The sequence below is a fragment of the Cesiribacter andamanensis AMV16 genome, assembly GCF_000348925.1.
GTDB lineage: Bacteria > Bacteroidota > Bacteroidia > Cytophagales > Cyclobacteriaceae > Cesiribacter > Cesiribacter andamanensis.
The window spans coordinates 55,340-113,010 of the sequence record NZ_AODQ01000001.1 but is presented as its reverse complement, the minus strand read 5'-3'; the positions used below and the strand labels follow the sequence as shown (position 1 = coordinate 113,010).

Genomic DNA, 57,671 nt, shown 5'->3' with positions numbered 1-57,671 from the left:
ATGCTTGGGCACCGCCAGCGACAGGCGGCATTTGGAAAAGCCCAGCGGCTTGGCTACATCCACCTCCCGGCCGGTTTCGTACCAGACGTTTTCGCCTACAATGCCCACATCGGCCACGCCGTCTTCTACATAGCCGGGAATGTCATCGTCGCGCAAAAACAGGAACTCCAGGGGGAAATTGAGGGCATCGCTCTTAAGGGTGCGCATGCCGTTGGTGATCTTGATGCCACACTCCTTGATGAGTGCCAGCGAATCTTCACTTAGCCTGCCACTTTTCTGAATGGCGATTCGTAATTTTTCCATAAAAGGGATCGAAATACCGGCACAGCGGTAGTAGAAAACAAGATGTAGTAAAGGAAAAAAAGAGCTTTGCGGGTGCCTGGATCAGGCATGATGGGGGTATGCTGCAGCGCCATGATGGACTGCGGCATGCGAATGATGATGGTGATGTAGGTGCAAAGCGTACATGTGCAGGCAAAAATAAGCAAGTTTTTGATATGCGCAAGAAAAAAGCACCTATCGGGGGATAGATGCTTTTCTGGCGCCCATATTACTTCTTGGCTTTGGAAGATTTGTCTTTGCCAATCTTGTTGGCCCGCTCGGCAGCCCGGTCTACGGTGCCCAGCTGGCTTTCTTCTATCTCAAATGCGCGTGGTTTATGCTTTTCCAGGTAGGATGAGAGCATCCAGCAATTTTTTTCCAGGTCGCCCACATAGCCGCCCAACATGTCAATGGTGCCTTCGTCTTCGGCTTCGGAGGCTGCTTTGAGCACATCGCGTCCCAGCTGAATAAGTACGGAATAATCATTAAGCACCTCATTGACCATCTGGGTGTGGTTGAGATCTTCGGGGCACTCCTTGATCTTGGAGATTTTGAGGTATTCCGATAGCTGGCTTACGGGGCGTACCCGCAGGGTAAGAATGCGTTCGGCCAGATCGTCTATTTTTTCATTGGCGTCGGTATAGAACTGCTCAAATTTATCGTGCAGCACAAAGAAATCCTGGCTCTTGAGGTTCCAGTGAAAATTGCGCAGTTTCTGGTAGTGCAGCTGGTAGGCAGCCAGCATGCTGTTGAGGTTTTGCGCTACTATCTCTACTTTCTTTTTGTCAAGATGTAAATAATCCATAGGTGTCGTTTGGTTTATGTATATAACCCCTGAAGGCGCCTATGGTTTAGCCAGGCTGCCCGGAAAAACCGAAAAACCGAGGGTAACCAACAGGCCTTAGCCCCCTGCCTTTTTGGCCTTATAGCCCATTTGCTGCAGCAGGCCCAGTACCTGCTCCCGCTTATCGCCCTGGATGATAATCTCCCCTTCTTTGGCCGAACCCCCTACGCCGCATTTGCTTTTAAGGGTCTTGCCAAGCTCACTCAGATCGGCCTCGGTGCCCACAAAGCCGGTTACCACGGTAGCCTGCTTGCCCCCCTTGTGACGGTCCAGGAGTACTTTGAGGTTTTGCTGCTGGGGTGGCAGCGTTGCCTGCTCCTGCCCGCCCTCCTGCTGGTAGGCAAAATCGGGATTGGTGGAGTAGACTACGCCGGTTCGGTTTTTATTTTTTGCCATGGTTGTTGGTTGGGGGGTATGGGGTATGGGGTATGGGGCTTGAGCTATGGGAGTATCGTCTGTGTCTGCACGAGCACACGGCTCAGCAGGGGGTAACGATTTTATATGTGGCTGCCAACCCGGATCTTCTCAGGCTGCCAGCAGGTGGCCCAGGCCAAACAGCAGCACAAACAAGAGGGTGCTCAGAGCCATCTGCTTGAGAAAGGGGTCCAGGGCCGCTGCTTCTGTATACTTGTATACGGCTCTAAGGTTGATGAGGATTAGCGGCGCACTTAGCAAAAACAGGAGCTGCCAGGGCGAGCGAAAGTCCAGCAGCACAAACGCCAGGGCTGCCAGCAGGCCTCCTATCAGCAGCAGGGCATGGTACAGAACAGCTTTTTGCCGGCCAATGCGTACCGGGATGGAGCGCTTACCCGCCAGGGCATCGGACTGTATATCGCGGATGTTGTTTACATTGAGCACGGCCGTAGAAAACAGGCCGCAGGCGCTGGCCGGCAGCAGCAGGGACCAGCTAAGCCACTGGGCATGTAGGTAAAAGGTGCCCAGCACCCCTACCAGCCCAAAAAAAAGAAATACGCTGATATCGCCCAGGCCGGCATAGCCATACGGCCTGCTGCCCGAGGTGTAGGTTATGGCGGCCGCTATGGCCAGCAAGCCCAGCCCAAAGAAAAAGAAGAACACCTCCCGCACAAAGCCTACCGAACTATAGAGCAGGTAGAGCCCGCTAACCAGCGACAGCAGCCCAAAAACAAGCATGGCGGTGCGCATGGCCCGGGCAGTGATCAGCCCTGCCTGCACGGCCCGCTGTGGCCCCTGCCGATGGGCGCTATCAGCCCCATGTACACTATCGCCATAATCATTGGCCAGGTTGGATAAGACCTGCAGAAATATGGTAGTGATGGAGGCCCATACCACCACGCTCCAGCTAAAAGTGCCGTAATAGGCCGCCAGAAAACTTCCCAGAAAGATGCTGGCAAGCGCCAGGGGCAAGGTACGAGGCCTGGCGGCTGATACCCAGGCAGATGCTGATCCGTTCATACTAAGCTAGTAGGCTTGCGCTACACACTATAGGGGGTAACATCCCCCTTCCTTATGCTTATAATTGTGACAAGATAGGATCATCCATAGGATTTACACCGCTGGGGTAAAAGCCTATTACCTTTCCTTCTTCATCAATCAGGTATTTGGAGAAGTTCCATTTGGGTGCTTCCCCACTTTGCGCTTGAAGCCACTGAAACAGGGGGTGCTGGTCGCTGCCCTTGACAGACACTTTTTCAAACATGGTAAAGCTTACTCCATAGTTCTTCTGACAGAACAGGGCTATTTGTTCATTGCTGCCAGGCTCCTGGCCGCCAAAGTTGTTGGCCGGAAAACCCAGCACCGTCACCTTAGCACCATGCTGCTCATGGAGCGCCTGCAAATCTTTGTACTGAGGGGTAAAGCCGCATTCGGAGGCGGTGTTTACGACCAGCACTTTTTTGCCACGGTACTGTGTAAAATCCACTTCCTGGCCATCAAGCGTTTTCAGCTTGAAATCATAAAAAGTTTGTGTCATGGGTGTTTGTACGTGCATTGCCTGCTGTGCCTGGGTTTCCTGATTGTGGGAACAGCCCAGGGAAATAAACAGCAGAAGTGTAATAACCAGATACTTCATTTTCAGAACATTTCTACTACGTGTTAAAAATGGGTGGCCTTATTCAGTTGGCTTATAGTGTACCCTGCTGGATACAGACCCTTACCCCCCATAGCACACACCTCATAGTATCCCATACCCCTCTTACATTCGCTCAGGCACCTCTATGCCCAGCAGGCTCATGCCATGGCGCAGGGTACGGCCTACGGCAGACGACAGCGCAATGCGGAAATCCCGCCGCTGGCTATCTTCTGCATTGAATACGGATACTTCGGTATAGAAACGGTTAAATTCTTTGGCCAGATCATAGACATACTGAGCGATAAAGGAAGGCGCGTAGGCCTCGCCTGCGGTGCGGATCTGCTCCGGGTACAGGCTCAGCTGATAGATCACCTCCCGCTCGCTGGGGTGCAGGTCTGTAAGGGCGCTCACATCCACATCCTGAAAGCCTATCCCCATATCGGCTGCCCGGCGCAGCAGCGAAGCGATACGGGCATGGGTGTACTGGATAAAGGGGCCGGTATTGCCCTGAAAATCGATGGATTCCTGCGGATCAAAGAGCATGCGTTTTTTGGGATCTACCCGCAGCAGGTAGTATTTCAGGGCGCCCAGGCCCAGCATTTCAAAGAGTTTGCCGGCTTCCTCAGGGCTCATACCGTCTACTTTGCCCAACTCCCGGGTGTAGCGCTCGGCGGTCTCTTCCATTTCCCGCACCAGGTCATCGGCATCTACCACGGTACCTTCACGGCTCTTCATCTTGCCGGAGGGCAGGTCTACCATGCCGTAGCTAAGGTGGTAGTTGCCAGGCGCATAGGGACGCCCCAGCTTTTCCAGGATCAGAAACAGCACTTTAAAGTGATAGTCCTGCTCATTTCCCACCACTACCAGGGATTTTTCCATGCCAAAATCCTTGTACTTGAGGTCGGCAGTGCCCATGTCCTGGGTTATGTACACCGAGGTGCCATCGCCGCGCAGCACCAGTTTTTCGTCCAGGCCATCGGCCGTGAGGTCTATCCAGACAGAGCCCCCCTCCTTTTTAAAGAAAATGCCTTTTTCCAGGCCCTCCTCCACTATGTCCTTGCCCAGCAGGTAGGTCTCGGATTCGCGGTAATATTTATCAAACTGAACCCCAATTTTGGTATAGGTCTCTTCAAAGCCCTTGTACACCCAGCTGTTCATGGTTTCCCAGAGGTTTACCACCTCGGGTTTGCCGGCTTCCCACTGGCGCAGCATTTCCTGTGCCTGCAGCAGCAGGGGGGCTTTGGTCTTGGCCTCTTCCTTATCCATGCCCTGTCCTACCAGTTCCTCAATCTGCTGGCGGTAGTGCCGGTCAAACTCCACGTAGTACTTGCCTACCAGGTGATCACCCTTAATGCCACTGCTCTGGGGGGTCTCGCCCTTGCCAAATTTTTCATAGGCCAGCATGGACTTGCAGATATGAATACCCCGGTCGTTTACCAGGTTTACCATGCTAACCTCATAGCCGCAGGCCTTGAGGATCTGCGAGACCGAGTAGCCCAGAAAGTTGTTGCGCAGGTGGCCCAGGTGCAGGGGCTTGTTGGTATTGGGCGAGCTGTACTCTACCACCACCTTGCTGCCACGGGCCGGCAGCTGGCCCCAGCTGGCATCGGTGGCCAGGGTCTGAAAGGTGCTTAGCCAGGCGCCATCGGCAATGACCAGGTTCAGAAAGCCCTTTACCACATTAAAGTCCCGCACCAGCTCGCTGTGCTCTTTGAGGTACTGGCCCAGCTCCTGGCCGGTTTGCTCAGGGCCTTTTTTGCTCAGGCGGGCATAGGGAAAGGTTACAAAGGTATAGCTGCCCTCAAACTCTTTACGGGTGGGCTGCAGCTTAAGCTCACTGAGCTCGGGCGCCTGCTGGTAAAGGGAAAGAAAGGCCTGGTGCAGGTGGCTGAGAAGGTCCTGTTGGATGTACATGAAAAAAGGGCGTTTGGCTTGGGGCAAAAATACTAAAAAAGGGCGGAACGTCGCCCCACCCTTTTTGCTTTATCTTGTGCTTTTTGCTCAGGCGCCTATCAGCTGGCCGTTGGCGGAGCGGGCCTTTACGGTGGCCTGCAGAATTTCAAAGGCTACTTCGGCCATCTGGTTGTGGGTATCCAGGGTGGGGTTGATCTCCACCATTTCCCAGCACTGCACCTTGGGCTGCTTTACAAAGAGGCTGTTGAGCTCCAGGGCTTCCTCAACGGTGAGGCCACCCGGCACAGGGGTACCGGTGCCGCGGCTGATCTGCGGATCAAGACTATCCACATCAAAGGATACATAAATTACATCACAGGCCTGCAGGGCCTGCATGCTTTCTTCTACTATGCGGGCCGCTCCCTTGCTTCTGAGTTCCTCCACCTCAAAGTTGCGCATGCCGTAGCGCTCTACCAGGGCTCTTTCGGGAGCTTCCCGATCCCGCATGGAGATAAACACGATATCGGAGGGATTGATCTTTGGCCCGTTCAGGCCAATATTTTTGATGGCTTCCCACTCTGCAATCGTTTCCGCTCTGGGGTCATTAATAGCACACTCCAGGTTGTCTAATCCCGCTACCATAGCCAGGGGCATGCCATGCATATTGCCCGAGGGGGTGGTAAAGGGGGTGTGCAAGTCGGCATGGGCATCAATCCAGATCACCCCCAGGCGCATGGCAGGCAGGGCAGCCTTAATGCCGCACATGGTGCCGGCGGCCGTAGAGTGGTCGCCGCCCAGCACTACCGGAAAGTAGCCTTCGGTAAGGGTATCGGTTACTGCCTGGCAGGTGCGCTCCAGCATTTGCCTAACCTGGGGGATGCGTTTTGCGTAAGGATTTACGACATCGTCAAATAACGTATCGTTGATAGTAGGAACGGCCAGGCAGGGATACTTCTTAAAAAATTGGGACCCTTTGTTTAACGAGGCCGTCTTTAGGGCGCCAATGCCCAGACTCGCCCCCCTTGTCCCCGCTGCCAGCTCAGAGGCTACCTCTATGAATTTTATCTTTCCCATATTGTATTAGCCAGTATTTTATTGAAATTTTAGGACGTTTACATCATCACAGGACCAAACCAGACGAATGAGAAGTTATTCTGATCTGATTCATCAGACATTTTATTTCCCCACAGAAGAATTCCGGGTAGAAAACGGAGAGTTGTTTTTTAACGAGGTACCCCTCATGGAGATCATCCAGCAGTATGGCACCCCCATGAAGATCACTTACCTACCCAAAATCAGCAGGAACATCCAGCAGGCCAAGAGCTTGTTTGCAAAAGCGATCCAGAAGCATAACTATCAGGGACAATACACATACTGCTATTGCACCAAGTCTTCCCATTTCAGCTTTGTAGTAGAAGAGGCCCTAAAGAACAACATTCATCTGGAGACCTCTTCCTCTTTTGATATGCCCATTATTAAAAGGCTCTACGAACGCGGGAAGATAGACAAAGATACAATAATTGTCTGTAATGGGTATAAAAGAGAGCGCTATAGCCAGTACATTTCTGAGTTTTTGAACGAGGGTTTCCGCAATTGCATCCCGGTGCTGGACAATATGATGGAAATTAACTACCTGGAAAAGCATGTGAACGTACCCTATAAGGTGGGCATACGCGTAGCCGCCGATGAGGAGCCAAACTTTGACTTCTACACCTCCCGCCTGGGGGTGCGCTACAACGATGTGATCCCCTTCTACAAAGAGGTGATCAGCAACAGCTCCAAGGCCAGCCTCAAGATGCTGCATTACTTTATTAATACCGGCATTAAGGATACAGTCTACTACTGGAGTGAGCTGAGCAAGTTTGTGCAGATGTACTGTGACCTGAAGAAGATCTGTCCCGAACTGGATACCATTGACATCGGGGGCGGCTTTCCCATTAAAACCTCCCTGCACTTTGACTATAACTATGAGTACATGATTGATCAGATCGTGTTCAACATACAGGAGATGTGCCGGGAAAACGGGGTGCCCGAGCCCCACATCATTACCGAATTCGGCAGCTATACCGTGGGCGAAAGCGGGGCTACCATCTACTCGGTTATTGGCCAGAAACTGCAAAACGACAAGGAGCTCTGGTATATGATCGATGGCTCGTTTATTACCCAGCTGCCCGATGTGTGGGGACTGAACCAGAAGTTTCTGATGCTGGCCGTAAACCAGTGGAACAACCGCTTTCAGAAAGTAAACCTGGGCGGGCTTACCTGCGACAGCCAGGATTTCTACAACTCCGAAGCGCACACCTCGGAGGTGTACCTGCCCAAAATTGAAGATGGCCAGACGCTCTATATGGGCATGTTCCATACAGGCGCCTACCAGGAGAGCCTGGGAGGCTTTGGCGGCATACAGCACTGCCTGATCCCGGCGCCGCAGCACATCATCATTAACCGTGATGAAGCTGGCAACATCACGCATGAACTGTTCTCTACCGAGCAGGACAGCGAGAGCATGATGCAGATCCTGGGTTATACCCGCTAATAGCTGCTACCGCAAAACGAAAGCCACCCCCTCGGGTGGCTTTTTTTTGCTCATGCCAGCCAGCCTACTTGGAGCTGTCTTTCAGCCGTAAAAACTCCCGGTAATGAAAGCGGGAACGCGGTATGCGGTAGTTCACAAAAAAGCCCAGGGTAGCGTAGCTGTCTGAGCCCCTGCTGTTGGCATAGGTGGTGTTGTCTACTCCATCCAGCTGATCGCTGCTGGTAAAGCGGTAGGCGACCTCGGCCCCCATTGAAAAGAAATTGCTGAGCCGAAAATCCACCCCCAGCCCCACGGGCACCACCAGGGCCAGCTGGCTGGCATCCCGATCGGCCAGCAGAGAAGTCTCTGTTGAGAGATGTACCGGATCAAAGTAAGCAACCCCTACCCCCAGCAGGCCATAATAATTCCAGCGCCGCAGGTATTCATCATAATCCCGCTGCGGAAAAAGGCTGTGTTTTATAGCAAATACCCCCTCCAGCAGGTTGGATCGAAAACCGGGAATAGGGAGATCCCCCCGGGCAGTTTCGCTCTTCTGCCGCAGGTAGCTGGCCCTGAACAACACATCAATATAATGGCTAGCCTTGTACCCAAGGCCCAGGGATAGCATGGGGCTCAAAAAGTGGTTTTGCTCATCCAGATTGCCAATGCTGCTTACGGTACCATTAAAGGCATTCAGGCCCACGCCAAAGCTAGCACTGTAGTTGCTGATCTGCGGATGGGCATAGCGGGTCATGTACCTGACTTCTCTGGCTGGCTGGGCCAGGCTGGCAAACGATACTCCAAACAGGAGCAAAAGAAATGAATAGCGCATGGCTATAAGATCGTGTGAAAAAATAAATACCAGTTAGCTATACGGGTAGCACCCCCTAAGGATGCAAATAAGCACAGGAACGCTAGAAATCGAAAGCGTCCCGGACCCGGCACAGGCATAGAATTCATTCTTTTTACTATTTTTGACCCATTAGCCCAGCCAAACCGTGTCGGATAGCCTTGTCATCATACCCACCTACAATGAGATTGAAAACATCGAGGCGATGGTACGGCGGGTATTTACCCTGCCCCACCCCTTTAACCTGCTCATTATTGATGATAACTCGCCCGATGGCACTGCCGATCGGGTAAAGCAGCTGCAGCAGGAGTTTCCAAAGCGGCTTTTTCTGCTGGAGCGGCCTGGCAAACTGGGCCTGGGCACCGCCTACATCCTGGGCTTTCGCTGGGCGCTGGAGCGGCATTATGAGTACATCTTTGAGATGGATGCCGATTTTAGCCATAACCCCCTGGACCTGCTGCGGCTGTATGACGCCTGCGCCCGCGAGGGCTACGACCTGGCCATTGGCTCCCGCTATGTAAAGGGGGTAAATGTGGTCAACTGGCCTATGTCCCGGGTACTGATGTCCTATTTTGCCTCCCACTATGTGCGCTTTATTACGGGCCTGCCCATCCACGACAGTACGGCCGGCTTTAAGTGCTACTGCCGCAGCGTGCTTAGCGCCATTGACCTGGAAAAAGTGCGCTTTGTAGGCTATGCCTTTCAGATTGAGATGAAGTTTACGGCCTGGAAGTGGGGCTTCCGCATCAAGGAGGTGCCCATCATCTTTACCGACCGCGATAAAGGCGCCAGCAAAATGTCGCGAAACATCTTTAAGGAAGCGGTCTTCGGCATCATCTATATGAAGATCAAGTCCTTTTTCAGAAGCTACCAGCCCAGCGAGGGCTAAGCGAACGCTTATGGCCTGCCCGGCTTCCGCTTAATCGAACTTGATGGCCTTGATGGGTTGAATACGGGAGATAATGGCTGAAGGGATCAGCAGGATCAGCATCACCAGCACAAAAATGAGCAGGTTAAGGCCAATGATCATGGGCCAGTCCCAGAGAATGGGCACTGTATCCATGTAGTAATTTTCTTTATCAAGCGGTATTAGCTTAAACTGCTGCTGAATAACGCCAAAGCCCAGCGCTATAATATTGCCCCAGAGCATGCCCTTAAGCACCAGCAGCATGCCATTGGTAATGAAAATGCGCCGCAGCTGTCCGTGCGTTGCACCCAGGGCCATAAGGGTGCCAATCATGGGGGTACGCTCCATGATCAGGATCAGCAGAATGGACACCATGTTAAAGCAGGCTACAAACAGGATCAGCCCCAGAAAGATCACCACATTCTTGTTTAGCAGGTTGAGCCACTCAAAGATCTGAATGTTTCGGTCGGTTACCTTTTCTACAAAGTATCCCCAATTGGTCAGCTCAAAGAGCTCCTCCTGGGCCTGATCAAGCGTATTAAAATCTTTTAGAAAAACCTCAAATCCCCCGGCCAGGGTATCCGTCCAGTTATTGAGCTGGCGTACCAGCCGGATATCGCCCATGATCAGGCTCTGGTCAAAATCTTCCATGCCTGTGCTGTAAATACCGGCTACCGTAAGGCGCCTGAAGCGGGGCGGATTCTGCACAAAGTACATGATCACATCCTGGCCAACGGAGAGGCGCAGCTGGTCGGCAATGTTCTGGCTGATGATCACCTCGGTAGAGGGGGCCGTATCAGAAGAGGCCGGTATGCTTCCCTCCAGCATGTTGGGCCGAAAACGCTCCCAGTGGTAGCGCTCATCTACCCCTTTCAGCAATACGCCCAGTACCTCATCCTGCGTTTTAAGCAGGCCGGGCTTGTAGGCAACGGGCTGTACATGCTCAAGGAGGGGGTAGTTTTCGGGCTGCTGATAAAAATCAAAGTTGGTGGAGATGGGATTTTCGGCATACATATTGCCGAAGCTGTAGCGGGTTACTTGCAGATGACCGCTAAAACTCACTACTTTGTCGGTGATGGTCTGCTGAAAGCCTCTAAGGATCAGGAACGAAACGATCATCACCGCCAACCCCAGGCCTATGCTCGCCACGGCAATGTTGTGAATAACCGCAGAGAAGGAGCGGCTACTGGCTTTGTGGATACGGTTGGAAATAAAGTAGGGTAAATTCAAGCCCGGAGCAGTTTATCAGATGGAAGGTTCAAAAGGCACAATGATGCAGCAAATAGAATTGTTTGGCAAATTTTGGAGATTATTTCTGCGGGGCAGCCACCTGCGGGGCATCCTCATGCGGGGCATCCACCTGCGGGGCAGCCTTACTCCCCTACGCAGCAGCCTGCTGCTCACTGCCCTTTTGCCAGGCATGGCCCTGGCCTCCTGTTCTACTAACGCACCAAAGGCTGGCACCGCTACACCAGATTCTGTATTTGTAGAAATTGAGGCTCCGCAAGAGCCGCAGGCTGCACCGGCCCTCCTGCTGGGCGCCGAGCGTAAGGACCTCTATCTGCCCCTGCTCCGGGGCAAACGCATTGGCCTTATTGTAAACCACACTTCGCTGGTGCCCCAGCCCGGGGGCGAGGCCCTGCACCTGGTAGATCTGCTACTGAAAGAAGGCCTGCAGGTAAAGAAAGTATTTGCCCCGGAACATGGCTTCAGGGGCACGGCCGATGCCGGTGAGAAGATCCTGAGCGGTACTGATGCCCAAACCGGCCTGCCCGTGGTATCGCTCTATGGCAACAACAAAAAACCCAGCCCCGAGCAGCTGCAGGATGTAGATGTGCTGGTGTTTGACATACAGGATGTGGGCGCCCGCTTTTATACCTACATCAGCACCATGCACTATACCATGGAAGCCGCTGCCGAGCAGGGCAAGCAGATGGTGGTACTGGACCGCCCCAACCCCAATGGCCATATCATTGACGGGCCGGTACTGGATCCCAGGTTTCGCTCTTTTGTGGGCATGCATCCCATACCGGTTGTGCACGGGCTTACAGTAGGCGAGCTGGCCCAGATGATCAATGGCGAAGGCTGGCTGGCCGGTGAGAAAAAAGCCAGCCTGACGGTAGTGCCGCTGCAGGGGTATACGCACAGCACTCCCTATGTGCTGCCGGTGCGCCCCTCGCCTAACCTGCCCAATCAGCAATCTATTTACCTCTACCCCAGTTTGTGCCTGTTTGAGGGCACCCCCATTAGCCTGGGGCGGGGCACTCCCTTTCCCTTTCAGGTGATCGGCTACCCGATAAGAAATTTGGCGAGTTCAGCTTTACCCCTACCTCAGTGCCCGGTGCCACCAACCCACCTCTTAAGGACCGCCAATGCTGGGGGCTGGACCTGCGCTACATCACGCCCCCCAAGCGTTTCGATATTGGGTTTGTGATGCTGTATTATAAGCTCTTTGAGCAAAAGGATGCTTTCTTTCAGAAATTCTTTCACACCCTGGCCGGCACCGATGTACTGGCCCGCCAGATCCGGGAGGGGCTTACCGAAGAGCAGATCCGCAGCAGCTGGCAGGAAGAGCTGGATGATTACAAGGCCTTGCGCCTGAACTACCTCCTCTATCCCGATGCCGACTAGGGGACAAGTGTTTAGCACCCCCCGCCTGCTGGTGCGCAGGCTTAGCCTGGCCGACATGCCCCTCTACGCCGCGCTGGAGGGCAATGCGGAGGTCATGCGCTACGTTACGGGCAGGCCCCGCAGCTTTACCGAAAGCCGGGACCGCCTGCTCTGCTTTATCAGGGAGTATGCCACCAACCCACCCCATGTTGGTCTGTGGGCTGTAGTTGAAAAAGCTAGCGGGCTCTACATTGGCACGGCCTCTATCAACCCCCTGCCCAACAGCACACTCTACCAGATCGGTTATAAGCTGCATCCCGGCGCACAGGGCAAGGGGTATGCCACCGAATTGGCCTGCCAGCTGCTAAAACAGGGATTTTTCAGGGCCCTACTGCCCAGGCTGGCCGCTGTAACCCATCCCGCCAACCTGGCCTCCCAGCGGGTATTGTGTAAAGCAGGGCTGCAGCGAGAGGGCTTCCATTTTGCCTATGGCGAAAACCTGCACTTCTTCAGCCTGGATAAGCAGCAATATGTTGAGCGTTTGCAAAAAAGGGGCTAGTTTTACCTAAATCATTTTTTGCATGGATCTTCGCATTGTGTTTATAGGTACGCCCGAATTTGCCGTACCCAGCCTGCAGCTGCTGGTAGAACAGGGGTTCTCGGTGGTAGGGGTAGTTACCGCCCCCGATAAGCCTAAGGGCAGGGGCCAGAAGGTAATTCCCTCCCCAGTTAAAGAATATGCCCTCAGCCAGGGCCTGCACGTCCTGCAACCCACTAACCTTAAATCTCTCCAATTTCTGGAAGAGCTGCGCAGCCTGCAGGCCAACCTGCAGATAGTTGTGGCCTTCCGGATGCTGCCCGAAGCCGTTTGGGCCATGCCCGTAAAGGGCACCTTTAACCTGCATGCCTCCCTGCTGCCCCAATACCGCGGCGCAGCCCCCATCAACTGGGCCCTGATCAATGGCGAAACGGAAACCGGCGTAACCACCTTTTTCCTGAAACACGAGATTGATACCGGCAGCATTATTTTTCAGGAGCGGGAAGAGATTCGCCTGGACGATGATGCCGGCAGCCTCTATACCCGTCTGATGCAGAAGGGGTCCTGGCTGGTGCTACGTACGGTGCAGGCCATTGCCGCCAATACTGTGGTGGCACAGCCGCAGCCCGAAAGCGCTGCGCTGAAACACGCGCCCAAGATCTTTAAGGAAACCTGCCAGATCAACTGGCAGCTGCCTGCCGGGCAGCTCTACAATTTTGTACGAGGCCTAAGCCCCTATCCCGCCGCCTGGACAGAGCTGCAGGGCAAAAACCTGAAAATCTATAAAGCTACCCTCACCGGCAAACCCGCCCCTGACAAAAACCCGGGCGAATGGCTAAGCGATGGCAGGCATCTCTACTGTAAAGCCGCTGATGAGCTGCTACAGATCGAGGAGCTGCAACTGGAAGGCAAGCGCCGCATGAGTACCGAAGAATTTTTAAGAGGATTTCACCTATGATACGCTCCATCATTGTAGCCCGGGCCGATAACCGGGTAATTGGTAAAGACAATGGCCTTATCTGGCACATGCCCCACGATCTGCGCTTTTTTAAGGAAACTACCAGCGGCCATTATGTGATCATGGGGCGCAAAAGCTATGAATCCCTTAACAAGCCCCTGCCCGGCCGGCTAAACATCATAGTTACCCGCAACCGGGGCTATTTTAAGGAGAATTGCCTGGTCATGAATAGTCTGGAGGCCGCCCTTGAGCTGGCAGCCCAACAGCAGCAGCAGGAGGTATTTATCCTGGGCGGCGGCGAAATTTACCAGCAGGCGCTGGATAAGGGGCTTGTCGACCGCATTTACCTGACTGAGATCAAGGAGAGTTTTGAGGGAGACACCTACTTTCCCGAGCTCCAGCCCGGCCAGTGGACCGAAACCCATCGGGAGGAATACACCGCCGATGCCCAAAACCCCCATGACTATGCCTTTGTTCGGCTGGAACGAAGCTAGTCCCTATTTTTTCTTAGCGGCCTGACAGAACTATAAAGGGGAAAATATACCTGCACCTGCGGCTAATCCCCTTTATTTTATAGATTGACCCACCATCGGTACTGCACCTGCACACCAGCCAGTATTGTAGCTGGTATTAAACAGTCATTCCCCAGCCTATCATCAGTATCCCTACCCGCTCATGTGCAGCTGAGAGGTAGAAACTGGTGGCATTTTGCCAGAGAGCCGGAGCTGGCCTCATCTTATAGTCCTGCCGTTAGGGAATGTCAAGGCCGGGCGCCCCACTTCTGGCGCTATAAGCCACTGGTCTTCTCCCGATTACCGTCTTCTTTATAAAGGCGCTCTGCAGGTAGCTGTCAATTCTGCACTGTTTTTATCCCATGTGCCATTATATGCGCTTCTCGTCCAGTACTGGAAGACCGGCAGCTTATTTTCATTCTATTTTTTTGCAGGGAAAACCTCCATGGCGCCTTTTCTGCCCGTTTAGGGTCGTCGCTTGTCTCCTACCTTTAGGAGGTGGCGATGTAATAAATCAGCCCTTCTTTTTAAATCACCATTCATGGAGTGGCGCACTACTCATACCTTACACCCCCCATTAGTGGCATAAAATTGCTGAATAAGAAAAAAAGCTAGCTTTGGTTCACCCCTCGTACACTCAGCCATTATTTAAAATGTACAAGAAGCACCAAATCCTCTTTTTTCTTCTTTTGCTCTGTCCGTTTCTGCTTGTGGCGCAGCCGGCTAAAAAGAAACCGCAATATGAGCCGGGTGTAGTTGTATTCAAGCTTAAGGAGGGCTACAGCAGCTCCACTGATTCTCCCGATGCTCGAAAAGGCGCCGCCACCCCTTCACAGGGTGCTGCCGAACGGATGAAGCAGCTTGCCGGCGCACGTGCCCTAGCCGCTCCCTTTTTGAAACCCGCCACGGCGAAAAAAGGTGGCCAGGCCCAGCGCCATACAAAATCGGTACTGGATGGCATCTATCAGATGGAACTGCCCGAGGGTCTTTCAGTAGAAGAGGTAGTTGCCCTGTTGAAACTGCAGCCCGAGGTCCAGTATGCCGAGCCCTACTACCTGCCCGAGTTACTGGAAACCCCCAACGATCCCAACTTCGGCAGTCAGTCGCACTTGCCCATTATCAAAGCTCCTGAAGCCTGGGCCATTCAAAAAGGTAGCCGGGACATTATAATCGGAATCTTAGATACAGGAGTTGATTTCAACCACCCCGACCTGCAGGACAACCTGCACTATAACCTGAACGAAATCCCCAATAATGGCATTGATGATGATGGCGACGGTTTTATCGACAACTACCGCGGCTGGGACTTTGCCAACAACGACAACAACCCTCAAGCTGACCAAAACGGGCACGGCACCCTTGTGACGGGCGTGGCTGCAGCCTCAACCAATAACAGCACAGGCGTAGCGGGAGCGGGCTATAATACCCGCTACATGCCCATCAAGGTATTCAGCAGCAAAGACGGGCGTTTTATCAGAGGCTATGAAGCCATTGCCTATGCGGCTGACATGGGTTGCCAGATCATCAACCTCAGCTGGGGGTCACCTGCCCTGCGCTCCGATTTTGTACAGGATATCATTAACTATGCCGTTCTGGAGAAGGATGCGGTAGTGGTAGCCGCTGCCGGTAATGAAAAACGGGAAGTAGACTATTACCCGGCCTCGTATACTAACGTACTATCCGTTACCTCCAGCGACTCCAGGCAAGCAACACGGGATTATAAATTCGACGGACACTCCTGGAGCCGCTTTGTTGACCTAAGCGCACCGGGCAATCTTGTGTACGCCACCAGCAATGGTGGAAACTACGGAAGTAGTGGCGGCACTTCATTTGCTTCCCCCCAGGTTGCCGCCGCCGCCGCCCTGATCCGGGCCCAGTACCCCGAGCTTAGCGCCCTGCAGGTAATGGAACGCCTGCGCCGCAGCACCGATGATATCTCCGCCATTGGCAATAACGCACAGTTTGCCCGGCGCATTGGCACCGGACGCCTGAACATGCAAAAGGCGCTGGCGCCTGAAGTGGGCCCTTCTATCCGGATGGATAAGTTCTACTATGACAATGGGTTTGGCGCCTATGCCTTCCATAACGACACGCTGGAGTTGTGGATCGATGTCACCAACTATCTTGACCCTTCAGCCCCTGCTACCGTTACCTTGGTGTCAGAATCCCCTTATGCCACTGTACTGCAAAGTACATCTGCGCTATCGGCCCTGGGCACCCTTGCCAGCGCTTCTACCAAAGCCGCTCCATTCCGCATTGTTTTAAGCCCTAACCTGCCAGCCCTGGCCATGCTGTCCTTTCGCCTTGATTTTGACTCCGGAAGCTATAGCGATTACCAGTACTTTGACCTTCGCTCCAGCGGAGAATACATTGACGTTACCGTAAATGACCTTACCCTTACCGTTGCCTCTAACGGCAACCTGGGCTACAATTACGATTACAACCTGCAGGGTCTGGGGCTGCGCTATCAAAACTCCCCCCTTGCGCACAACATGGGGCTGCTCATTGGCCAGAAGGCAAATGCCATGGCCAATAACATGATCTTTTACAATGTGCCGGCCATTCGGGATCAGGACTATAAGATCCAGGACCGCCTGCGGCTTTATGCCCGCTCCAAAGCCGATATCGATGCCCGCTCTTCCTTCCGCACGGTTGTACAGGACAGTGTACGCCTCAACCTGCAGATAGACCAGAAAATACTAGGCTGGAAAGACCCCTCCGTAGCTGCCCTGGTGCTTGAGTACCGGGTGATCAACCGCTCCGACTCAGCTTATGAGAACCTGCACGTAGCCCTCTTTTCAGACTTCAACATCAAGCAGTTTTACCTGAACCGTGCCGACTGGAATGCCGACTACCAACTTGGTTACACCTACGACGACAGCAAGAATCTGTATACAGGGGTAGCCCTGCTCACCAACCAGCAAATGCTCTACCACGCCATTGATCTGAATACACGCGAAGGCAATACTGCTGACCTGGGCGCCATTATCAGCCGCAGGGAAAAATTTGGATTCATTAGTCAGGGCATTCATAAAACCGGGGCAGGCACAGCCGGAAAGGGCAATGACGTAGCCCAGGTAATTGGGGGGTCCATTGCCAACCTGCTTCCCTATAGTGCCCAAAATGTAGCCTTTGCCTTTGTTACGGCCAGTACACTGGAGGAACTAAAGGCCGCCACTCTTAAGGCAAAAGAGCAGTACCTGAACTACCGCAGCACCCCTCCGCTTATTGCCCACGTAACGGCCTGCGCAGGCCAGCGTGTGGAAATCACCCCACGGGAGGGAACCCGCTACCGCTTCTTTGCCGATCTTGAGGCCACCGATTTCATTGCTGAGGCCGAAACTCTCCTGTTGCCGGCCATGAGCCAAAACAAAACCATCTATGCCGCCAGCATGGAAAATGGCTGGGCAGGTGAACTGCAGCGCATTGAGATCGAGTATGCTGAGCCTACGGTAAATTTCAGCATGTCGGGCGATAAGCTTACACTTAATGCGGGTCTGGATGAAAGGATTCAGTTCTTTGGGGAAAGCGAAGAAGCCACCAGCTGGCTTTGGGACTTTGGCAACGGTTTCCAGAGTACCTTTAAAGAGCCGGTGATGCAGTACACCAAAGCCGGCACCTATCAGGTACGCCTCACCATTACCACTGCAGCTGGCTGCACCGCTACCTTAGCCAAAACCCTTACGGTGATTCGGCTGGAAGACGCACCCCTGGCCGCTGATCAGACCGTATGTGCTGGTGAGAAAGCCTTGATCGAAGACAGCACCGGCAAACCTATAAATGTGTATGCTGATGAGGCGCTAAGCGAACTGCTTTACAGCGGCCTTTCTTTTGAGAGCGATCCGCTCACCACAACCACCCGCTTTTACCTGACTACCGGCCAGGGAGACACCGAAAGCCTGAGCAGCGCCATCACACTTTATGTGCCGCAAAACCTCTCCCTGTTTGAGCTGGCTGAAGAAGAAGTTGCCTTTGATCCGGAAAGCCCTGTTTTCTTTACCAGTACCAGTACAGAGGCAGTTCGCTGGGAGTGGAACTTCGGCGACGGAACCAGCAGCGATCTGCAAAACCCAAGCCATGCGTATGCCGAAGCCGGCACCTACACCATCACCCTTACGGCCTATAGCGCCGGCGGCTGTATGGATGTAACAGAACAAACCCTGGTGCTCACCGCGCCGCAGGGCATCCTGAATAAGCCACATGCGCTCAGGCTACAGCTATACCCCAACCCTACGCCCGATCAGGCAACCATTACCCTACCCGCCAGCCTGCGGCCTGGCGCCAGGTTGCTGGTACTGGATGCCAGCGGACGTGTGGTGCAGCAGCAGCCAGTACCAGTTCAGGGCCAGCTGCTGTTGAGCCTGGAACAGCAGCCCGCTGGCATCTACCTAGTTCGGCTTATGGATGGCAGCACCGTATGGCAAAGCCGCCTGATGCGCCAGTAAGAGTGCACGTATCTATAATCTTCATCATAAACTACACTAAAGCAAAAAAACCGGCACTTGCCGGTTTTTTTCTTGTTAGAAGGGTTATTGTCTGGAAAACACGCGCCGCAGCAACTCTGTGGTGCGGGCTACCGGGTTCTCTCTGATATTGCGCTCTTCTTCGGCAATCAGCAGAAACAAGCCCTCTATGGCCCGGTCGGTGGCATACGACTCCAGGTTGGGATCTACCCGCTGCACCCCAGGAATTCGGTTATAGGTATTCACCAGGTCGCCATAATAGCGGGTGGCATTCACCTCCTGCAGGGCGCTGGACATAATGGGCTGAAAGCGGCTCTTCAGCTCCGGGCTGGTGGTGCGGATCAGGTACTGGGTGGCGGCATCCTGCTCCCCCCGGAGAATATTCCAGGCATCCTGAATGGTCATGGCCTTAATGGCATTGATGAATACCGGCTTGGCTTCAGCGGCTGCCCGCTCGGCGCCCCGGTTGAGGGTAAGCACAAAGCGGTCTACCTCACTGCCGAGCCCCAGCTGGCGCAGGCGCTGCTCTACCCGCTGCACATCAGGCGGAAAGGGGATCCGGAGCTTGGGATTTCCCCAATAGCCATCTTCCTGCGAGGCTTGCTGTGCCCCTTTATCGGCGCCAATGGCCAGGGCTTCTTTTAGCCCCAGCGCTACTTCATTGGCAGAAACCCCCTGCTCTCCAGTAGATCCTCCCAACACGCCATCCAGCGTCTGGTTAATTTGCGAGGTGGTACAGGCCGCTGTACCAAAAAGCAGGCATGCGCCTGTGCCAAGGGTTATCAGTACGTTCTTCATAGTCAATTTTATGGTGATGGAACAAATAAGCTACCGTATGGTTATATTCCGGCAAAAATACAGACTGCAAAAGTAGGACCAAATTTTATGGGATTACCCTCTGCCGAGATCATTACCATAGGCGATGAGCTTTTATATGGCCAGATCGTCGATACCAATTCACAGTGGATCAGCCAGCACCTGGGCCTCTCGGGCTTTCGGGTAGTGCGGCGCACCTCCGTGGGCGATGTGCGGGAAGATATACTGGCTGCCCTTGCCGCAGCCGAGCAGCGGGCCGAGCTGATCCTGATCACCGGGGGCCTGGGCCCCACAGCCGATGACCTCACCCGCCCAGTACTGGCCGAGTACATGGGCTGCGGCCTGAGCCTGCATGAAGAAACGCTTGAAAACATTCGCCGGCTGTTTGAAAAAAGAGGTTTTGCCCTAAGCGAGCGTAACCGGCTGCAGGCCATGCTGCCCGAGAGTTGCCTGCCCATTACCAACCACTGGGGCACCGCTGCCGGCATGTGGTTTGAGCGGGGAAGCAAGGTGTATGTGGCCCTGCCGGGTGTGCCCTATGAAATGAAAAACCTGATGGAGCACAGCCTGCTGCCCCGCCTGAAGCAGCATTTCAAAACCCAGGCGCTGTACCACCGCACCCTTAAAACGTCCGGCATTGGCGAATCCTGGCTGGCCGACGAGATCCGGGACTGGGAGGAACAACTACCCCCTCATATCAAACTGGCCTACCTGCCCCACCTGGGCATGGTAGACCTCAGGCTTACGGCCAGCGGTGAGGCGCTTGAGCCCCTTCAGCAGGAGGTACAGCAGCAGATTGACCTTCTTTATCCCAGGATCAAAAAATGGGTGTATGGCTTTGATACCGATACCCTGGCTTCTTCTCTGGGTGAGCTTTTAAAAGAAAAAGGCTATACCCTGGCAACGGCCGAAAGCTGTACCGGAGGCTTTGTTTCCTACACCCTCACCTCGGTACCGGGCAGTTCGGCCTACTTCTTGGGTAGCGTAGTAGCCTATGAAAACGCCATAAAGGAACTGGAGCTGGGCGTGCAGGCCGATACCCTGCGGCAGTATGGTGCCGTAAGTGAAGCTACCGTAACCGAAATGGCCCAGGGGGTTCGCCAGCGCATGGGGGCCGATATAGGCCTGGCCAGCAGTGGCATAGCCGGGCCCGGAGGCGGCACCGCCGAAAAACCTGTGGGGCTGGTCTGGATTGCCGTGGCTACCCCAACCGGCAGCCGTAGCCGCAAGCTGCAGCTTAGCCAGGACCGGGACCTGAACATTCGCCTCTCAACGGCTCACCTGCTGCACCTGCTTCGCCAAACTTTGACTGAAAACGATTGAGAAAGCAGCGGAAAATATTATTTTTGTAGAAGCGGGCTACCTGATCAGCACTTGAAAACAGAAGCTTATTTGCTTCATTCAGGCTAAACAAGGGCGTTTTCGCAATTTTTTCAACCCAATACCAAATTAAATTTTAACCCCCGGGGTTTTAACAACTTTACACATGGCAAGAGTAGAAATGGTGATGCCCAAGATGGGCGAAAGCATCATGGAAGGCACAATCCTCTCCTGGTTAAAAAAAGAAGGAGACTCCATTGAGCAGGACGAGTCCGTACTGGAAGTAGCTACCGACAAAGTAGATAAAGAAGTTCCCGCTACCCATGGGGGTATACTGGAGAAGATTCTGGCCAAGGAGGGAGAGGTGATACAGGTAGGCGCCCCCATTGCCATCATCAATACCAACGGGAGCAGCGATGCTCCGGCTACTGCCAGTGCATCATCGTCAAGCGATGCAGCCCCAGCCGCCCAGCCCGCAGCCCCGGCAGCCCCTGCCGCACAGGCCCCCGCAGCTGAAAAACCGGCCGGTGATCGTTTTTACTCCCCGCTGGTGCTCAACATTGCCCGCCAGGAGGGCATTGGCATGCAGGAGCTGGAAGACCTGCCCGGTACCGGCAAAGAAGGCCGTGTGACCAAAAAAGATATTCTGGCTTATGTAGAGAACCGCAGCACCCAGCCGCAGCAGGCCGCTCCTCAGGCAGCAATACCCAGCCCACAGCCAGGCCCTGCTGCTCAGCCACAGGCAGCCGCGGCGCCAAAGGTAAGTGTATCCATCGGCGCCAACGACGAGATCATCGAAATGGACCGCATGCGCCGCATGATTGCCGAGCGCATGGTAGACTCCAAGCGCATTGCCCCACATGTTACCTCTTTTGTGGAAGCCGATGTGACCAACATTGTAATGTGGCGCAACCGCATGAAGAATGAGTTTAAAAGACGGGAGGGTGGCAACCTTACCTTTACCCCCATCTTCATTGAAGCAGTGGTACGCGCCATTAAGGATTACCCCATGATCAATGTATCGGTAGATGGCACCAACATCATCAAGCGTAAAGACATTAACATAGGCATGGCGGTAGCCCTGCCCAGTGGCAATCTTATTGTGCCGGTCATTCATAACGCAGATCAGCTAAACCTTACAGGCATCTCCAATAAGGTAAATGACCTGGCCAAGCGGGCCCGGGAAAACAAGCTGAAACCCGATGAACTCTCAGGCGGCACCTACACCATCTCTAATGTGGGCTCTTTTGGTAATGTAATGGGTACCCCCATTATCATGCAGCCGCAGGTGGGCATATTGGCCCTGGGCGCTATTCAGAAAAAACCTGCGGTGATCGAAACCGAATTTGGTGATGTGATTGCCATCCGTCACAAGATGTTTCTGTCACACTCCTACGACCACCGCGTGGTAGACGGCTCGCTGGGCGGCATGTTTGTGCGCCGCGTGGCCGATTACCTGGAGCGCTTCGATATGTCGCGCAGCATCTAATAATACAAACGTTCTATTTATCAGGAAGCTCTGGCAACACCAGAGCTTCTTTTGTTATTTACCTGCCCCTTTTTCCCCCGATCAGAGAACCCGCTAATACTTAAGAGCTTTGCAACAAAGTTGCTATCAGAAAATTAATTACCCTTTAATCTAATCTAAACCTACATCTATAGAGGAGCTTCTGAAAAAACAATATTTTTGTATTTATTGTACGCTAGTCTGTAGACTTCATGAAACGCCTGTGCCTGTTAGCGGTTTTTGTGTTAGGGACATTCCTGTCGCAGGCATCTCCTGTTGACAGCCTGCAGAAGGCCCTCAAATTTGCGCCCAACGATAGCGTACGGCTGCTCCTGCTCGATGAACTCACCCACCAGGCATCACAGTTCAACCCTCACCTCTCGCTGGAGTATGCTCACCAGACCATACACCTGGCAGAAAAGCTCAATCACCGCAAAATAAAGCGGCAGGGCCTGCATGCCCTGGGCCTGAACCATTACCGCCTGGGCAACTATGACAAAACCCTGGATTACTTCCGGCAGGTACTGCGCATGTTTGAGGAAGATGGGGACCAGAAGGGGATAGCCCGCCTGCATAACAACATAGGCATCCTGTACGACGAGCTGAACCAGCACGAAAAAGCCCTCTCCTATTACTACAAGGCCCTGGAGGTAAAGCGCACCATTGGCGATAGTACCGATGTGGCCAGCACCCTGTGCAACATTGGCTTTGCCTATCAGAATATGGGGCTGCCAGATAAAGCCCATGCCCACCTGATGCAGGCCCTGCAGATTGACCTGGATGCGGATAACAAAGAGGGTCTGATCTACACCTACCAAAACCTGGGCAAGCTCTATGCCAGCCTTAACAAGAACGACTCGGCCCTCTATTATTACCAAAGCAGCCTTGCCCTGCTGGATGAGCACGGGAGTGAATATGAGCAGTCTGAAGTACTGCTGAGCATCGGCAACATTCACCTGAAGCGAAATCTGCCCAGACAGGCCCGGCAGGCCTACGAGCAGGCGCTCTCACACGCCATTGCCATTCGGGCGCGCAAGGTGGTAAAAGACTGCTACCATGGGCTGGCTATGGCCTATCAAAAGGAAGAAAACTGGCGCCAGTCGCTGCACTATTTTCAGGAATTTGAAAACCTGAAAGATTCCATCTTCAACGAAGAAAACATTCAGAAGATCAGCGAGATCGAATCCAGCTACCTGGTGCAGCGGCGCGAAAAAGAGATCGAGCTCCTGCGCAAGGATGCCCGCATTCAGGAGCTGAACCTCTCGCGCAATCAGATGATCAGCTACTACCTCTACAGTGGCCTGTTTCTGCTCTTTCTGATGATCCTGTTTTTGTACCAGCAGTACAAAAGCAAAAATTCCAGCAATACCCTGCTCAAGCAGCACAATAAAGAAATTGCCAGCCGCAATACCGAAATTACCGATAGCATCCGCTATGCCAAGACCATACAGGAAGCGCTTCTGCCCCAGGAGGCCAACCTGCTGCATGTGTTCCCAAAATCGTTTCTGTACTGTGAGGCACGGGATATCTTGAATGGTGATTTCTTCTGGATCCACGAACAGAACGATCTGGTGGTATGGGCAGTGGTGGATTGTACCGGCCATGGGGTGCCCGGAGCGCTCATGACCATTCTGGCCAATAACCTGCTAAACCAGATTGTAAAGGAAAGAGGTATTATGGAGCCGGCCCACATCCTGGCCGAGCTCAACCGCAGCCTGCAGCACAACCTGCAAAAAGACCTGAAAGAAGACCTGCCCCACAGTATGGATCTGGGCATTTGCCTCTATGGGCGCAACAGCGGACAACTGCTGTTTGCCGGCTCCCGCCGCTCCCTCTATACCCTTGAGGGAGGAGAGCTAAAGATTTACCAGACCCCTAACCCCATGATTGGCAGCCCTTCTGAATATGAGATGGGCTTTCGGCAGCTTACCCTGCACCCTGCACCGGGCAGCTGTCTGTACCTGTTTACCGATGGCATTACCGACCAGTTTGGCGGGCCCAACAACAAAAAATTTCTGCATAACCGCCTGCAGGAAGTGCTGCGTACCATGTGCGGAAAGGGGGCCTATCAACAAAAAGAAGAAATTGCCCGGGCACTGGCCGACTGGCGCCAGCAGGAAGAACAAACAGACGATATGCTCCTGATGGGCATTTGCCTGCCCGAGGCCTGAGCCTACCACCCTGCCAGTAACCTCCTGCTTATTCTTCTCCCCTACTCCAGTTATCGGCGAGGCTGCGGATGGCGCTGTAAATGCGCTCCAGTTCTGCAGGAGAGATCACATAGGGGGGGCATCAGATAGACCACATTGCCCAGGGGCCGCAGCAGGATGTCCCGATCCAGAAAAAACTGGTAAATCTGGTTTCGGCGGGCATTGAAATAGGACGTAGATTCTCCCGTAACCAACTCCAGCGCCAAAATGGTACCGCACTGCCGCACCTTTTCTACAGAAGGGTGCCGGGCTATCTCACTGGCAAAAGCAGCATGGGACCGGGCAATTGCCTGGCGTTGCTGCGTGCAGCTATCTGATAAGCTAAGCTCCAGACTGGCCAGGGCTGCAGCGCAGGCCAGGGGGTTGGCCGTGTAGGAATGGCCATGGTAAAAGGTTTTGTCCGGATTGGCATCCCTGAAAGCCTGAGCTACTGCAGCCGTACAGGCAGTAAGTCCCAGTGGCATAAAACCGCCTGTAAGCCCTTTGCTTAGGCAAATGAGATCCGGGCTGCGCTGTGCCAACTGCTGGCAGGCAAAAAGGGAACCTGTGCGGCCAAAACCTGTCATAACCTCATCGGCAATACACAGGACCCCAGCTGTCTGGGCAATAGTAAACAGTTCATCCAGGACAGCCGCCGGGTACATGCGCATGCCCCCCGCTCCCTGTAGCAGGGGCTCCACGATGACGGCTGCCACATCTCCCCTGCCGACCAGCCGGCGCAGGGCTTCCAGGCAGGCTTCTTCCTGCCCTGCTTCCGGAAAAGGAATGAATTCTACATCAAACAGGTGTTGCTCAAAGGGGCGGTTAAAACTCCCCCTCCCCCCCACGGCCATAGCACCAAAGGTATCGCCATGGTAGGCCCCTTCAAGGGCAATGAGCGTTTGGCGTGGCTCGTTACGGTTGTGCCAGTACTGCAGGGCCATTTTAAGCGCTACCTCAACTGCCGTGCTGCCGTTATCGCTAAAAAAGAGCAGTTCCTGCCGCCCGGGCAGCTGGGGCAGGAGCTGCTCAGCCAGCGCTACGGCGGCCGGATGGGTAAAGCCGGCAAAGATCACCTGCTCCAGCCGGTGGGCCTGGGCTGCGATAGCCCCGGCTATGTGCGGGTGGGCATGCCCATGCAGATTTACCCACCAGGAAGAAATCCCATCCAGGATCTGCCGCCCCTCGGCGGTTTTCAGCCATACCCCCTTCCCTTCTACAATGGGGATCACCGGCAGCGCTGAGGCCAGTGAGGTAAAGGGGTGCCAGATGTGCTGCTGGTCCCGGCGCTGTAAATCAGCCGAGCTGTGTGCGGAGTGTTGCTGCATACTGTTCTAATAAGTGGGGGGTGAGCTGCTCATGCTGGTCTATACTCAATAGTTTTTTGTAGCCCGTATGGTGCAGGATGATCTGTTCGCTTTCCGGATTGGGCGTACCGTTAAAGATAATTCCCCTTACCGGGTAGCCACGCTGCTGCAGGAGCTGCCAGCTTAGGAGGGTATGATTAATGCTGCCCAGGTAGAGATTGGCCACCAGCACAACCTCTGCCCCAAAGTGGGGCACCAGGTCTATGATAAATTCCCGATCGTTGAGCGGTACCAGCATACCCCCCGCTCCTTCTATCACCAGGGAGGCATCGGTAGCGGGTAGCTGCAGAGAGCGGGCGTCCAGCTGCACCCCTTCGGCCCTGGCAGCCGCATGGGGCGAGGCGGGCAATTGCAAAAAGTAAGCCTCCGGGTGCACCCGGGTCTGCGGGTTCAACTGGCGGATGGTGGCAGCATCGGCCGGAATACCGCACTGGATCGGCTTCCAGTACTCGGCACCCAGTGCCCGGCACAGCAGGGCACTTACCAGGGTTTTGCCACTGTCGGTGCCAATGGCAGTTACAAAATAGGGTCTCATAGATGAAGTTGACTAAGGGTGTCAACCAGCCCTTCCAGTTCGGGCTGGCTATTGAAACTGTGCAGGCAGATCCGGAGCCGCTCCTGCCCTGACGGCACCGTGGGCGACAGGATGGGCCAAACGCCATACCCCTTTGCCTGTACCTGCCGGGCCGCCCCTACTGCCTGCTCACTGCCGGGCACCAGCAGCGCCTGTATGGGACCCCGGGCTGGCAGTAGGTTGCGGCTCAGCTGCGGCGCTTTCTCCTGCATCAGCCAGCGAAACAGGCCCACCTGTCTGAAAAGCTGCTCAGCCAGCTGGGGCTGCTGCTGCCGAAAGCGCACGGCTTCCCGGATGGATACTATGGCATGGGGGGGCAGCGCCGTGGTATAAATAAACGTGCGGGAGAAATTTATCAGGTAGCGGATCAGCAGCGCTGAGCCGGCCACACAGGCCCCATGCACCCCCATGGCCTTGCCAAAGGTATGGATACGGGCCAGCACATCGCCAGCAACCCCCTGTGCCAGGCAGCTGCCGGCGCCATCGAGCCCCCAAAGGCCTGTGCTGTGGGCTTCATCTACTATGAGGCCGGCGCCTCTTTCCCGGCACAGCTGTGCCAGCGCTGCAAGGGGAGCTTCATCGCCATCCATGGAATAGACAGACTCCACCACCACAAAGCAGGGGCCGCTTGTCCTGGCCAGTTTGCTCCTGAGATGGTCCAGATCATTGTGCCGAAAAGAAAACCGATTGGCCGAGCTAAGGCGACAACCATCCTTGATACAGGCATGCGAAAGCTCATCGTACAGCACCGTGTCGCCTCGCTGCAGCAGGGCTGACAGCACGCCCTGGTTGGCCGCATAGCCGGAGGTGTACAGCAGGCAGGCCTGGGCCTGAAAATAGTGGGCCAGCTCGCTCTCTACCGCCTCAGTAAGGGGGGCATTGCCGCTAATGAGGCGGGAGCCGGTGGCTCCATGTTGCTGCACCTCCTGCCCGGCAGCGGTAGCAATACGCTCGGCTAATTTTTTATTTCGGGCCAGCCCCAGGTAATCATTCGAATAAAAATCAGCTACAGCAAGCTCCTGTGGCAATTTGCGGAGCTGCTGATGCAGGGCTCTTTTCTGAAGCTGCTGCTCAAGCCTGGCGATAATTTGCTGCATAGACTACAAACTTAGTCCCGCTTTGCACAGAATGGCAAGTTTTTTGTAACAAGCCTGTTTATCATATAGGTGTTTTTTTTGCAATGATTTAATCCGTAGTGGTATGAAACGATTTTTGGTACTGATCCCCATCTTCTTTGCCCCCTTTGTAGCTTTCTCGCAGGTGGGCATTAAAGCCGGCAGCAACCTGGGCCTGGCCCAGGTAGAAGACCCCGCACTTGACTGGGAAAATGATGGCATAGCCCTTGGCCTGCATGCGGGCCTGTTTACCCGGATTAACCTGGGCAAGGTTTATCTGCAACCCGAGCTCTACTATACCTTCTCACAGGCGCAGCTCCGCAACAGTGGGCTGGACATGCAAAAGCTTGACCTGGAATTTCACCGCCTGGATCTGCCCGTCTTGTTGGGGGCGCAGTTGCATAAGCACTTTCGGGTAAATGCCGGCCCCTTCGCCAGTGTAAACCTGCGCACCCGCTCCGCAGATTCGGACAAGACCTTCAACGAAGAAATCAACGACTATTATAGCCGCACCCAATGGGGATGGCAGGCAGGCATCGGCTTTGATTTTGGACGATTCTCCCTGGATAGTCGGTATGAAACCACGATAGGCAACCTGCGGGAGTTTGATTTTGAGAACTCCAGCCTCAGCGATTACCTGCCCGACGACCAGAAGCAGCGCCAGTTTGTGGTAAGCCTCGGGTATCGCTTCGGCAATGTGAAAAAATAAGCACTTGGCTATAGGCTAAAGAAATGTAGCCCAAAGGGTCTGATCGCAATGGACTAAAGCACTGAAAAACAGAGGCTTTAGTCCATTGTTGTTTATAGAAATCGAAATAAGAGTGTATTGAAAATAAGATGAGGAACAGTTTAGCAGACTGCCTTCTTTAGGAGGGCTCTAACATCCGTCTTAGGTAATTGATCTGCCCTAAATGGTAGGCCAGGTGCGTAGCAAAGTGCACCAGCAAATAGGTGTTTGTCATTTCGTTTCCTAATCTGTGCTCGATGCGCACCTCCTGCAGGCGATCATCGTCTATACCCGATAGTGAGGCGCTCACAATGCGTTTCACATCCTCAATCTGCTCTAGTAGCTTTTGCCTTGGCACACCGTTGAGGCTAAACTCTGCTTCCCGGTTTCGGACATAATTAAATTTCCCAATGTCCCTGCCAATAAAGGTGTTCAGATTCCCTACCAGATGCAGGCACAGATTACCCGCCGAATTTGGCAACCCTGGGGGCGATTTCCAGAGATTTTCTTCCAGCTTAAAGGCTTCAATCTCCTGTTTCAGCCGCTCCAGATCAGCAGCAAAGATCTTCGCAAGTTCACTTACTATTGCCATCCCTAAAAATTATGGTCTCTTAATAACTATTAATCTCCTTTACAGAGGTACAGGTGCTGGCTTTATATAAAAAAGTGGTGCCACGAATTACTCGTGGCACCACTCGTTCTTATAATTCATCAAGCCCTTTAGCCTTATCACTGCTGCGCCGAGGGGATCTGCTCAAAATGTACAGGCGCTTCGCCTTCTTTGAAGGCCGCTCTGGGCTTTAGGTTCAGGATCTGGAACATCTCCTGATCGCTCACCACATCCGGATTAGGGGTAGTCAGCAGTTTGTCGCCGGCAAAGATGGAGTTAGCACCAGCCATAAAACAGAGCGCCTGCTCCTCCAGGGTCATGCGCACACGGCCGGCCGATAGCCGCACCATGGCCTTGGGCATAATGATGCGGGCGGTGGCAATCATGCGCACCATGTCCCAGACAGGCACCTTGGGCTGCTGCTCCAGGGGGGTGCCTTCTACGGGTACCAGGGCATTTACCGGCACACTTTCGGGATGCTCCGGCAGGGTGGCCAGCGTATGCAGCATGCCGATGCGGTCGTGCTGACTTTCGCCCATGCCTATGATGCCGCCACTGCATACGGAGATGCCGCTCTTGCGTACGTTATTCAGCGTATCCAGGCGGTCCTGGTAGGTGCGGGTGCTGATGATCTCACCATAATGCTCTTCGCTGGTATCCAGGTTATGGTTATAGGCATACAGGCCGGCCTCCTGCAGTTTCAGCGCCTGCTCTTCGGTAAGCATGCCCAGCGTACAGCATACTTCCATGCCCATGCCATTTACCCCCTTCACCATTTCCAGCACTTTATCAAAATCGCGGTTGTTGCGCACTTCGCGCCAGGCAGCGCCCATGCAAAAACGGGTGCTGCCCGCCTGCTTGGCTTCCTGGGCTTTGCCCAACACCTCCTCTACCTCCAGCAGCTTGTGCACCTTTACATCGGTATGGTAGCGGGCAGCCTGAGGGCAGTAGGCACAATCTTCCGGACAGCCGCCTGTCTTGATCGATAGCAGGGTGCATACCTGTACCTCCTGTGCATCGTGGTACTGCCGGTGCACGCTGGCACCCCGGTACACCAGTTCCAGGAAGGGGAGGTTATAAATGGTGTCTATTTCAGAGCGAGTCCAGTTGGTGCGAATGTCAGTCATCGTATAAAAAAGTTTTTTCAACCTGAAATAAGCGATTCAGGGCCCAATATGCAAATGGAGGGGTAGATAAAAAAGAAGCCCGGCTGCGCAGCCGGGCTTGGTAAAAGGGGAGCTTTACTTTATTCAATTACCAGATCATAGGGCATGCGGGCCTGTATGCCCTGAAAGCGCTCCATTTTCTGCAGCTGCTTTACCCAAGGGAAGAAGGCACCAAACTCTTTCTGCAAGGCCCGTGTCTGAATCTCTTCTTCGGTCTTGCCCAGCAGTTCCTCCAGAAAGCTCTGCTTTTCCGGATAATAGCGCAGGCGGTACTTGCCTAGTTCCAGGCCAGCCTTGGCAGCCGCAATATCAATGGCCACATCCAGGCCACCCAGCACATCCACCAGCCCGCGCTCCTTTGCTTCTATGCCGGACCATACCCGGCCGGAGGCTACTTCCAGCAGTGCTTCCTTGGGCATGTTGCGGCCTTCGGCAGCCTTGCTGGTGAACATCTCGTAGCCATCGTTAATAGACTGCTGCACAATGCCCTTTTCAAACTCGCTCAGGGGGCGGGTTACTTTAAACAGGTTAGAGAGCTCGCCGGTCTCTACCACATCGGTGGTAATGCCCAGTTTGTCATTCAGTAGTTGCTGCATGTTAAACAGCACACCAAAAATGCCAATGGAACCGGTAATGGTATTGGGCTGAGCCACAATGGTATCGCAGCCCATGGCCATGTAGTAGCCTCCGGAGGCCGCCACATCTGACATGGAGGCTATGATGGGTTTGCTCTGGCTGGTAAGCACAATCTCGCGCCACATCACATCCGAGGCCAGGGCGCTGCCACCAGGTGAGTTGATGCGCACTACCACGGCTTTTACCCGATCGTTGAGGCGCGCCTCGCGGATCAGCTTGGCAAATTTATCGGAGCCGATGGTCTGGTTATCGCCCTTACCGGTCACAATATCGCCGCTGGCCACAATTACCGCAATACGGTCGCTGCCGGAGGTTTCGCTCTTATAGGATTTGCGATACTTGGCGTAGCTTACGGTATTGATCTTGTCGGTTTCGCTTTCAAGGCCCAGGCGGCCACGGATCTCGGCATGGATCTGATCCAGATAACCCAGCTGATCGGCAATTTTGTAGGTGATGGCATCTTCGGCACGGCGCACCAGCATCTCGTCGGAAATGCGCTCCAGCTCATTTACCTCAATGCCCCGGCTGCGGCTTACATCGGTAAGAAAAGTCTGGTAGATGTTATTCAGAAAGGACTGGGTCTGCTCCCGGCTGGCCTCGCTCATGTCGGTGCGCATCAGGGGTTCTACGGCCGATTTAAACTCCCCTACCCGGAAGATCTGCGGCTCTACGCCCAGTTTTTCCAAGGTGCCTTTGATGAAAACGGGCTCCGACACCAGGCCATTGAGCTCCAGCATGCCGGCGGGATTCAGGTACACTTTGTCGGCTACGGAGGCCAGGTAGTAATCCTTTTCGGTATAAATCTCGCTGTAGGCATAGATCCATTTGCCTTCTGAACGGAAATCTTCCAGCTGATCCCGGATCTCCTTGAGGCTGGCATAGCCGGCCATTAAAAACTGGGGCTCCAGCACAATGCCTTCGATCTTGTCATCTTCCTTGGCATGGCGGATGGCTTCCAGCAGCTCTACCAGCCCGATCTGTCCGCCCTCAAAGCCCGGCAGGGCTTCCAGGAACTGCAGCTCATGATCGGAGGCCCGCTCTACAATGGGCTTATCGAGCCGCAGGTGCAGCACCGTGTTTTTTTCTACCTTAACTTCGTCTTCTTTGGAGGCAATGGCACCAATAATGGCGCCGCCAATCAGCAATAAGAGGAAACAGAACAGGATAAGGCCAACAATGGTGGCACCTACCCCTCTTAGGAATGCTATCATAACTATGGGAATGAACTAGGTCAGTGTTGCAAAATAACCAATAAGAAGGGTAAATTAAAACGCAATGATGATGAGCGGCATATATCTTCTTTTAGGCAGCAATTTGGGCGATAGAATGGCTACACTTGAAAAAGCCAACAGCCTGCTGGAGCAGCAGCTGGGCCCGCTCTGTGCCAGCAGCAGCCTGTACGAAACCGCCGCCTGGGGTATGGAAAATCAGGCGGATTTTTTGAACCAGGTGGTAGAAATTCAGAGCCACCTGGCACCAGAGGCGCTGCTAAAGGCCTGCCTGAACATTGAGGCGCAACTGGGCCGCCGCCGCCAGCAAAAATGGGGACCCCGCACGCTGGATCTGGACATTCTCTACTACGGTGATCTGATCCTGAACACCCCTGCCCTTACCCTGCCCCACCCCCAGCTGCACCTGCGCCGCTTTACCCTGGTACCCCTGTGCGAGCTTGCCCCCCTTCTGGTGCACCCCCTGCTGCAAAAAAATAACCTCCAGCTGCTGGAGGAATGCCCTGATGCGCTGGAGGTTAGGTTGGTATCGACCTAAGATACTTTGTATACTGCCCGCTTATAGCTCGGCGCTGCTTACAGAAGCCTCGGCATGGATCTTTTTTACCAGGCCCTGCAGTACCTTGCCTGGCCCGCATTCCACAAACTCGGTGGCGCCGTCTGCCACCATGTTCTGGATGGTCTGGGTCCAGCGTACGGGTGCTGTCAGCTGGGCAATCAGGTTCTGCTTGATGATCTCTACCTCACGTGCCGGGCGGGCGTTTACGTTCTGGTAAATGGGGCAGATGGGCTGCTGAAACTGGGTTTTCAGGATGGCATCCTGCAGCTCTTCCCGGGCGGGCTCCATCAGGGGAGAGTGAAAGGCACCCCCAACCTGCAGCGGCAGCACCCGCTTGGCGCCCCGCTCCTTGAGCAGCTCGCCGGCTTTGGCTACCCCTTCATGCGAGCCGGAGATCACCAGCTGACCGGGACAGTTGTAATTGGCTGCTACCACTACCTCGCCCTGCACGGCGGCGCAGGCCTCTTCTACAGCGGTATCGTCCAGGCCCAGCACGGCGGCCATGGTAGAAGGGGTGGCTTCGCAGGCCTGCTGCATGGCCAGCGCTCGTTTATACACCAGCTGCAGGCCATCCTCATAGCGGAGGGCACCCGCCGCTACCAGGGCCGAAAACTCGCCCAGCGAATGGCCGGCCACCTTATCGGGCCTAAAGTCTTTCAGCAGCTTGGCCAGCACCACCGAATGGATAAAAATAGCGGGCTGGGTTACGCGGGTCTGCTTCAGATCATCCGCTGAGCCGCTAAACATGATGGAGGCAATATCGAAGCCGAGCACCTCATTGGCTTTTTGAAATAGCTGGCGGGCTTCTTCTGATGAATCGTATAGGTCTTTGCCCATGCCGGAGAACTGTGCGCCCTGGCCGGGAAATAAATAGGCTTTCATGCGTAGTGTAAGGTTAAAATGTGCCCCAAGGTCGGATTATTTCCAGATAATATCAACCCAGAAAACGCCTGCGCTCCCGAGCGGTGGGTAGCCGGCAGCTCTCCCGCTTACCAAAAAACGGTAGCGGTTGCGGGCTATAACGCTGTATAGGCCATCGCGCAGGGGCCTGGGCAGCAGCAAAAAAGGGGTAAACAGCTTCCAGAGACCGCCCAATTCGCCGGCAATCTGCAGGGCTGCCTCACTTTTTTGGTACAGCCTGCCCTCCTTTAACAGCACCATGCTGTCAAAATCTGCCGTAGGCAACTCATAAAAGCGCAAAAGCGCCTGCCCGGCCTCCGATTGCAGGGAGGCAAAGGCAAAGCGCTCATGCGCATCATGCCGAATGATAAAATCTACGGCCCCTTTGCAGAGGTTGCAGACCCCGTCAAATAAAACAATGGCGCGTGTGCCTGCCTGCAGCAAGGCTTCAGGCCGGGCCTTAGGGGGTATCGCGGCTGTTTTCTGTTCCATCAAGTATATACACCCAGCCTTTGAGCTTCTGGTTACGCAGATCGGGGTTAATGGTGCGGTAGGTTACATGTACCACATAGTAGTAGGTGCCGGCACTTACCATATTGCCATTACTGCCCCGCCCATCCCAGCGGATGTAAATATCGGGTTCAGGGGCGGTTGCGGAGTTGTACTCGTACACCTGCTTGCCCCAGCGGTTATACACGGTAAACGCTACGGACTCTACAAAGCGGGGGCAGCGCTCAGAGGGAGCCGCCTCGCCTGGCAGGGGTGGCCGCAGCACATCATTGGCGCCATCGCCATTGCGGGTGATCACATTGGGCAGCCAGTAATTGGGGCAATTGTCCCGCATTACGGTCTGGCTGGGCTCGCTCAGGTTGCCGCTGCGGTCTACCGCCTGTATAAAGTAGTAGCCCGCCAGGGTATCCTGCATGCTGTGGGTAAACTGGTTGTTGCGGGTCTGGCCCACAATCCGGAAATCCACCCCATTGTACGAATAGTAGATGAGCCAGTGCGAGAAATCGTTGATGCAGAGCTCCTCGGTATTGGCCGTCCACTCCAGGCGGTTCTCAAATGTATTGTCGCCACAGGTTTTGGCTCTGAGGATCTCCTCACAGCTTTCCAGGTTGGCCAGCTCAAATTGCAGCGGCGGACATGGGGGTATTTCATCCCGCAAAAAGGAGCAGATCCGTTGCGAGTTGTTCAGCAGTGGTTCGGGCACCTGCGGATTGCTGTAGCTACCGGCGGTAATCACATAGTAGCAGTATTCCACATCATCTTCCAGCGGGCCTACCCCGGCATCGGAGCCATCATCCAGGTACTGAAAGCCATTTTGCAGAACATTTACTTCGGCTATTTTCACAAAGCGGTTTTCATCATCAGGATCTACCCGGTTGCGGTAAATCTCATGGATGGGATATTGCTGCACCCGGTTTGACCAGGGCACCTGCGCCTGCCACTGCAGCAGAATGCTTTCGGCCTGGGGTACCGGCTCTATCCGCACGCTGGAGGCCGGATCGGAGTACTCATACTCGGTCTGGTTGGCATCCTTGAGCATTACATAGTAGTTGTACACCCTGTTTTCAGTATCCAGTCCGGTATCGGTAAATTCGGTAACGCTCAGGTTTTCAGCAACCAGGGTATAGTCACCCCCGCTAAAGCCCTCGGCCCGGTACAGGTCGTAGAAATAAGGCTGTGGCACCTCCCCGGGGGTAAGGTCCGGGCCAGGAATCCAACGCACCAGAATTTCACCAGTGGCAGGATCGGTCTCCAGTATGCTCACATTGGTAATAAGCGGAATTTTGGCTGGCAGCGTTACGCATACCTCCTCTGACACCAGGCTCTCACCCCCCTGCGGATTGGAGAAGGCAGCCACCACCCGGTAGCAGTAGGTAGCGCCAGGCTTAAGCCCTGCCCCCCCTGCATCGTCCACAAAGGGGAAAGCGCCCGGATTGCGCACATCGGCCAGCACGTAGCCATAGCCGGGCGGCATGCCGGTGATGCAGGTATCCAGCGGAATTTCGATACTGCCCTCCCTGCGCCAAACCTGTATGGCCGAGGCCTGCCGGCAGGTATAAGAAGCGGCATTAAAGTTAACTTCTATGGAGCGGCTGCTGACCGCCCGCACACTTTCTACCACTGGTGGTGGCGCCACTACGGTAATGTTCCAGGTTTTTGATGTCGGTAAGCCGCACCCCTCCCCCGCGTACATCGGTAGCCCTGAAGACCACCTGATAGGGCCTGTCCCGGATGTGGGAGCAATCGGTCTGCCAGGTAAAGGTGGCCTGGGCCGGGCTGGTCATGTTGGTGGTGCCGGTGTAGGTGGCCCCCAGGTTAAACACCCCGCTAAAGGCTGCAAGGTCTATGTTGTCCCCATCAGGATCAATGGCCCGGATCACCTCTTCAATGCGCTCGCCGGCCACCACGCAGATATCTTCTGGTACCTCCAGCACGGGCGGGTTGTTGGGGTCATCCTCTACCAGAATCTGCATATCGCGGGTTACGTAGCCCAGCAGGTAATACTCACCCTGCACCTTGCGCCATTCTTCCACAAAAAAGGCTACGTTGTACTGCCCGGCCGTACCGGGGGTATTCCAGACCAGATCGCCCGTAAGGGGGTCAAGCGTAAGCTCCGGGGGGCCGCCATCCAGGCTGGTGCCGTTGCGGGGGTCGCCGGGAGGAAAGGTCTGGTGGGGGTAGCGGTAGTTGGCTACCGGCACGGTGCGGTCCTGGCGGCATACCACCAGGCGGTAGGAAAGGCTGTCGCCATCTATATCATAGGCGCCGGGGTTGTGAATGTACAGCTTGTTGATGGCCGCCTTATCAACCGGGGGCACCAGCAGCTGAGGGGTATTATTGATGCCCAGAAAGGGATCGATCACAATAACGGTCTCAATATAGAAAGGCATCTGCACCGGGTTGTCCATATTGAGGGTACCGTCGTTGCGGTAAAACTCCCGAAAAGACACCGAATAGGTACGGGCCGAGGGGAAGGTATGGACCACTTTGAGCTCGTAGAGCCAGGTATCGGGTGTGAGGGCAAAGCGGGGGATGTCATCCCCCTGGTTATTGATTACCAGGCTGGTACCATCACCAAAATCCAATGTACCATTGCTACCAAAAATCACCGAAGAGCCCCGGTCGGCATAGCCGCGCAGGGTAATTTCATAGGTAAAGCTCTGGGGGTCAATGCGGCGGGCAGTGATCTCTCCTGCCCGGATGTGGGTAGCCTGCGCCTGGCCAGCCAGCAGGGCGCAAAAGAGCAACAGGAGGAGCGAGCGCAAGTATAAGAGGCTTTTCATGCTCTAGGGGAAAAAATCTATATAACGTATAACCTACCCTGAGGCAGGATGTTGTACGCCCAATGTCAGTTTTTTTAGTAAAGTAACAAATATCCCGGCCAAAAAGAATGAGACAGGCCTAATTTTCTCCTACAGGGCACTTCCAGCGGCAGCCCCCCTTATTTATAATTTGTAGAAATTATTCTCAGTCATTGATTGCTAGGGATTGCTAATGTAATTTTGGCCGGCTAAGAATAATCTGGTTTCAAATCTAGAAACATCCATGAGTTGGTTAACACAAACGTTTACGAGTTCCATTGGTCGTAAATTCCTGACAGCCCTAACGGGTTTATTCCTTATCTTCTTCCTGGTCGGGCACGTTACCGGCAACCTGTTGCTGTTTAAGCCGGATGAAGGGCGGGCATTTAACGAATACACGGCCTTTATGACGGGCAATCTGGGCATTATGATCGTGCGCTACCTGCTGTATGCCGCCATAATCGCCCACGTGCTGATTACCCTGATGCTGGCCTACCACAACCGCAAGGCACGCCCGGTTCCCTACAAGGCTGCCAAACCTTCTCCACACGTAACCTGGTCGGCCCGCAACATGGGCATACTGGGAACACTGGTACTGGTTTTCATCGTTATTCACATGTCTAACTTCTGGTATTCCCTTAAGTGGGGCATGGTGCCTACCATCAATTACCAGGAAGGGGGCGACATTAAGAACCTCTATGCAGTGGTGCGGGACTCGTTCTCAAGCCTGCCTTATACGCTTTTCTATGTAGTGATGATGGTCTTTCTGGCCTTTCACCTGTATCATGGCTTTCAGAGCGCCTTCCAGACCCTGGGCTGGCGCCACAAGAAGTACTGGCCAATTATCCGAAACGTTTCGCTTTGGTTCTCCATTATTGTGCCATTCGTTTTTGCCCTGATGCCCCTGTACATCTACTTTTTCCGTAATATAAACTAATCTAAATCCCAGCATCTCCATGAATTTGAATTCAAGAATACCGGAAGGACCCCTGGCGGAAAAGTGGGAAAAACATAAGTTCAACGTTAAGCTGGTAAACCCGGCCAACAAGCGCAAGTTCGATATTATTGTAGTAGGTACAGGCCTGGCGGGTGCCTCCGCTGCCGCATCGCTGGCCGAGTTGGGCTATAACGTAAAAGTATTTACCTTTCATGACAGCCCCCGCCGTGCACACTCCATTGCCGCACAAGGGGGTATCAATGCTGCCAAAAACTATCAGAACGATGGCGACTCGGTCTACCGCCTCTTCTACGATACCGTAAAGGGGGGTGACTACCGCAGCCGCGAGGCCAACGTATACCGCCTGGCACAGGTTTCGGTCAACATCATTGACCAGTGCGTGGCCCAGGGGGTACCCTTTGCCCGCGAGTACGGCGGCCTGCTGGACAACCGCTCCTTTGGCGGCGCCCAGGTAAGCCGTACCTTCTATGCCAAGGGGCAGACCGGCCAGCAGCTGCTGCTGGGGGCCTACAGCGCCCTGAGCCGGCAGGTAGCCACCGGCAAGGTGAAGCTCTATACCCGCACCGAAATGCTGGATCTGGTACTGGTTGATGGCCAGGCCCGGGGCATCATTACCCGCAACCTGATCACCGGCAAAATTGAGCGCCATGCCGGCCATGCCGTGCTGCTGTGTACCGGCGGCTATGGCAACGTGTTCTACCTCTCTACCAACGCCATGGCCTCTAACGCCACCGCTGCCTGGAGAGCCCACCGCAAAGGCGCCCTCTTTGCCAACCCCTGCTTTACCCAGATCCACCCTACCTGCATTCCCGTATCGGGCACCTACCAGTCTAAGCTTACGCTGATGTCGGAGTCGCTGCGCAACGATGGCCGGGTGTGGGTACCCAAAAGCCTGGAAGATGCCGCCCGCATCCGCAAAGGCGAGATCAAACCCACCGACCTGCCCGAAGAAGCCCGCGATTACTACCTGGAGCGCCGCTACCCCTCTTTTGGTAACCTGGTGCCCCGCGACGTAGCCAGCCGCAACGCCAAGTATGTGTGTGATGAAGGGCGTGGCGTAGGCGGTACCGGCCTGGCTGTGTACCTGGATTTTGCCGATGCCATCCGCCGCGACGGACGCAATACCATAGAGGCCCGCTACGGCAACCTCTTTGAGATGTATGAGAAGATTACCGGCGATGATCCCTATACCACCCCTATGATGATCTACCCTGCGGTGCACTACACCATGGGTGGCCTGTGGGTGGACTATAACCTGATGACCAACATTCCCGGCCTGTATGCGCTGGGCGAGGCCAACTTCTCTGACCATGGCGCCAACCGCCTGGGGGCTTCAGCGCTGATGCAGGGTCTGGCAGACGGCTATTTTGTGATCCCCTACACCCTGGGCGATTACATTGCCAGCCTGCCCTTCCAGAAAGTGGATGCCAGCCACCCTGCCTTTGATGAGGCCGAGAAAGGGGTAAAGGACACCATCAACAAGCTGATGAGCATCAAAGGCAAGCGTACGGTAGATGACTTCCACCGCGAGCTCGGCAACATTATGTGGGAATACTGCGGTATGGCCCGAAATGCCGAAGGCCTGCAAAAAGCCATTGGGCTCATTCAGCAGCTGCGTGCCGATTTCTGGAAAGATGTAAATGTAGGCGGCAATGTAGATGAGCTGAACATGTCGCTGGAGAAGGCCAACCGCGTGGCCGACTTCCTGGAGCTGGGCGAGCTAATGTGCCGTGATGCCCTGCACCGCGAAGAAAGCTGTGGCGGTCACTTCCGGGATGAGTACCAGACTCCCGAGGGCGAGGCCCTGCGTAACGATGAGGAATTTACCTATGTAGCTGCCTGGCAGTATACCGGCGCCAATGCCGAGCCACAGCTCCACAAGGAGCCCCTCCAATTTGACAATGTGAAACTGACCCAACGTAGCTACAAATAATATGAACCTGACGCTTAATGTTTGGAGACAAAAAGGCCCGCACGACAAAGGTGGGTTTGTAAAATACGAAATGACCGACATCAACCATCATATGTCCTTTCTGGAGATGATGGACGTGCTGAACGAACAGCTGGTGAAGAAGGGCGAAGAACCGGTTCATTTCGACCATGACTGCCGCGAGGGTATTTGTGGCTCCTGCGCCATGCACATTGACGGGCGCCCGCACGGCCCCATGCAGGGCACGGCTACCTGCCAGCTGCACATGCGCGTGTTTAAGGACGGCGATACCATAACCGTAGAGCCCTGGCGGGCCAAGGCCTTCCCGGTGATCAAAGACCTGGTGGTAGACCGCTCGGCCTTTGACCGCATCATACAGGCCGGTGGCTATGTATCGGTAAACACCGGCGGCGTACCCGATGCCAACGAAATACCCGTGCCTAAGAAGATTGCCGACGAGGCCTTTAATGCAGCTACCTGCATCTCCTGCGGTGCCTGCGTGGCGGCCTGCAAGAATGCCTCGGCCATGCTCTTTGTAGCCGCCAAGGTGTCGCAGCTGGCCCTGCTGCCACAGGGTAAGGTAGAGCGTAAGAACCGCGTGGAGAAAATGGTGGCCCAGATGGATGCCGAAGGTTTTGGCAACTGCACCAACACCCAGGCCTGTTCGGTAGAATGTCCCAAGGAAATTAGCCAGGACTTCATCGCCATGATGAACCGGGAGTACATCACCGCCAAGTTTACGTCGGATAACGTATAAGCCTGTACGCTTTCATAAGAAGAGCCCCACTGGAAACGGTGGGGCTTTTTTGGCTTGTGCCCTCCCCCTTACTTGCCCTTAGGCCTTCTGGTTTCAGATCTTGTATAGGAGCTTTTACTAGCTACCCGATACATTGCTTGGTGAAAACACCAGGCAAGAGACCAGTTGGGTATGCCTGGGCTCGCAAATTCTACCCTCTTCGTGTTGTTGGTGTTCTCACCAACACCTGACTCGTGCCATCCCTGGGGGGGGGAGTATACTCTTAAGGGCGAGCCTAAGCCCTGTTGTGCAGCACGGATTATATGGAATCTCTTATACAGCTATCTGTGCAGTATAGTGTTAACAGATCCCCGCCTGGGCGGGGATGACGCATTACGTTAAGTTGTGTATAAAGTGGCTTCAGCCATGCGTCTATCCCATTTTCCCTTGCCGTTAGCTCAGCATCCCTTGCAGAAATTGCACAAAGCCTTGTACTCTCAGGGGAGATTAGGCCTAAAATTCGGTAGGCGGGCCATTTTTTAGTACCTTAGGGTTCTGGTCAACCAACAGATTCATGCACTTTATCGATATCACCATTTTCCTGGCCTACATGCTGGGGATGCTTGGTATTGGCGTTTATTTTCTTAAAAAGAACAGCGGCACTGAAGATTATTATGTAGGCGGCCGGCAGATGGGCAGCTGGCACATTGGCCTGTCGGTAGTAGCTACCGATGTTGGGGGCGGTTTTTCCATTGGCCTGGGTGGCCTGGGCTTTCTGATGGGGCTCTCCGGCTCCTGGATGCTCTTTACCGGTCTGCTGGGCGCCTGGCTAGCCGCCGTGCTGCTCATACCCCGGGTGCGGCAAAACAGGGCATTTGCCCACTTCTTTACCCTTCCGCAGCTTTACGGCCACTTTTTTGGCCGCCGGGTGGCCCTTTTGGCGGGGATTATCTCAGCCATTGGCTATACCGGCTTTACCAGCAGCCAGATGCTGGCGGGTGCTAAACTCGCCTCGGGCACCTTTGCCGGGCTGGAGTTGCTGCCGGCCCTGCTGATCATGGGGGTGCTGGCAGTGGTCTATACCGTTATGGGGGGTATCAAGGCTGTAATCTATACCGATACCGTTCAGTGGATCATCCTGATGGCCGGCCTGCTCTTCATTGGCCTGCCAGTCTGTTATTATGCCGTAGGGGGCTGGGCCGCTATCCAGGCGACGCTGCCACCCCACTTCTTCAGCTTTAGCAACATTGGCTGGGTGCAGCTGCTCAACTGGGCCATCACCATTATCCCCATCTGGTTTGTGGGCATGACCCTCTACCAGCGCATCTTTGCCTGCCGTAATGAGCAATCCGCCAAAAAGGCCTGGTTCATTGCCGGCTTGTTTGAATGGCCCATCATGGCCCTGATGGGGGTAAGTCTGGGCCTGCTCTCCCGGGTAGCGGCCGAGCAGGGCATGTTTGCCTACATGGGCCTGGCCGATGCCGGCGCCCTGGATGCCGAGCAGGGGCTACCCCTGCTGCTGCGCACCGTACTGCCGGTGGGGCTTATGGGCCTGATGATGTCGGCCTACTTCTCGGCCATTCTTTCCACAGCCGACAGCTGCCTGATGGCTGCCTCCGGCAATGTGGTGACCGACCTGATCGGCAATCTCCGAAAACAAGCCCTCAGCGAAAAGGGGGTGCTGCGGCTCTCGCAATGGATTACCCTGGGCATAGGGGTGCTGGCCCTGGGGCTTGCCTCCTTTATGCATAACGTACTTAGCCTGATGCTCTACTCCTATGCCTTTATGGTCAGCGGCCTGCTGGTGCCGCTGGTGGCCGCCCTGTTTTTTGGTAGCCGGCACGGCCAGGCAGCCTTCTGGGCCATGCTGGTCGGGGGCAGCCTTACCGTAGTGCTGACGGTGCTGGCTATTCCCCTGCCCTATTCGCTGGATGCCAACCTCTTTGGCCTGCTGGGCTCGCTGATCACTTATTGTAGTATTTCAACATTACGCCCGCTGCCGGTGTTACACCAGCAGGCCGCTGCATGATACATAACTCACTTACAATGCATATGGACTTTACGATACTGACCTCCATGGATACCCCCTCCATCCTGGAGAAAACCGAGATCGCCAACTTCTTATTTGAGCACCTGGACCAGTTTGGCGATGCCAGAGAAGACATTATGAAATGCCTGGATTACGCCCTGAGCCCCTACGGCCATCAGGGGGGCTTTGTGCTGCTGGCCCGGGAAGGGGGCGCGATCGTGGGTGCCGTGGTCATGAACCAGACGGGCATGGAAGGCTATATTCCAGAGAATATCCTGGTATACATTGCCGTACATGGCAACCAGCGGGGCAAGGGACTGGGCCGACAGCTGATGGAACGCGCCATAGCCCAGGCCAAGGGGGGCATTGCCCTGCATGTGGAGCCCGATAACCCCGCCCGGCGCCTCTACGAACGGCTGGGCTTTACCAACAAGTACCTTGAAATGCGACTGACCCGATAACATGGCGTACCTGAACCTGTACAAAGCCAATCTGGAGCACAATTACACCTTCCTGACCCGGCTTTTTGAAGAACACGGGCTTAGCTGGGGGGTTGTATCAAAACTGCTGTGTGGCAATAAAAAATACCTTAAACTGCTCATTGAACTGGGCATACGCGAAATCCACGACTCCCGCATCAGCAACCTGCGCCGCATCAAGGAGCTGGAGCCCGGAGTGCAGACCGTCTACATCAAACCCCCGGCCAGGGGCAGCATCAGCAACATCATCAGCTTTGCCGATGTGAGCATGAACACCGAATACTATACCCTTAAACTGCTGAGCGATGAGGCGGTGCGGCAGCAGAAGCAGCACAAGGTGATCATTATGGTGGAAACCGGCGACCTGCGGGAAGGGGTAATGGGCGAAAACCTGGTGAATTTCTACGAGAAAGTGTTTGACCTGCCCAACATTGAAGTCATTGGCCTGGGCACCAACCTCAACTGCCTGCATGGGGTTATGCCCTCGCAGGACAAACTGGTGCAGCTCAGCCTTTACAAGCAGATCATCGAGCTTAAATTCAACCGCTCCATTCCCTGGATCTCGGGCGGCACCAGCGTAACGGTACCCCTGCTCTTCAGCAAGCAAATCCCCAGGGGCATCAACCACTTCCGGGTGGGAGAAATTCTCTATTTTGGCCTCAACCTCTTTACCAACCAAACGGTAGAAGGCATGCGCGATGATGTATTTGAGCTTTTTACCGAGATCATTGAAATTACGCGCAAGCCTATGGTGCCCATTGGCGAAATGGCCGCCAACCCCCAGGGCCAGGTGCATGAGGTGGATAGCACGCTCTTTGGCCAGTACAGCTGCCGGGCCATTCTGGATGTGGGCCTGCTGGACATCGACCCAAAATACCTGATCTTGGAGGGGCATGATTTTGAGGTGGTGGGCGCCTCTTCCGATATGCTGGTGATCGACCTGGGCCAGAATGAACGAGGATATAAGGTAGGCGATGTGATTCCCTTTAAGCTCCGCTACATGGGGGCTCTTTCCGTCCTGAATTCCTATTACGTAGAAAAACGCATTGCCTGAGCATGACGCTTCCCGAGCTTAGCCCTCTCTTAGCAGAACTTACACAGCTGCGGCACGAGCTGCACCGGCTGGCCGAACTTTCCGGACAGGAGACGGACACCGCCCAACACCTGCAGCACTATCTGCAGCGCTACTCCCCCGGCCAGCTGCTGAGCGGGCTGGGCTCGGGCACCGGCCTGGTCGCTATCTTTGAAGGGAAGAAGCTAGGGCCCACTCTTATGCTGCGGGCCGATATGGACGCCCTGCCCATAGCCGATGCCAACCAGCTCCCCTACTCCTCCCGGAAGCAGGGGGTATCCCACAAATGCGGGCACGACGGACACATGAGCATGCTAGCCGGCCTGGCACCCCTGCTGGCCCGCCATCCCCTGAAGCGGGGCAGGCTTTTATTACTGATGCAACCCGCCGAAGAGACCGGACAGGGCGCCCGAGCCCTGCTGAAAGACGAGCGCTTTACCAGTCTGGCGCCTGATTACATCTTCGGGCTGCACAACCTGCCGGGTTACCCCCTGGGCCAGGTGGTGCTGCGAGAGGGCACCTTCTGCCCTGCCTCCAAGGGGCTGCATGTAACTCTCAGGGGGCGCACCGCCCATGCCGCCGAGCCCGAGCTGGGCCACTCCCCGGCAAATGCCCTCGCCGAACTGCTGCAGCAATTGCCCAAGCTGCCCCCCACCACCCAACCGGCAGAACTGAGCCTGCTCACCCTTACCCATGCCCGCCTGGGCGATTCCTCCTTTGGTATCTCCCCAGGTGAGGCAGAGCTGCTGGCCACCCTGCGGGCCAACCTGCAGCCCGATATGGACCGGCTGAGCGAAGCCGTAGAACACCTCCTGCACCAGACAGCATCGGCGCAGGGCCTCGGCCTCAGCCTTGAGTACCGGGAAGTATTTCCGGCCACCACCAACGGAGCGGAGGCCTTTGCCTGCATGCAGAGGGCCGCTACTGCCGCCGGCCTTGATGTACACCTGAAGCAGGATCCCTTTCGCTGGTCAGAAGATTTTGGCTGCTACAACCAGCTGGCCCCTTCGGGCTTCTTTGGCCTGGGTGCGGGGCTTGAGCAGCCCAACCTGCACAATGCAGCCTATGACTTTCCCGATGCCCTGCTCCCCTATGGCCTTCGGATGTACTGGGCGCTGATCGGACAGCTGCTGGGCCACTAAGCAGCAAAGGGTGGTTCAGAAAAATGGGGCACTTACCCAGCCCGAGCAAACAGCCCCCCGGCTGGAGCCGTTATGCTCAATACCATGTCTATGATTCCCCATACCCCCTCCGTACGCCATACTTCCAGCATTGAGCTTAGCCGAACGGCCTTTCAATCCAATGTTGCCTTTGTACGTACGCTCCTGGAGCCAGACGTTCAGCTTTCGGCTGTGCTCAAAGGCAATGCCTATGGCCATGGCCTGGAGCACATGACCCAGCTCTGCCTGGAAGCCGGCATTACCCACATCAGTGTTTTTAGTGCGCATGAGGCCTTGCGGGTCTGGCAGAAGACCAAGGGTGAAGCCACCATTCTGATCATGGGCCTGATTGAAAATGAAGATCTGCCCTGGGCCATCAGCCAGGATATTGAGTTCTTTGTGTTTGAGACCGATCGACTGCAAGCGGCCATTGCAGCCGCCCGTAGCCTGGGGAAGCCCGCCCGTATTCACCTGGAGGTAGAAACAGGCATGAACCGCACCGGATTTGACAGGGATGAGCTGCCTGCCATTCTGGAGCTGCTTAAACAACATACCCCGCATCTGCGGCTAATGAGTCTGTGCACCCATTTTGCCGGCGCCGAAGAAATGGCCAATTCTCCCCGCATTGGCCAGCAACTGGAGCAGTACAATGCCCTGTATGAGGAATTTTGCGGGGCCGGCCTCAGGCCCGCCATGCGCCATACGGCCTGCTCGGCCGCCAGCCTCAACTATCCCGAAACCCGCATGGAGCTGGTGCGCATTGGCATAATGCTCTATGGCTTTTGGCCCAATCTTGAAACCCGTACCCTTTTTCTGGAGAAGCAACCCCAGCAGCAGGACCCCCTGCGCCGGCTCATTCGCTGGCGGAGCAAGGTGATGAGTGTAAAAGCCGTACAAGAGGGAGAGTATATTGGCTATGGCACCTCCTGCCTGGCCCAGACCGATATGCGCATTGCCACCGTACCGGTAGGCTATGCCTATGGCTTTGCCCGCAGCCTTAGCAATGTTGGCAGGGTGCTTATACAGGGGCAGCCGGCGGCTGTAGTAGGGGTAGTGAACATGAACCTGCTGATGGTTGATATTAGTGCGCTGAGCGGGGTGCAAAAAGGCGATGAGGTGGTGCTGATCGGGCGCCAGGGAGAGGAGGAAATCAGCGTAGCCTCCTTTAGTGAAATGAGCCATCAGCTCAACTATGAAATGCTCACCCGCTTACCGGGGGATATCCCCCGTAGCATTGTGGACTAGGGCACAAAAATAAACCTAAGATGTCAATGCGAGCATCTTAGGCTTCGAGAGCTGAAAAAAATAGTAAAAAATACTAGGTTCACTTTTGGTCCGCCAAAACCATACCGGAATCCATGCTATATGGCTATTTGCCTGATAAGCAACCAATTATGGATAATCGCCTTTTCTTTACTCCTGCCCACCCTTCCTATTTTGATAGCCTCTTTCTCAATTTGACAGTACGGCCAACATCCTTCAGCATGTCATATGGGTTCTGTAGGCGGTGACGCACCAAGCGGAAACCGTGTTAAAAGCATAACCATACAACCTGTGGAGCAGGGTCGCCAACTCCGGGGCACACCTAGGTGCAGACGGACCCGCCGGGATAAGGCCTGGAGCCTGCCTGATTATGGAGAGCTTCCATCTTTCAGGCTTCGGCTTCCTGCAGGTTATACTCTGATAATTTGCGGTATAGGGTAGATAACCCAATGTTGAGCATGCGTGCTGTTTTAGCTTTGTTGCCCCTGGTCAGTTTGAGCACGCGCTGTATATGCGTGCGCTCTACAAAGGCCAGGTCAAACTGGTTGCTTTCCTGTAGCTGTTCCTCCAGCGAAGGTCCAAACTTTACTTCATAGGGTAGCACGGCTTCATCCAGCAGGGAACCATCGGTAAGGATCACCGCTCGCTCAATCACATTGCGCAGCTCCCGAATGTTGCCTTTCCAGGGGTAGCGCATCAGCTGCTCCTCAAATTCCCTGCTCATGCCAACGATCTTCTTTTGGGTAATCTGCCCAAAGTGCGCCATAAAGGCTCTGGCCAGCAGGGGTATATCTTCCTTGCGTTCCCGCAGGGGCGGCAGGTTAATCTCAAAAACAGAGAGGCGGTAATAGAGGTCGGGCCTGAACTGGGCGTTGTGGGCATTGGCCAGCTTTTTATTGGTAGCGGCAATGATGCGCACATCTACACGGCTGGTTTTGGTATCGCCTACTTTAATGAACGTACTGGTCTCCAGAACCCGCAGCAACTTAGCCTGCAGTTCCAGGGGCATCTCCCCTATTTCATCCAGAAAAAGCGTACCGCCATGGGCTTCTTCAAACAAGCCCTTTTTGTCGTGGGTGGCGCCCGTAAAGGAGCCTGCCTTGTGGCCAAACAGTTCGCTTTCGAGCAATTCTTTGCCAAAGGCACTGCAGTTAAGGGCTACAAAGGCTGCCTTGGCCCGGGTACTGGCCGCATGGATGGCGCGGGCAAAAATTTCCTTGCCGGTACCGGTTTCGCCCAGCAGCAGTACGGTTGCATTAGTACCCGCAACCTGCCGGGCCATGCTGATGGCCTGTTGCAGGGGTTCTGATTTGCCAATCACCTCCTGAAAGGTATAGTGCTGCCCTACCTGCTGCTCGAGCCGGTGCAGGCGTTTGTGGAGCCGCACTTTATCAATGGCCCGCTGCAGCATGGGCAACAGCCGCTTGTTATCTTCGCCCTTGATCAGATAATCGTAGGCCCCGGTTTTAATGGCCTGCACACCGTCTTTTACGCTTCCGTAGGCAGTGAGCATGATTACTTCGGCAAAGGGGTTCAGTTCCTTATACCGCCCAATCAGTTCAAGGCCATTGATATGGGCCAGGTTCACATCACTCAGCACCAGGTCGATGTCTCGCTCCTTCAGCAGCTTAAAAGCTTTCTGGGAGGATTCGGCCAGGATCACCTCAAAGCCCTCGGCCTGCATAGTTTTGCTATACAGCAAGCGGCAATCGGCATCGTCTTCAACTAGTAAGATGGTTCCTTCCTGCATGTACTCGACTAGAGATGATGAATAAGCTGGTCTGCCCTAATAGCACCCATTCCAGTATGTAATATTAATGTAATTTATCTTAATATTCTTAACTTTTCAGCTCAAGAATTCTGGAGAAGGCACGAAAAAAAAGCAGCCAATGAGCTGCTTTTCTTTCTTTTGTTCTTAAAGTTCGGTTTCGCTGTCGAGTTCCGCTTCCAGTTCTTCCTCCAGTTCTGCTTCCTGCAGCAGGGCCTGAGGTTCAAAGGCGCTATCTTCTTCCTCATCCTCTTCCTGGCTCGCCAGCGCGGGTGTTGGGGGGATGGGTTTTAGCGTTACTTCTTCTTCCCGCACGGCCTGGGGGGCCATATCGTCAATGCGTACCTTGCCTTTGGTTTCGTCCTCTACATAGGGGAAAATCTCTACCAGCGGGCTCTGCTGGATCTCCACCACCTCAAACTGCACCAGTATGCCTTCCAGGCTCTCCAGCAGCCGTTCGCAGGCCTGCTTCAGGTCCAGGGCCGATACCAGCATCTGGTTGGTTACTTTCTTTTCCTTGCCGCTTTCGTCATCGGCCGCAATATAGGTCACTTTGCACTTGTACCAGGTTTCGGCATCATCGTAGTGGAAGATATCAGAGATCTTGCTTTTGGTAATGCTGGTTACTTCAAAATCGCCGCGGATCACCGAGCCAAGCTCCTGATAAATACGGGCTTCTGCTTCGGTATAGGATACGGCATCCACCAGGTAGGGCTCGGTAACATTTTTGAGCCTGCCATTCTCATCCTCTTTCTGATATTTGATCTTACACTGAAACCAGATTTTCATATCTCTCCTATTTTTTAATTGTTACAGAGTCTACAGAACCGAAAGGTACTGATTCGCCGGCATTGGCAGACAGCCTCCGGACCAAAAGTTATCCACAGCTTATGAACGGTCCCGAAAAGGAGACGTACCTTTGGCCCATGAAGCAAACCATTACCATCCGCTGTGCGCCGGGTACTGCCGACTGGGTAGCGGCCGAGCTGCGCCTGATGGACTACCCCATTGTGCAGCAAACCACGGCCGGCGTACAGACCCGGGGCGAGCTGGACGACTGCATGTGGCTGAACCTGCAACTGCGCACCGCCCATAGTGTACTGCTGGAGGTGGGCCGCTTTACTGCCCGCACCGCCGATGAGCTGTACAAACAGGCCCGGGAACTGCCCTGGGAAAAATGGATGCGCGTAGACAGTTATTTTAGCATCGATGCCTTTGTGCGCAACGAGACCATCCGCGACTGGCGCTTTGCCAGCCTGCGCTTAAAGGATGCCATTGCCGACCGCATGCAGGCCCTCTACCAGCGCCGGCCCGATAGCGGCAAGGAAAAAGACCAGGTGGTGCTTTTCCTGTACTGGTACGATGAGGGGGTGAGCCTGTATGTAGATACCAGCGGCGAAACCATCTCCAAGCATGGCTACCGCTTCAGGCCGGGCAAGGCCCCCCTGATGGAAACCATTGCCGCCGGTATTGTGCAGCAAACCCGCTGGCAGTATGACAAGCCCTTTGTAAACCCCATGTGCGGCAGCGGTACGCTGGCCATAGAAGCAGCCCTGCTGGCCACCAATACCCCTCCCGGCCTGTTTCGGGAAAATTTTGGCTTTATGCACCTGCGCGGCTACGACAGCAGCCTGTGGGCCGAGATGAAAGCCAAGGCCCGCGCCGAAATGCAACAGCCGCGCCTGCAGATCATGGCCACCGACCGGGACTTCAGGGCCGTAACCAACGCCCGCCGCAATGCCGAAGAAGCCGGCATGGTCGACCACATCCGTTTTGAGGTATGTGATTTTGCCGATACCCCCCTGCCGGAAGAACAAGGGGGTGTGGTGATCCTGAACCCCGAGTGGGGCGAGCGGCTGGGCGAAAGCACCGAGCTGGAAGGGGTATATAAACAGATTGGCGATTTCTTTAAGAGCCGATGCGGGGGCTACTGGGGCTACATCGTAGCGGGCAACCCTGCCCTGGGCAAACACATAGGCCTGCGCACCAGCCGTAAAATTCCTGTGCCACTGGCCCAGCAGGAGGGCCGCCTGCTGGAGTATGAGCTGTATGCCGGCACCAAAAGGGGGCAGTGAAGTAGGGGGCTGATTCTGACAACCTCCCCTGCCCTTCTTCTATTCTTCTTCCATAGCGAGGGAATTAATTCCCTCGCTATGGAAGAAGTAAGGGGGTCTGCAACAAAAGGGTTAAAAAACTAACGGTCCGGATACGGAACCCGCAACATTCTCGCTACGTTTTAAGTACAAAGAAGTAAGAAGAAGATAGTTCTGCCTGACCGCTGCCTGCCCCTTCTTATGCTCTCCCCGGACAGGGTGCTCCTGTAAGACACCCCGCGCAACCACTAGGCTTATGCTACGGCAACTTTACCAGTCCTTACCCCTGCAGCTCCTGATCCACCACATCCGGAAAAACCAGATCTTGCTGCTGCTCTGGGGCGTGCTGTTTGCCATTATCTTCCAATCCTTTGGGCGGGTGCTGGGCATTCCCTTTCTGTTTTTAGATCCGGAGTACCAGGGCCGGGTGAGTTTTAGCAGCTTTTTTATCATCGGCCTGGCCCTTGGTGCCTTCAGCATGGCCTACCACATTACCTCCTATATTCTGGATGGTCCCCGCTTTTCCTTTCTGGGCACCCTGAGCCGCCCCTTTGGCAAGTTTTGCGTTAATAACTGCCTCATCCCCATCCTGTTCCTGATCACCTATATGGTGTGCATAGTGCGCTTTCAGCTGGACTATGAGTACATTACCCCCACCCGTATTGTACTCTACCTTGCAGGCCTGCTCAGTGGCTATGGGGCTATCCTGGTAGCTTTTTTCCTCTACTTTCGCTTTACCAACAAAGATATTTTCCTGCTTTTTGCCGAAAAGGTAGACCATAAACTGCGGCGCATCCGCATCAGCCGGGTAAACATGGCCAAGCGGCTGCAGGTAGCCAAAACCAAGCGCAGCAGCATCAGCTGGTACCTTGACCTGAACCTGCGCCCCCGCCAGGTACCGCCCAACTACCGCTATTACGATAAGGAAGCCATTTTGCGGGTATTTGACCAGAACCACCTTAACTCGGTAATCCTGGAGCTGATACTCCTGCTGCTGATCCTGGGCATTGGCTTTTTCAGGGACTATCCTACCCTGCAGCTACCGGCAGCCGCCAGTGCCGTACTGCTGCTAACCGTGGTGCTGATGGTGGCCGGTGCCCTGAGCTTCTGGCTGCGCAGCTGGACCTTTACCGTAGTGATTGTAGCCTTTCTGGTGCTGAACACCACCTCCCGCTACGCTCATTTTCAGAATCCCAGCGAAGCCTTTGGCCTGGATTACGGCAAGGCGCCTGTGGCCTACAACCTGCAGGTGCTTGACAGCCTCAGCAGCCTTCAGCTGCAGCAAGAGGACAAAGAAGCCACCCTGGCCATTCTCACCAACTGGCGAAACAAATTTCCCCTCAATGAAAAACCCCGGCTGGTGCTGATATGTACCAGCGGCGGAGGGCAGCGCTCAGCCCTCTGGACCATGCGAGCCCTGCAAACGGCCGATAGCCTTACCAGCGGTGGTCTGATGCGCCATGCCACCCTTATTACCGGCGCCTCTGGCGGTATGGTGGGCGCTGCCTATTACCGGGAGCTGGTGCTGCGCCAGTACCAGCAGCAGCCGGTTGACCCCTGGTCAGCCGAGTACCTGGACCGCATCAGCCGTGACAATCTTAACCCCATTATCTTTAGCCTGCTGGTGAATGATCTCTTCATCAAAACCGGCAGTTTTGAGTGGGGCGGGCACCGCTACCAGCGCGATCGAGGCCATGCCTTTGAGCAGCAGCTCAACCGCAACACCCAGGGTTTTCTGGACAAACCCCTGGCCGCCTACCGGCAGCCCGAAGCCGAGGGGCTCATCCCCATGATGCTGATCGCCCCCAACATCACCAACGATGGCCGCAAGCTCTTTATCTCCCCCCAGTCCATGGCCTACATGAGCGGTAGCGGGCTGGACAGTGTGGTGCGGGCCGAATCAAAGGTAAAGGGGGTGGATTTTCGCCGTCTGTTTGCCGGGCATGGGGCCGACAGCCTGCGCTTTATCAGCGCCCTGCGCATGAGCGCTACCTTTCCCTACATTACCCCCAACCAGATACTGCCCAGCGAGCCGGCCCTGGAGACCATGGATAGCGGCATTGCCGATAACTTTGGCATTGAAGATGGGGTTCGTTTTCTGTATGTATTCCGGGACTGGATTGGCGAGCATACCGCCGGGGTAGTGGTGGTCTGCATTCGCGACTCCGAAAAGGAAAAAGAGATTGAAGTGGCCATAGCCCCCAGCCTGCTGCAAAAGTTCTTTACCCCTCTGAACAACATTTACAAGAACTGGACCTACCTGCAGGATATTGACAATGACAACCAGCTGGAGATGAGCCGCAGCTGGCTGGAGGTACCCCTGCACCGGGTAGACCTGCAGTATAAGCCCCGCACCATGTTTGCCGATGGTGAGACTCCTAACCAGCTTAAAGAAGAAGAAATAGAGCGGGCCTCCCTCAACTGGCGCCTCACCACCAAAGAAAAGCGTAACATTCTGGACAACATCTACCTGCCCGACAATCAGCAGGCCCTACAGTTGCTCCAGCGGCTTCTGCAGCAGAAAGAACCTGTACGGCTGCTGACCAAGAGTGACTCAGAAACGGCCAGCCCGGAGAGCCCCTCTACCAGCAAGTTGCCGGTTCACCCCCCTACCCTACCTGCCCCCAAGGTAGCCACTGCAGCCCCCGCTACCCGCCCCCTGGTGAACCGCTAGGCAGGACTAGCCGGCGGCTGTCCCCAAAGGGGTTCCCGGCACTCTGGCAAGTGCACCATGGAATGGCGCAGACAGCTGCTCCGCTCGCTGGATCTGTGTTAGGCGACCTGTAGCGCAGGAGAAGTTAGGGGTATACAGGGCTGAAAATATGTTCCGCCAGGCCAAATCCGTCTAATTTCCCGCACGGCCTCCCTACAAGAATAATTTTTAGTGCATTTTTTAATTTACATAACTGATTGATTAACAGATAGTTAAATATTTTTTGTGTAAAATCTTCCAATTCCTGCGTGAGTTTTTCTCTTTATGCTCGTTACTAAGGGGTAAGATCATTTTTTACTAACCATTGTTAAACTCTAATTTTTAGATCTATGCTGTTGAAAAAGTTTTCGTATTTACTGCTTTCAGCTTTACTCGTTACCTCAGTAGCCTGTAAAGACGACGAAGGAGGACCTGTCATTGACGTTTCAGATCCTGAGGCAACGCTCACAAGCCCTACTACTGCGCAACTTGAAGCTGGTTTTGATCCGGGTGATTCCTATACTGTGGCCGGAACTGTAACAGACAATGGAGGCCTGCAAAGCGTTTCCCTGACCGTAGCTGCTCCCGGAGCCGCTGCAACCCCCTGGTATACCAAAAATTGGACGGCCACGCAGATTAATGGTACAACGGCTACCCTTAATGAAACCATTACCATTCCAAATGATGCCGCAGCCGGCACCCATGTGATGACCCTGCGGGCCACTGACCTTTCGGGCAATGACTTTGAGCAAACCTGGAACATTAATGTTCGGGCTGCAGCGGAAGGCAACACTACCTTTAGTGTGACAGTACCCGAAAACACCCCTGAGGGCGCGAAAGTTTTTGTAGTTGGCCAAATGACCGGTTGGGGCGCCGACCAGGAGGGTATGTGGGAGCTAACTGATGATGATAATGATGGCGTGTATACCGGCACCTTCGATATCACACAAGAATCTGTTGCCGGTGGTAATGGGTACAAATTCCGCATCTTGTCTGACGATTCTGCTGACGCCTGGAAATTTGTTGAAAAAGGCGCTGAATGCGAAGAATTGGACAACCGCACCTATACCTATTCTGCCAGCATGCAAACCATTGATGCCGAAGTTTTGAACTGGCGCAACATTGATCCATGCGGCAACTAAACGCAGTAGCACATTAACTACAAAACCCTTAGGCTTCTCCCTGAGGGTTTTTTTTGTCAAGTAGCTCTTTTTAAAAATGAAAATTTTTACTTTTTGACTACGCCGTTTGATGCTATTTTTTCGTTACTAGTAAAGACAAACTTTTTGAACGTTCAATCTACTTTTATCTCAACCCCTTATCATGAACTCTATTATTCGAAAATCATTTCTTTTCGTTTGTCTTTCTTTCGGGATTCTGGCCTGCAAGGACGACGATGCCCCGGCAAACACCCCTCCTGTCTTTGCTATCACCAGTCCTACGGATGCGCAGATAGAAGCAGGCTTTGTAGTGGGGCAGACTGTTCAGATTGCCGGAACAGTCACCGACAATTCAGAAGTGGAAACAATTGTTACCAGCATCTATTACAATGGTTTTGATACCGGCCAGGGAGAGACCATTCAGGTGGGGCAGGCCAGCTATTCCATTGATTACAGTGTCCAGATCCCCTCGAATGCGCCTGCTGGAACGTACCGGATTGTACTCCTGGCGACCGATGATGAAGGGCTTACGGCAAGTTGGGATAAGACTTTTCAGGTACGCAATCAATAGATAGCCAGCTTACATACATGTGAGCCTTCCCAAACTGTAGGGAGTAGGCTTTAAGTATAAACATGAATCATCCTGAATTTTCTAAATGGTTTAAACATACTCATATTAAAGTATTTTAGCCCAAAAACTCAAGGGAACGCTGTCATCTCGACCAGCGGGAGAGATCTTGGATAAGACAACTCTTTACTGGTAAATTTCCAGGATTTCTCCCGCTGGTCGAAATGACGGCCTACTTTAATAAAAAAGGCCTCAGAGTGAATTCTGAGGCCTTTTTTAGTATTTATCCCACTAGAAAATTCGGGATGATTCATGTTTTTATATGATTTTATTTGTACTACACGCGGCTTGGCCCATGTTTCCTTCATGCATATGCACCATCGCTGCTTAGAAAGTCCCGGGATCAGTCCGCTATTTCTGTCTACGTGTTAGCATCACCCCCTTCTCTTCCAGAAACCGGCTGGTAAAGTCGTAGCCGGACTGGAAAAAGAGCTCCAGGGCTGAGCGTTCCATAAATCCCCGCTCGCCCATTTCAGTGGGGGCAATGAGCCAGTCGCAGAGCTGGCTGGTCTTTTTTACACTTCCTTCCAGCCCTATCCAGATGGTGCGGTATAGCGTATCGGTAATCCCGTTCAGCTTTTCTTTGAAGGGAATGGGGTTTACCGAAATGCCGATCAGGTGCTGGCAGAGCGGCCGCAGGGGCTCTGCGGGCAGGTTGCTCACCACACCCCCATCGATGTACTGCCTCCCCTCGATCTCCACGGGCTCAAACACCAGCGGAACGGCACAGGCCGCCTGCAGCAGTTGCAGCAGATCCCCTTCGGTAAAAACCTTTTGCTCGCCATCGTTCAGGCAGGTGCTGGTCAGGTAAACGGGAATGGGCAGTTCTTCAAGCCGCTGGTGGCGCAGGTAGGGTGCAATCAGTTCTCCGATCTTGCTGTGCTTGAGCAGGCCAAAGCGGGGCAGGTGCAGGTTTAGCACCTTCCCGAAAGGCTCCTTGTACCAGATATCCCGCATTTCTTCCGGACTGTAGCCGCTGGCATAGAGCACGGCATTGATGGCTCCGGAGGATGTTCCGCAGAGGATATCCGGTTCTACGCCTCGTTCTTTCAGCGCCTTAAGCGCCCCTACCTGCCCCATGCCCCTGTAGGCCCCGCCCGATAGAACAAGACCAGTGCCATAGGGGGTGTTTTTTGCTTGATTTGCCAGCTCCATAGTGCGTGTTTCTCTGAATCCAAACGGTCCCTATGAGGGATAGTTGCTAAAGCCCCTAACGTCTGTTAGCATATAATCCCCATAATCCGTAATTTCGCAATCGATTGTAGCTGAACCCAGTCCCCGCTTTGCTGCGTTCATAAAGGGAACAGGTTCATTGTCAAACGTTTAACTTTTCCAGCATGTCCAGCACTACGCTTGCCCCCTATAAACCCCAGCACCACATCCGCATTGTTACGGCCGCCAGCCTCTTCGACGGGCACGATGCCGCCATCAACATCATGCGCCGCATTATTCAGGCCACCGGCTGTGAGGTGATTCACCTGGGCCATAACCGATCGGCCCAGGAAATTGTGGAAACCGCCATTCAGGAAGATGCCCAGGCCATTGCCATTACCTCCTACCAGGGGGGGCACGTAGAGTTCTTTAAATACATTTTTGATCTGTTGAAGGAGCGCGGGGCCGGCCATATCCGCATTTTTGGCGGCGGCGGGGGCACCATCCTGCCCACCGAGATCGATGAGCTGCATGCGTATGGGATTACCCGCATCTATTCGCCCGACGACGGCCGGGCCATGGGCCTGCAGGGCATGATCAACGACATGGTGCAGCAGTGCGACTTTCCCACCGGCCAGAACCTCAACGGCGAGGTGGCGCACCTGAAAAGCAAGAAACCCAAAGACATTGCCCGCCTGATCTCCGCGGCCGAAAACTTCCCTGAGCAGTTTGCCAGCATCCGCCAGCAGCTGAAGCAGGATACCAGTGCCCAGGTAAAACCAACCCCCGTGCTGGGCATTACCGGTACCGGGGGGGCGGGCAAAAGCTCGCTGGTGGATGAGCTGGTGCGCCGCTTTCTGCTGGATTTTCCCGACAAGCGCATGGCTATCATCTCGGTAGACCCCTCCAAACGCAAAACAGGAGGCGCGCTGCTGGGCGACCGCATCCGTATGAATGCCATCTCCAACGAACGGGTATACATGCGCTCCCTGGCCACTCGCCAGAGCAACCTGGCTCTGAGCAAGTATGTGCAGGATGCCATTGATATTGTAAAGGCGGCCGATTTTGACCTCATCATCCTGGAAACCTCCGGCATTGGCCAGTCCGATACCGAAATTACCGAGCACAGCGATGTAAGCCTCTATGTGATGACGCCCGAGTATGGTGCTGCCACCCAGCTGGAGAAGATCGACATGCTGGACTTTGCCGACCTCATTGCCCTGAATAAATTTGACAAGCGTGGCGCCCAGGATGCCCTGCGCGATGTAAAGAAACAGTACAAGCGTAACCACAACCTCTGGGAAACCCCTGACGAGCAGCTGCCGGTTTGGGGAACCATTGCCTCGCAGTTCAACGATCCGGGCATGAACAAGCTTTACAAGGCCGTGATGGACAAGATCGTGGAGCGCACCGGTGCCGAGGCGCTGCGCTCCTCCTTCGAGATCACCGACGAGATGAGCGAGAAGGTGTTCATTATCCCCCCTGCCCGTACCCGCTATCTGAGCGAGATCTCCGAAAACAACCGCGGGTATGACCAGTGGGTAGAGCAACAGGCCGGTGTGGCCCAGACCCTCTTTGGCATCCAGCAGGCCATGGACAGCCTTAAGAACAGCCGCCTGGAGGATAAGGACCGCCTGCTAAAAGGGCTGCAGGAAGAATTTGAGCGCGTAAAGCTGGAGCTGGACCCCAAGAACTGGAAGATCATCCAGGAATGGCCAGAAAAAGCGCAGCGCTACCGCCAGGATGAATTTGTGTACCAGGTGCGGGGCAAGGACATCAAGGTAAAAACCTACCACGAGACCCTGTCGCACACCAAGGTGCCCAAGATCTCGCTGCCGCGCTATGGGGCATGGGGCGATATCCTGCGCTGGAACCTGCAGGAAGGGGTGCCCGGCGAGTACCCCTATACGGCCGGCGTATTCCCCTTTAAGCGCCAGGGAGAAGACCCTACCCGCATGTTTGCCGGCGAAGGGGGTCCGGAGCGTACCAACCGCCGCTTTCACTACGTTAGCAAGGGCATGCCTGCCGCACGCCTCTCTACCGCCTTCGATTCGGTGACCCTCT

General features: G+C 54.6%; 47 protein-coding genes and 1 pseudogene (2 of these 48 running past the window's edge). 25 read left to right on the top strand and 23 right to left on the bottom strand.

Features of this window, described 5'->3' with window-relative positions:
• The 7 genes from hisG to ADICEAN_RS00475 form a co-directional block, all read right to left on the bottom strand.
• A protein-coding gene (gene hisG / locus ADICEAN_RS00505) for an ATP phosphoribosyltransferase (protein WP_009193522.1) crosses the window boundary here: on the bottom strand, window positions 1-303 show its 5' end (the start). 555 nt of this gene lie to the left of the window's left edge; 303 of the gene's 858 nt are visible here — the first part of the coding sequence; its start codon is at window positions 301-303; the stop codon falls past the left edge of the window.
• Between the two features lie 247 nt (window positions 304-550).
• Window positions 551-1,126, bottom strand: a complete 576-nt coding sequence (locus tag ADICEAN_RS00500; protein ID WP_009193521.1) for a Dps family protein — start codon at window positions 1,124-1,126, stop codon at window positions 551-553.
• 96 nt (window positions 1,127-1,222) lie between these two features.
• Window positions 1,223-1,561: a translation initiation factor gene (locus ADICEAN_RS00495; protein ID WP_009193520.1), complete on the bottom strand. Its 339-nt coding sequence runs from the start codon at window positions 1,559-1,561 to the stop codon at window positions 1,223-1,225.
• 129 nt (window positions 1,562-1,690) lie between these two features.
• The gene (locus tag ADICEAN_RS00490; protein WP_009193519.1) at window positions 1,691-2,599 is read right to left on the bottom strand and encodes a 1,4-dihydroxy-2-naphthoate polyprenyltransferase; all 909 of its coding nucleotides are present in this window, start codon (window positions 2,597-2,599) and stop codon (window positions 1,691-1,693) included.
• Window positions 2,600-2,657: 58 nt separating this feature from the next.
• The gene (locus tag ADICEAN_RS00485) at window positions 2,658-3,215 is read right to left on the bottom strand and encodes a glutathione peroxidase (protein WP_009193518.1); all 558 of its coding nucleotides are present in this window, start codon (window positions 3,213-3,215) and stop codon (window positions 2,658-2,660) included.
• Window positions 3,216-3,338: 123 nt separating this feature from the next.
• Window positions 3,339-5,129: an arginine--tRNA ligase gene (argS, locus tag ADICEAN_RS00480; RefSeq protein WP_009193517.1), complete on the bottom strand. Its 1,791-nt coding sequence runs from the start codon at window positions 5,127-5,129 to the stop codon at window positions 3,339-3,341.
• Between the two features lie 87 nt (window positions 5,130-5,216).
• Window positions 5,217-6,182, bottom strand: a complete 966-nt coding sequence (locus ADICEAN_RS00475) for an arginase (protein WP_009193516.1) — start codon at window positions 6,180-6,182, stop codon at window positions 5,217-5,219.
• A 67-nt stretch (window positions 6,183-6,249) separates the two neighbouring features.
• Between ADICEAN_RS00475 and ADICEAN_RS00470 the strand changes: the two genes are divergently transcribed.
• Window positions 6,250-7,644: a type III PLP-dependent enzyme domain-containing protein gene (locus ADICEAN_RS00470; RefSeq protein WP_009193515.1), complete on the top strand. Its 1,395-nt coding sequence runs from the start codon at window positions 6,250-6,252 to the stop codon at window positions 7,642-7,644.
• Between the two features lie 64 nt (window positions 7,645-7,708).
• Here ADICEAN_RS00470 and ADICEAN_RS00465 read toward each other — a convergent pair whose 3' ends face one another.
• Window positions 7,709-8,455, bottom strand: a complete 747-nt coding sequence (locus ADICEAN_RS00465; protein ID WP_009193514.1) for a DUF6089 family protein — start codon at window positions 8,453-8,455, stop codon at window positions 7,709-7,711.
• Between the two features lie 166 nt (window positions 8,456-8,621).
• Here ADICEAN_RS00465 and ADICEAN_RS00460 point away from each other — a divergent pair, with 166 nt between their 5' ends.
• The gene (locus ADICEAN_RS00460) at window positions 8,622-9,362 is read left to right on the top strand and encodes a polyprenol monophosphomannose synthase (RefSeq protein WP_009193513.1); all 741 of its coding nucleotides are present in this window, start codon (window positions 8,622-8,624) and stop codon (window positions 9,360-9,362) included.
• A 30-nt stretch (window positions 9,363-9,392) separates the two neighbouring features.
• Here the strand turns inward: ADICEAN_RS00460 and ADICEAN_RS00455 are convergent, their stop codons facing one another.
• A complete protein-coding gene (locus ADICEAN_RS00455) occupies window positions 9,393-10,610 on the bottom strand; it encodes an ABC transporter permease (RefSeq protein WP_009193512.1) in 1,218 nt (405 codons plus the stop codon).
• Between the two features lie 19 nt (window positions 10,611-10,629).
• Between ADICEAN_RS00455 and ADICEAN_RS00450 the strand changes: the two are divergent.
• From ADICEAN_RS00450 to ADICEAN_RS20755, 5 genes and pseudogenes are all read left to right on the top strand, one after another.
• A pseudogene (locus ADICEAN_RS00450) lies at window positions 10,630-12,011 on the top strand (exo-beta-N-acetylmuramidase NamZ family protein).
• Complete coding sequence (locus tag ADICEAN_RS00445) at window positions 12,001-12,549, top strand: GNAT family N-acetyltransferase (protein ID WP_009193509.1); 549 nt, start codon at window positions 12,001-12,003, stop codon at window positions 12,547-12,549. The pseudogene ADICEAN_RS00450 and the gene ADICEAN_RS00445 overlap by 11 nt, the downstream one beginning before the upstream one ends.
• A 22-nt stretch (window positions 12,550-12,571) precedes the next feature.
• Entirely contained in the window at window positions 12,572-13,486 is a 915-nt protein-coding gene (gene fmt, locus ADICEAN_RS00440) for a methionyl-tRNA formyltransferase (protein ID WP_009193508.1), read from the top strand.
• Window positions 13,483-13,980: a dihydrofolate reductase gene (locus tag ADICEAN_RS00435; protein ID WP_009193507.1), complete on the top strand. Its 498-nt coding sequence runs from the start codon at window positions 13,483-13,485 to the stop codon at window positions 13,978-13,980. Before fmt ends, ADICEAN_RS00435 begins: the two co-directional genes overlap by 4 nt.
• Window positions 13,981-14,651: 671 nt before the next feature.
• Entirely contained in the window at window positions 14,652-18,443 is a 3,792-nt protein-coding gene (locus tag ADICEAN_RS20755) for a S8 family serine peptidase (RefSeq protein ID WP_009193506.1), read from the top strand.
• Between the two features lie 84 nt (window positions 18,444-18,527).
• Here the strand turns inward: ADICEAN_RS20755 and ADICEAN_RS00425 are convergent, their stop codons facing one another.
• Entirely contained in the window at window positions 18,528-19,259 is a 732-nt protein-coding gene (locus tag ADICEAN_RS00425; RefSeq protein WP_009193505.1) for a DUF4197 domain-containing protein, read from the bottom strand.
• Window positions 19,260-19,346: 87 nt separating this feature from the next.
• On the opposite strand from ADICEAN_RS00425, the gene ADICEAN_RS00420 reads away from it, so the two are divergent.
• From ADICEAN_RS00420 to ADICEAN_RS00410, 3 genes are all read left to right on the top strand, one after another.
• Complete coding sequence (locus ADICEAN_RS00420; RefSeq protein WP_009193504.1) at window positions 19,347-20,600, top strand: competence/damage-inducible protein A; 1,254 nt, start codon at window positions 19,347-19,349, stop codon at window positions 20,598-20,600.
• A 163-nt stretch (window positions 20,601-20,763) separates the two neighbouring features.
• Window positions 20,764-22,086 carry a dihydrolipoamide acetyltransferase family protein gene (locus ADICEAN_RS00415; protein ID WP_009193503.1) on the top strand — a complete coding sequence of 441 codons (1,323 nt, stop codon included), beginning with the start codon at window positions 20,764-20,766 and terminating at the stop codon, window positions 22,084-22,086.
• Between the two features lie 230 nt (window positions 22,087-22,316).
• Window positions 22,317-24,275 (top strand): tetratricopeptide repeat protein, encoded by a 1,959-nt coding sequence (locus ADICEAN_RS00410; RefSeq protein WP_009193502.1) that lies wholly within the window; start codon window positions 22,317-22,319, stop codon window positions 24,273-24,275.
• A 50-nt stretch (window positions 24,276-24,325) separates the two neighbouring features.
• Here ADICEAN_RS00410 and bioA read toward each other — a convergent pair whose 3' ends face one another.
• From bioA to ADICEAN_RS00395, 3 genes are read right to left on the bottom strand one after another with little or no spacing between them, the layout of a single operon-like run.
• On the bottom strand, window positions 24,326-25,621 hold the full coding sequence (gene bioA / locus ADICEAN_RS00405) for an adenosylmethionine--8-amino-7-oxononanoate transaminase (RefSeq protein ID WP_009193501.1): 1,296 nt from the start codon (window positions 25,619-25,621) through the stop codon (window positions 24,326-24,328).
• Window positions 25,590-26,195, bottom strand: a complete 606-nt coding sequence (gene bioD, locus ADICEAN_RS00400) for a dethiobiotin synthase (protein WP_009193500.1) — start codon at window positions 26,193-26,195, stop codon at window positions 25,590-25,592. The genes bioA and bioD overlap by 32 nt, the downstream gene beginning before the upstream one ends.
• Window positions 26,192-27,331, bottom strand: coding sequence for an aminotransferase class I/II-fold pyridoxal phosphate-dependent enzyme (locus tag ADICEAN_RS00395; protein ID WP_009193499.1), 1,140 nt, complete (start codon window positions 27,329-27,331; stop codon window positions 26,192-26,194). The genes bioD and ADICEAN_RS00395 overlap by 4 nt, the downstream gene beginning before the upstream one ends.
• A gap of 103 nt (window positions 27,332-27,434) precedes the next feature.
• On the opposite strand from ADICEAN_RS00395, the gene ADICEAN_RS00390 reads away from it, so the two are divergent.
• A complete protein-coding gene (locus ADICEAN_RS00390) occupies window positions 27,435-28,058 on the top strand; it encodes a porin family protein (protein WP_009193498.1) in 624 nt (207 codons plus the stop codon).
• Between the two features lie 157 nt (window positions 28,059-28,215).
• On the opposite strand, the gene ADICEAN_RS00385 is transcribed toward ADICEAN_RS00390, so the two are convergent.
• From ADICEAN_RS00385 to sppA, 3 genes are all read right to left on the bottom strand, one after another.
• Window positions 28,216-28,668, bottom strand: a complete 453-nt coding sequence (locus ADICEAN_RS00385) for a DinB family protein (protein WP_009193497.1) — start codon at window positions 28,666-28,668, stop codon at window positions 28,216-28,218.
• A 137-nt stretch (window positions 28,669-28,805) separates the two neighbouring features.
• Window positions 28,806-29,813, bottom strand: a complete 1,008-nt coding sequence (gene bioB, locus ADICEAN_RS00380) for a biotin synthase BioB (protein WP_009193496.1) — start codon at window positions 29,811-29,813, stop codon at window positions 28,806-28,808.
• 119 nt (window positions 29,814-29,932) lie between these two features.
• Window positions 29,933-31,699 (bottom strand): signal peptide peptidase SppA, encoded by a 1,767-nt coding sequence (sppA, locus tag ADICEAN_RS00375; protein ID WP_009193495.1) that lies wholly within the window; start codon window positions 31,697-31,699, stop codon window positions 29,933-29,935.
• Between the two features lie 64 nt (window positions 31,700-31,763).
• Between sppA and folK the strand changes: the two genes are divergently transcribed.
• Window positions 31,764-32,255, top strand: a complete 492-nt coding sequence (gene folK, locus ADICEAN_RS00370; protein WP_040395858.1) for a 2-amino-4-hydroxy-6-hydroxymethyldihydropteridine diphosphokinase — start codon at window positions 31,764-31,766, stop codon at window positions 32,253-32,255.
• A 21-nt stretch (window positions 32,256-32,276) separates the two neighbouring features.
• Here the strand turns inward: folK and fabD are convergent, their stop codons facing one another.
• The 4 genes from fabD to ADICEAN_RS20745 are packed head-to-tail and all read right to left on the bottom strand — an operon-like array spanning window position 32,277 to window position 36,469.
• Complete coding sequence (fabD, locus tag ADICEAN_RS00365) at window positions 32,277-33,158, bottom strand: ACP S-malonyltransferase (RefSeq protein WP_009193493.1); 882 nt, start codon at window positions 33,156-33,158, stop codon at window positions 32,277-32,279.
• Window positions 33,159-33,194: 36 nt separating this feature from the next.
• Window positions 33,195-33,620, bottom strand: a complete 426-nt coding sequence (locus ADICEAN_RS00360) for a thiol-disulfide oxidoreductase DCC family protein (RefSeq protein WP_316928493.1) — start codon at window positions 33,618-33,620, stop codon at window positions 33,195-33,197.
• A gap of 16 nt (window positions 33,621-33,636) precedes the next feature.
• Window positions 33,637-35,322, bottom strand: a complete 1,686-nt coding sequence (locus tag ADICEAN_RS20750; RefSeq protein WP_161622639.1) for a T9SS type B sorting domain-containing protein — start codon at window positions 35,320-35,322, stop codon at window positions 33,637-33,639.
• Window positions 35,261-36,469 (bottom strand): hypothetical protein, encoded by a 1,209-nt coding sequence (locus ADICEAN_RS20745; protein WP_009193490.1) that lies wholly within the window; start codon window positions 36,467-36,469, stop codon window positions 35,261-35,263. The genes ADICEAN_RS20750 and ADICEAN_RS20745 overlap by 62 nt, the downstream gene beginning before the upstream one ends.
• 262 nt (window positions 36,470-36,731) lie before the next feature.
• On the opposite strand from ADICEAN_RS20745, the gene ADICEAN_RS00350 reads away from it, so the two are divergent.
• From ADICEAN_RS00350 to alr, 8 genes are all read left to right on the top strand, one after another.
• Entirely contained in the window at window positions 36,732-37,424 is a 693-nt protein-coding gene (locus ADICEAN_RS00350) for a succinate dehydrogenase cytochrome b subunit (RefSeq protein ID WP_009193489.1), read from the top strand.
• 19 nt (window positions 37,425-37,443) lie between these two features.
• The gene (locus ADICEAN_RS00345) at window positions 37,444-39,378 is read left to right on the top strand and encodes a fumarate reductase/succinate dehydrogenase flavoprotein subunit (RefSeq protein ID WP_009193488.1); all 1,935 of its coding nucleotides are present in this window, start codon (window positions 37,444-37,446) and stop codon (window positions 39,376-39,378) included.
• Window position 39,379: 1 nt separating this feature from the next.
• A complete protein-coding gene (locus tag ADICEAN_RS00340; RefSeq protein ID WP_009193487.1) occupies window positions 39,380-40,132 on the top strand; it encodes a succinate dehydrogenase/fumarate reductase iron-sulfur subunit in 753 nt (250 codons plus the stop codon).
• A 553-nt stretch (window positions 40,133-40,685) separates the two neighbouring features.
• Window positions 40,686-42,140, top strand: a complete 1,455-nt coding sequence (locus ADICEAN_RS00335; RefSeq protein ID WP_009193486.1) for a sodium:solute symporter family protein — start codon at window positions 40,686-40,688, stop codon at window positions 42,138-42,140.
• Between the two features lie 23 nt (window positions 42,141-42,163).
• A complete protein-coding gene (locus tag ADICEAN_RS00330) occupies window positions 42,164-42,601 on the top strand; it encodes a GNAT family N-acetyltransferase (RefSeq protein ID WP_009193485.1) in 438 nt (145 codons plus the stop codon).
• A 1-nt stretch (window position 42,602) separates the two neighbouring features.
• The gene (locus ADICEAN_RS00325) at window positions 42,603-43,673 is read left to right on the top strand and encodes an alanine racemase (protein WP_009193484.1); all 1,071 of its coding nucleotides are present in this window, start codon (window positions 42,603-42,605) and stop codon (window positions 43,671-43,673) included.
• 2 nt (window positions 43,674-43,675) lie between these two features.
• Entirely contained in the window at window positions 43,676-44,833 is a 1,158-nt protein-coding gene (locus tag ADICEAN_RS00320; protein ID WP_009193483.1) for an amidohydrolase, read from the top strand.
• Window positions 44,834-44,917: 84 nt separating this feature from the next.
• Window positions 44,918-46,096, top strand: a complete 1,179-nt coding sequence (alr, locus tag ADICEAN_RS00315) for an alanine racemase (RefSeq protein ID WP_236612838.1) — start codon at window positions 44,918-44,920, stop codon at window positions 46,094-46,096.
• A gap of 406 nt (window positions 46,097-46,502) precedes the next feature.
• Here alr and ADICEAN_RS00310 read toward each other — a convergent pair whose 3' ends face one another.
• Entirely contained in the window at window positions 46,503-47,864 is a 1,362-nt protein-coding gene (locus ADICEAN_RS00310) for a sigma-54-dependent transcriptional regulator (RefSeq protein ID WP_009193481.1), read from the bottom strand.
• Between the two features lie 165 nt (window positions 47,865-48,029).
• Window positions 48,030-48,671: a DUF4494 domain-containing protein gene (locus tag ADICEAN_RS00305; RefSeq protein WP_009193480.1), complete on the bottom strand. Its 642-nt coding sequence runs from the start codon at window positions 48,669-48,671 to the stop codon at window positions 48,030-48,032.
• Window positions 48,672-48,808: 137 nt separating this feature from the next.
• Here ADICEAN_RS00305 and ADICEAN_RS00300 point away from each other — a divergent pair, with 137 nt between their 5' ends.
• The 4 genes from ADICEAN_RS00300 to ADICEAN_RS00285 all read left to right on the top strand — a co-directional run bounded on the left by ADICEAN_RS00300 (window position 48,809) and on the right by ADICEAN_RS00285 (window position 54,398).
• Window positions 48,809-49,957, top strand: coding sequence for a THUMP domain-containing class I SAM-dependent RNA methyltransferase (locus ADICEAN_RS00300; protein WP_040395871.1), 1,149 nt, complete (start codon window positions 48,809-48,811; stop codon window positions 49,955-49,957).
• 274 nt (window positions 49,958-50,231) lie between these two features.
• A complete protein-coding gene (locus ADICEAN_RS00295; RefSeq protein ID WP_009193478.1) occupies window positions 50,232-52,649 on the top strand; it encodes a patatin-like phospholipase family protein in 2,418 nt (805 codons plus the stop codon).
• A gap of 368 nt (window positions 52,650-53,017) precedes the next feature.
• Complete coding sequence (locus ADICEAN_RS00290; RefSeq protein WP_009193477.1) at window positions 53,018-53,809, top strand: DUF4625 domain-containing protein; 792 nt, start codon at window positions 53,018-53,020, stop codon at window positions 53,807-53,809.
• A gap of 181 nt (window positions 53,810-53,990) precedes the next feature.
• Entirely contained in the window at window positions 53,991-54,398 is a 408-nt protein-coding gene (locus ADICEAN_RS00285; protein ID WP_009193476.1) for a DUF4625 domain-containing protein, read from the top strand.
• 408 nt (window positions 54,399-54,806) lie between these two features.
• Here the strand turns inward: ADICEAN_RS00285 and ADICEAN_RS00275 are convergent, their stop codons facing one another.
• Window positions 54,807-55,610, bottom strand: coding sequence for a patatin-like phospholipase family protein (locus ADICEAN_RS00275; protein ID WP_009193474.1), 804 nt, complete (start codon window positions 55,608-55,610; stop codon window positions 54,807-54,809).
• Between the two features lie 182 nt (window positions 55,611-55,792).
• Between ADICEAN_RS00275 and ADICEAN_RS00270 the strand changes: the two genes are divergently transcribed.
• A protein-coding gene (locus ADICEAN_RS00270; RefSeq protein ID WP_009193473.1) for a methylmalonyl-CoA mutase family protein crosses the window boundary here: on the top strand, window positions 55,793-57,671 show its 5' portion. 1,517 nt of this gene lie beyond the right edge of the window; only the first 1,879 of its 3,396 coding nucleotides appear in the window; the start codon lies at window positions 55,793-55,795; the stop codon falls past the right edge of the window.

Excerpts from the sequence above, each read along its gene's own strand:
- ADICEAN_RS00500 (WP_009193521.1), bottom strand. The coding sequence starts at position 1,126 with ATGGATTATTTACATCTTGACAAAAAGAAAGTAGAGATAGTAGCGCAA.
- ADICEAN_RS00495 (WP_009193520.1), bottom strand. The coding sequence starts at position 1,561 with ATGGCAAAAAATAAAAACCGAACCGGCGTAGTCTACTCCACCAATCCC.
- ADICEAN_RS00490 (WP_009193519.1), bottom strand. The coding sequence starts at position 2,599 with ATGAACGGATCAGCATCTGCCTGGGTATCAGCCGCCAGGCCTCGTACC.
- ADICEAN_RS00485 (WP_009193518.1), bottom strand. The coding sequence starts at position 3,215 with ATGAAGTATCTGGTTATTACACTTCTGCTGTTTATTTCCCTGGGCTGT.
- argS (WP_009193517.1), bottom strand. The coding sequence starts at position 5,129 with ATGTACATCCAACAGGACCTTCTCAGCCACCTGCACCAGGCCTTTCTT.
- ADICEAN_RS00475 (WP_009193516.1), bottom strand. The coding sequence starts at position 6,182 with ATGGGAAAGATAAAATTCATAGAGGTAGCCTCTGAGCTGGCAGCGGGG.
- ADICEAN_RS00470 (WP_009193515.1), top strand. The coding sequence starts at position 6,250 with ATGAGAAGTTATTCTGATCTGATTCATCAGACATTTTATTTCCCCACA.
- ADICEAN_RS00465 (WP_009193514.1), bottom strand. The coding sequence starts at position 8,455 with ATGCGCTATTCATTTCTTTTGCTCCTGTTTGGAGTATCGTTTGCCAGC.
- ADICEAN_RS00445 (WP_009193509.1), top strand. The coding sequence starts at position 12,001 with ATGCCGACTAGGGGACAAGTGTTTAGCACCCCCCGCCTGCTGGTGCGC.
- fmt (WP_009193508.1), top strand. The coding sequence starts at position 12,572 with ATGGATCTTCGCATTGTGTTTATAGGTACGCCCGAATTTGCCGTACCC.
- ADICEAN_RS00435 (WP_009193507.1), top strand. The coding sequence starts at position 13,483 with ATGATACGCTCCATCATTGTAGCCCGGGCCGATAACCGGGTAATTGGT.
- ADICEAN_RS20755 (WP_009193506.1), top strand. The coding sequence starts at position 14,652 with ATGTACAAGAAGCACCAAATCCTCTTTTTTCTTCTTTTGCTCTGTCCG.
- ADICEAN_RS00425 (WP_009193505.1), bottom strand. The coding sequence starts at position 19,259 with ATGAAGAACGTACTGATAACCCTTGGCACAGGCGCATGCCTGCTTTTT.
- ADICEAN_RS00420 (WP_009193504.1), top strand. The coding sequence starts at position 19,347 with ATGGGATTACCCTCTGCCGAGATCATTACCATAGGCGATGAGCTTTTA.
- ADICEAN_RS00415 (WP_009193503.1), top strand. The coding sequence starts at position 20,764 with ATGGCAAGAGTAGAAATGGTGATGCCCAAGATGGGCGAAAGCATCATG.
- ADICEAN_RS00410 (WP_009193502.1), top strand. The coding sequence starts at position 22,317 with ATGAAACGCCTGTGCCTGTTAGCGGTTTTTGTGTTAGGGACATTCCTG.
- bioA (WP_009193501.1), bottom strand. The coding sequence starts at position 25,621 with ATGCAGCAACACTCCGCACACAGCTCGGCTGATTTACAGCGCCGGGAC.
- bioD (WP_009193500.1), bottom strand. The coding sequence starts at position 26,195 with ATGAGACCCTATTTTGTAACTGCCATTGGCACCGACAGTGGCAAAACC.
- ADICEAN_RS00395 (WP_009193499.1), bottom strand. The coding sequence starts at position 27,331 with ATGCAGCAAATTATCGCCAGGCTTGAGCAGCAGCTTCAGAAAAGAGCC.
- ADICEAN_RS00390 (WP_009193498.1), top strand. The coding sequence starts at position 27,435 with ATGAAACGATTTTTGGTACTGATCCCCATCTTCTTTGCCCCCTTTGTA.
- ADICEAN_RS00385 (WP_009193497.1), bottom strand. The coding sequence starts at position 28,668 with ATGGCAATAGTAAGTGAACTTGCGAAGATCTTTGCTGCTGATCTGGAG.
- bioB (WP_009193496.1), bottom strand. The coding sequence starts at position 29,813 with ATGACTGACATTCGCACCAACTGGACTCGCTCTGAAATAGACACCATT.
- sppA (WP_009193495.1), bottom strand. The coding sequence starts at position 31,699 with ATGATAGCATTCCTAAGAGGGGTAGGTGCCACCATTGTTGGCCTTATC.
- folK (WP_040395858.1), top strand. The coding sequence starts at position 31,764 with ATGATGATGAGCGGCATATATCTTCTTTTAGGCAGCAATTTGGGCGAT.
- fabD (WP_009193493.1), bottom strand. The coding sequence starts at position 33,158 with ATGAAAGCCTATTTATTTCCCGGCCAGGGCGCACAGTTCTCCGGCATG.
- ADICEAN_RS20745 (WP_009193490.1), bottom strand. The coding sequence starts at position 36,469 with ATGAAAAGCCTCTTATACTTGCGCTCGCTCCTCCTGTTGCTCTTTTGC.
- ADICEAN_RS00350 (WP_009193489.1), top strand. The coding sequence starts at position 36,732 with ATGAGTTGGTTAACACAAACGTTTACGAGTTCCATTGGTCGTAAATTC.
- ADICEAN_RS00345 (WP_009193488.1), top strand. The coding sequence starts at position 37,444 with ATGAATTTGAATTCAAGAATACCGGAAGGACCCCTGGCGGAAAAGTGG.
- ADICEAN_RS00340 (WP_009193487.1), top strand. The coding sequence starts at position 39,380 with ATGAACCTGACGCTTAATGTTTGGAGACAAAAAGGCCCGCACGACAAA.
- ADICEAN_RS00335 (WP_009193486.1), top strand. The coding sequence starts at position 40,686 with ATGCACTTTATCGATATCACCATTTTCCTGGCCTACATGCTGGGGATG.
- ADICEAN_RS00330 (WP_009193485.1), top strand. The coding sequence starts at position 42,164 with ATGGACTTTACGATACTGACCTCCATGGATACCCCCTCCATCCTGGAG.
- ADICEAN_RS00325 (WP_009193484.1), top strand. The coding sequence starts at position 42,603 with ATGGCGTACCTGAACCTGTACAAAGCCAATCTGGAGCACAATTACACC.
- ADICEAN_RS00320 (WP_009193483.1), top strand. The coding sequence starts at position 43,676 with ATGACGCTTCCCGAGCTTAGCCCTCTCTTAGCAGAACTTACACAGCTG.
- alr (WP_236612838.1), top strand. The coding sequence starts at position 44,918 with ATGTCTATGATTCCCCATACCCCCTCCGTACGCCATACTTCCAGCATT.
- ADICEAN_RS00310 (WP_009193481.1), bottom strand. The coding sequence starts at position 47,864 with ATGCAGGAAGGAACCATCTTACTAGTTGAAGACGATGCCGATTGCCGC.
- ADICEAN_RS00305 (WP_009193480.1), bottom strand. The coding sequence starts at position 48,671 with ATGAAAATCTGGTTTCAGTGTAAGATCAAATATCAGAAAGAGGATGAG.
- ADICEAN_RS00300 (WP_040395871.1), top strand. The coding sequence starts at position 48,809 with ATGAAGCAAACCATTACCATCCGCTGTGCGCCGGGTACTGCCGACTGG.
- ADICEAN_RS00295 (WP_009193478.1), top strand. The coding sequence starts at position 50,232 with ATGCTACGGCAACTTTACCAGTCCTTACCCCTGCAGCTCCTGATCCAC.
- ADICEAN_RS00290 (WP_009193477.1), top strand. The coding sequence starts at position 53,018 with ATGCTGTTGAAAAAGTTTTCGTATTTACTGCTTTCAGCTTTACTCGTT.
- ADICEAN_RS00285 (WP_009193476.1), top strand. The coding sequence starts at position 53,991 with ATGAACTCTATTATTCGAAAATCATTTCTTTTCGTTTGTCTTTCTTTC.
- ADICEAN_RS00275 (WP_009193474.1), bottom strand. The coding sequence starts at position 55,610 with ATGGAGCTGGCAAATCAAGCAAAAAACACCCCCTATGGCACTGGTCTT.